Origin of the sequence: Amycolatopsis sp. WAC 04169 (assembly GCF_003947535.1) — a bacterium.
Lineage (GTDB): Bacteria > Actinomycetota > Actinomycetes > Mycobacteriales > Pseudonocardiaceae > Amycolatopsis > Amycolatopsis keratiniphila.
The window spans coordinates 624,639-681,391 of sequence record NZ_QHJI01000005.1 but is presented as its reverse complement, the minus strand read 5'-3'; the positions used below and the strand labels follow the sequence as shown (position 1 = coordinate 681,391).

The 56,753-nt window shown below is 69.2% G+C and carries 53 protein-coding genes (1 of these 53 only partly in view); 29 read left to right on the top strand and 24 right to left on the bottom strand.

The window, feature by feature from the left end:
- Window positions 1–46 precede the first annotated feature (46 nt).
- Together manA and DMC61_RS15910 are read left to right on the top strand one after the other, a co-directional pair.
- Window positions 47–1,270 (top strand): mannose-6-phosphate isomerase, class I, encoded by a 1,224-nt coding sequence (gene manA, locus DMC61_RS15915; RefSeq protein WP_125689971.1) that lies wholly within the window; start codon window positions 47–49, stop codon window positions 1,268–1,270.
- Between the two features lie 189 nt (window positions 1,271–1,459).
- Window positions 1,460–1,969, top strand: a complete 510-nt coding sequence (locus DMC61_RS15910) for a hypothetical protein (protein WP_125689904.1) — start codon at window positions 1,460–1,462, stop codon at window positions 1,967–1,969.
- Between the two features lie 52 nt (window positions 1,970–2,021).
- Here DMC61_RS15910 and DMC61_RS15905 read toward each other — a convergent pair whose 3' ends face one another.
- Window positions 2,022–5,021 carry a BTAD domain-containing putative transcriptional regulator gene (locus tag DMC61_RS15905; protein ID WP_125689903.1) on the bottom strand — a complete coding sequence of 1,000 codons (3,000 nt, stop codon included), beginning with the start codon at window positions 5,019–5,021 and terminating at the stop codon, window positions 2,022–2,024.
- Window positions 5,022–5,164: 143 nt separating this feature from the next.
- Between DMC61_RS15905 and DMC61_RS15900 the strand changes: the two genes are divergently transcribed.
- From DMC61_RS15900 to DMC61_RS15890, 3 genes are all read left to right on the top strand, one after another.
- Entirely contained in the window at window positions 5,165–6,079 is a 915-nt protein-coding gene (locus DMC61_RS15900; protein ID WP_125689902.1) for a cation diffusion facilitator family transporter, read from the top strand.
- Between the two features lie 237 nt (window positions 6,080–6,316).
- Window positions 6,317–7,837 (top strand): amino acid permease, encoded by a 1,521-nt coding sequence (locus DMC61_RS15895; RefSeq protein WP_125689901.1) that lies wholly within the window; start codon window positions 6,317–6,319, stop codon window positions 7,835–7,837.
- 257 nt (window positions 7,838–8,094) lie between these two features.
- Entirely contained in the window at window positions 8,095–8,796 is a 702-nt protein-coding gene (locus DMC61_RS15890; RefSeq protein WP_125689900.1) for an LPXTG cell wall anchor domain-containing protein, read from the top strand.
- A 44-nt stretch (window positions 8,797–8,840) separates the two neighbouring features.
- On the opposite strand, the gene DMC61_RS15885 is transcribed toward DMC61_RS15890, so the two are convergent.
- Complete coding sequence (locus DMC61_RS15885) at window positions 8,841–11,135, bottom strand: hypothetical protein (RefSeq protein ID WP_233594817.1); 2,295 nt, start codon at window positions 11,133–11,135, stop codon at window positions 8,841–8,843.
- Between the two features lie 91 nt (window positions 11,136–11,226).
- Here DMC61_RS15885 and ahcY point away from each other — a divergent pair, with 91 nt between their 5' ends.
- On the top strand, window positions 11,227–12,699 hold the full coding sequence (gene ahcY, locus DMC61_RS15880; protein WP_063277754.1) for an adenosylhomocysteinase: 1,473 nt from the start codon (window positions 11,227–11,229) through the stop codon (window positions 12,697–12,699).
- A 67-nt stretch (window positions 12,700–12,766) separates the two neighbouring features.
- Here the strand turns inward: ahcY and DMC61_RS15875 are convergent, their stop codons facing one another.
- Window positions 12,767–13,762, bottom strand: a complete 996-nt coding sequence (locus DMC61_RS15875; RefSeq protein ID WP_038508582.1) for a hypothetical protein — start codon at window positions 13,760–13,762, stop codon at window positions 12,767–12,769.
- A 250-nt stretch (window positions 13,763–14,012) separates the two neighbouring features.
- On the opposite strand from DMC61_RS15875, the gene DMC61_RS15870 reads away from it, so the two are divergent.
- The 3 genes from DMC61_RS15870 to DMC61_RS15860 all read left to right on the top strand — a co-directional run bounded on the left by DMC61_RS15870 (window position 14,013) and on the right by DMC61_RS15860 (window position 16,063).
- Window positions 14,013–14,582 (top strand): papain-like cysteine protease family protein, encoded by a 570-nt coding sequence (locus DMC61_RS15870; protein WP_125689969.1) that lies wholly within the window; start codon window positions 14,013–14,015, stop codon window positions 14,580–14,582.
- The gene (locus DMC61_RS15865; RefSeq protein ID WP_125689899.1) at window positions 14,579–15,346 is read left to right on the top strand and encodes a hypothetical protein; all 768 of its coding nucleotides are present in this window, start codon (window positions 14,579–14,581) and stop codon (window positions 15,344–15,346) included. The genes DMC61_RS15870 and DMC61_RS15865 overlap by 4 nt, the downstream gene beginning before the upstream one ends.
- 84 nt (window positions 15,347–15,430) lie before the next feature.
- On the top strand, window positions 15,431–16,063 hold the full coding sequence (locus DMC61_RS15860) for a dTMP kinase (protein ID WP_199750007.1): 633 nt from the start codon (window positions 15,431–15,433) through the stop codon (window positions 16,061–16,063).
- A gap of 29 nt (window positions 16,064–16,092) precedes the next feature.
- Here the strand turns inward: DMC61_RS15860 and DMC61_RS15855 are convergent, their stop codons facing one another.
- The 4 genes from DMC61_RS15855 to DMC61_RS15840 form a co-directional block, all read right to left on the bottom strand.
- Window positions 16,093–17,205 (bottom strand): aromatic ring-hydroxylating dioxygenase subunit alpha, encoded by a 1,113-nt coding sequence (locus DMC61_RS15855; protein WP_125689897.1) that lies wholly within the window; start codon window positions 17,203–17,205, stop codon window positions 16,093–16,095.
- Entirely contained in the window at window positions 17,202–18,347 is a 1,146-nt protein-coding gene (solA, locus tag DMC61_RS15850; RefSeq protein ID WP_125689896.1) for an N-methyl-L-tryptophan oxidase, read from the bottom strand. The genes DMC61_RS15855 and solA overlap by 4 nt, the downstream gene beginning before the upstream one ends.
- A complete protein-coding gene (locus tag DMC61_RS15845; RefSeq protein ID WP_125689895.1) occupies window positions 18,344–20,782 on the bottom strand; it encodes an FAD-dependent oxidoreductase in 2,439 nt (812 codons plus the stop codon). The genes solA and DMC61_RS15845 overlap by 4 nt, the downstream gene beginning before the upstream one ends.
- Window positions 20,783–20,938: 156 nt before the next feature.
- Window positions 20,939–21,724, bottom strand: a complete 786-nt coding sequence (locus DMC61_RS15840) for an IclR family transcriptional regulator (protein WP_125689894.1) — start codon at window positions 21,722–21,724, stop codon at window positions 20,939–20,941.
- A 153-nt stretch (window positions 21,725–21,877) separates the two neighbouring features.
- On the opposite strand from DMC61_RS15840, the gene DMC61_RS15835 reads away from it, so the two are divergent.
- From DMC61_RS15835 to secA, 8 genes are all read left to right on the top strand, one after another.
- Window positions 21,878–22,195 carry a bifunctional 3-phenylpropionate/cinnamic acid dioxygenase ferredoxin subunit gene (locus DMC61_RS15835; RefSeq protein ID WP_037341010.1) on the top strand — a complete coding sequence of 106 codons (318 nt, stop codon included), beginning with the start codon at window positions 21,878–21,880 and terminating at the stop codon, window positions 22,193–22,195.
- Window positions 22,192–23,328 (top strand): NAD(P)/FAD-dependent oxidoreductase, encoded by a 1,137-nt coding sequence (locus DMC61_RS15830; RefSeq protein WP_125689893.1) that lies wholly within the window; start codon window positions 22,192–22,194, stop codon window positions 23,326–23,328. The genes DMC61_RS15835 and DMC61_RS15830 overlap by 4 nt, the downstream gene beginning before the upstream one ends.
- A 111-nt stretch (window positions 23,329–23,439) precedes the next feature.
- Entirely contained in the window at window positions 23,440–24,117 is a 678-nt protein-coding gene (gene mtrA / locus DMC61_RS15825) for an MtrAB system response regulator MtrA (protein WP_005150760.1), read from the top strand.
- Window positions 24,118–24,124: 7 nt separating this feature from the next.
- Window positions 24,125–25,840 carry an MtrAB system histidine kinase MtrB gene (gene mtrB, locus DMC61_RS15820; protein WP_063277744.1) on the top strand — a complete coding sequence of 572 codons (1,716 nt, stop codon included), beginning with the start codon at window positions 24,125–24,127 and terminating at the stop codon, window positions 25,838–25,840.
- On the top strand, window positions 25,837–27,567 hold the full coding sequence (locus DMC61_RS15815) for an LpqB family beta-propeller domain-containing protein (protein ID WP_125689892.1): 1,731 nt from the start codon (window positions 25,837–25,839) through the stop codon (window positions 27,565–27,567). The genes mtrB and DMC61_RS15815 overlap by 4 nt, the downstream gene beginning before the upstream one ends.
- Before the next feature lie 372 nt (window positions 27,568–27,939).
- The gene (locus tag DMC61_RS15810) at window positions 27,940–28,578 is read left to right on the top strand and encodes a ComF family protein (protein ID WP_125689891.1); all 639 of its coding nucleotides are present in this window, start codon (window positions 27,940–27,942) and stop codon (window positions 28,576–28,578) included.
- A gap of 552 nt (window positions 28,579–29,130) precedes the next feature.
- Window positions 29,131–29,820, top strand: a complete 690-nt coding sequence (hpf, locus tag DMC61_RS15805; protein ID WP_007028981.1) for a ribosome hibernation-promoting factor, HPF/YfiA family — start codon at window positions 29,131–29,133, stop codon at window positions 29,818–29,820.
- Window positions 29,821–30,055: 235 nt separating this feature from the next.
- Window positions 30,056–32,887 carry a preprotein translocase subunit SecA gene (secA, locus tag DMC61_RS15800; protein ID WP_125689890.1) on the top strand — a complete coding sequence of 944 codons (2,832 nt, stop codon included), beginning with the start codon at window positions 30,056–30,058 and terminating at the stop codon, window positions 32,885–32,887.
- 121 nt (window positions 32,888–33,008) lie between these two features.
- Here the strand turns inward: secA and DMC61_RS15795 are convergent, their stop codons facing one another.
- Complete coding sequence (locus DMC61_RS15795) at window positions 33,009–33,512, bottom strand: Rv3235 family protein (RefSeq protein ID WP_125689889.1); 504 nt, start codon at window positions 33,510–33,512, stop codon at window positions 33,009–33,011.
- A 111-nt stretch (window positions 33,513–33,623) separates the two neighbouring features.
- Here DMC61_RS15795 and DMC61_RS15790 point away from each other — a divergent pair, with 111 nt between their 5' ends.
- Entirely contained in the window at window positions 33,624–34,028 is a 405-nt protein-coding gene (locus DMC61_RS15790) for an HAD-IA family hydrolase (RefSeq protein ID WP_125689888.1), read from the top strand.
- On the opposite strand, the gene DMC61_RS15785 is transcribed toward DMC61_RS15790, so the two are convergent.
- On the bottom strand, window positions 34,003–34,782 hold the full coding sequence (locus DMC61_RS15785) for an RNA methyltransferase (protein ID WP_125689887.1): 780 nt from the start codon (window positions 34,780–34,782) through the stop codon (window positions 34,003–34,005). The genes DMC61_RS15790 and DMC61_RS15785 overlap by 26 nt on opposite strands.
- A 34-nt stretch (window positions 34,783–34,816) precedes the next feature.
- On the opposite strand from DMC61_RS15785, the gene DMC61_RS15780 reads away from it, so the two are divergent.
- Window positions 34,817–36,223, top strand: a complete 1,407-nt coding sequence (locus tag DMC61_RS15780) for a wax ester/triacylglycerol synthase family O-acyltransferase (protein WP_125689886.1) — start codon at window positions 34,817–34,819, stop codon at window positions 36,221–36,223.
- A complete protein-coding gene (locus DMC61_RS15775) occupies window positions 36,220–36,711 on the top strand; it encodes a hypothetical protein (protein WP_125689885.1) in 492 nt (163 codons plus the stop codon). Before DMC61_RS15780 ends, DMC61_RS15775 begins: the two co-directional genes overlap by 4 nt.
- 69 nt (window positions 36,712–36,780) lie before the next feature.
- Here DMC61_RS15775 and DMC61_RS15770 read toward each other — a convergent pair whose 3' ends face one another.
- From DMC61_RS15770 to rsgA, 6 genes are all read right to left on the bottom strand, one after another.
- Window positions 36,781–37,662 carry an NAD(P)-dependent oxidoreductase gene (locus DMC61_RS15770; protein ID WP_125689884.1) on the bottom strand — a complete coding sequence of 294 codons (882 nt, stop codon included), beginning with the start codon at window positions 37,660–37,662 and terminating at the stop codon, window positions 36,781–36,783.
- Window positions 37,663–37,723: 61 nt separating this feature from the next.
- Entirely contained in the window at window positions 37,724–38,518 is a 795-nt protein-coding gene (locus DMC61_RS15765; protein ID WP_125689883.1) for a hypothetical protein, read from the bottom strand.
- Window positions 38,519–38,590: 72 nt separating this feature from the next.
- Window positions 38,591–39,271: a hypothetical protein gene (locus DMC61_RS15760; RefSeq protein ID WP_125689882.1), complete on the bottom strand. Its 681-nt coding sequence runs from the start codon at window positions 39,269–39,271 to the stop codon at window positions 38,591–38,593.
- Window positions 39,272–39,414: 143 nt separating this feature from the next.
- Window positions 39,415–40,290: a hypothetical protein gene (locus DMC61_RS15755; RefSeq protein ID WP_125689881.1), complete on the bottom strand. Its 876-nt coding sequence runs from the start codon at window positions 40,288–40,290 to the stop codon at window positions 39,415–39,417.
- Window positions 40,291–41,193: a hypothetical protein gene (locus DMC61_RS15750; RefSeq protein ID WP_125689880.1), complete on the bottom strand. Its 903-nt coding sequence runs from the start codon at window positions 41,191–41,193 to the stop codon at window positions 40,291–40,293.
- A gap of 60 nt (window positions 41,194–41,253) precedes the next feature.
- A complete protein-coding gene (gene rsgA, locus DMC61_RS15745; RefSeq protein ID WP_125689879.1) occupies window positions 41,254–42,264 on the bottom strand; it encodes a ribosome small subunit-dependent GTPase A in 1,011 nt (336 codons plus the stop codon).
- 101 nt (window positions 42,265–42,365) lie between these two features.
- Between rsgA and DMC61_RS15740 the strand changes: the two genes are divergently transcribed.
- Together DMC61_RS15740 and DMC61_RS15735 are read left to right on the top strand one after the other, a co-directional pair.
- Window positions 42,366–43,124, top strand: coding sequence for an SOS response-associated peptidase (locus DMC61_RS15740; RefSeq protein WP_016337072.1), 759 nt, complete (start codon window positions 42,366–42,368; stop codon window positions 43,122–43,124).
- Window positions 43,121–43,729, top strand: coding sequence for an alpha/beta family hydrolase (locus DMC61_RS15735; RefSeq protein WP_016337071.1), 609 nt, complete (start codon window positions 43,121–43,123; stop codon window positions 43,727–43,729). Before DMC61_RS15740 ends, DMC61_RS15735 begins: the two co-directional genes overlap by 4 nt.
- Here the strand turns inward: DMC61_RS15735 and DMC61_RS15730 are convergent.
- Window positions 43,679–44,242, bottom strand: a complete 564-nt coding sequence (locus tag DMC61_RS15730; protein ID WP_125689878.1) for a hypothetical protein — start codon at window positions 44,240–44,242, stop codon at window positions 43,679–43,681. The two genes, DMC61_RS15735 and DMC61_RS15730, sit on opposite strands and share 51 nt — an antisense overlap.
- Window positions 44,243–44,425: 183 nt before the next feature.
- Window positions 44,426–44,902 (bottom strand): Cys-tRNA(Pro) deacylase, encoded by a 477-nt coding sequence (ybaK, locus tag DMC61_RS15725; protein ID WP_016337070.1) that lies wholly within the window; start codon window positions 44,900–44,902, stop codon window positions 44,426–44,428.
- Window positions 44,903–45,091: 189 nt separating this feature from the next.
- Between ybaK and DMC61_RS15720 the strand changes: the two genes are divergently transcribed.
- Window positions 45,092–45,730, top strand: a complete 639-nt coding sequence (locus DMC61_RS15720; RefSeq protein ID WP_026466946.1) for a sigma-70 family RNA polymerase sigma factor — start codon at window positions 45,092–45,094, stop codon at window positions 45,728–45,730.
- Entirely contained in the window at window positions 45,727–46,050 is a 324-nt protein-coding gene (gene rsrA / locus DMC61_RS15715) for a mycothiol system anti-sigma-R factor (protein WP_037341057.1), read from the top strand. Before DMC61_RS15720 ends, rsrA begins: the two co-directional genes overlap by 4 nt.
- 69 nt (window positions 46,051–46,119) lie before the next feature.
- Here the strand turns inward: rsrA and DMC61_RS42115 are convergent, their stop codons facing one another.
- On the bottom strand, window positions 46,120–46,194 hold the full coding sequence (locus DMC61_RS42115; RefSeq protein ID WP_369299112.1) for a 50S ribosomal protein bL37: 75 nt from the start codon (window positions 46,192–46,194) through the stop codon (window positions 46,120–46,122).
- Between the two features lie 106 nt (window positions 46,195–46,300).
- Here DMC61_RS42115 and DMC61_RS15710 point away from each other — a divergent pair, with 106 nt between their 5' ends.
- The gene (locus tag DMC61_RS15710) at window positions 46,301–47,824 is read left to right on the top strand and encodes a sensor histidine kinase (RefSeq protein WP_125689877.1); all 1,524 of its coding nucleotides are present in this window, start codon (window positions 46,301–46,303) and stop codon (window positions 47,822–47,824) included.
- Between the two features lie 295 nt (window positions 47,825–48,119).
- On the opposite strand, the gene DMC61_RS15705 is transcribed toward DMC61_RS15710, so the two are convergent.
- Complete coding sequence (locus DMC61_RS15705) at window positions 48,120–48,374, bottom strand: WhiB family transcriptional regulator (protein WP_007028999.1); 255 nt, start codon at window positions 48,372–48,374, stop codon at window positions 48,120–48,122.
- A 273-nt stretch (window positions 48,375–48,647) separates the two neighbouring features.
- Window positions 48,648–49,574 (bottom strand): diacylglycerol kinase family protein, encoded by a 927-nt coding sequence (locus DMC61_RS15700; RefSeq protein ID WP_016337066.1) that lies wholly within the window; start codon window positions 49,572–49,574, stop codon window positions 48,648–48,650.
- Between the two features lie 245 nt (window positions 49,575–49,819).
- On the opposite strand from DMC61_RS15700, the gene DMC61_RS15695 reads away from it, so the two are divergent.
- A complete protein-coding gene (locus DMC61_RS15695; RefSeq protein WP_037341063.1) occupies window positions 49,820–50,359 on the top strand; it encodes a hypothetical protein in 540 nt (179 codons plus the stop codon).
- A gap of 5 nt (window positions 50,360–50,364) precedes the next feature.
- Here DMC61_RS15695 and DMC61_RS15690 read toward each other — a convergent pair whose 3' ends face one another.
- Window positions 50,365–50,844: a GNAT family N-acetyltransferase gene (locus DMC61_RS15690; RefSeq protein ID WP_037341065.1), complete on the bottom strand. Its 480-nt coding sequence runs from the start codon at window positions 50,842–50,844 to the stop codon at window positions 50,365–50,367.
- 2 nt (window positions 50,845–50,846) lie between these two features.
- The gene (locus DMC61_RS15685; protein ID WP_016337063.1) at window positions 50,847–51,440 is read right to left on the bottom strand and encodes an acid phosphatase; all 594 of its coding nucleotides are present in this window, start codon (window positions 51,438–51,440) and stop codon (window positions 50,847–50,849) included.
- A 62-nt stretch (window positions 51,441–51,502) separates the two neighbouring features.
- Here DMC61_RS15685 and DMC61_RS15680 point away from each other — a divergent pair, with 62 nt between their 5' ends.
- Window positions 51,503–51,973: a hotdog fold domain-containing protein gene (locus DMC61_RS15680; RefSeq protein ID WP_016337062.1), complete on the top strand. Its 471-nt coding sequence runs from the start codon at window positions 51,503–51,505 to the stop codon at window positions 51,971–51,973.
- 263 nt (window positions 51,974–52,236) lie between these two features.
- Here DMC61_RS15680 and DMC61_RS15675 read toward each other — a convergent pair whose 3' ends face one another.
- Complete coding sequence (locus tag DMC61_RS15675) at window positions 52,237–52,908, bottom strand: hypothetical protein (protein WP_125689876.1); 672 nt, start codon at window positions 52,906–52,908, stop codon at window positions 52,237–52,239.
- A 167-nt stretch (window positions 52,909–53,075) separates the two neighbouring features.
- On the opposite strand from DMC61_RS15675, the gene DMC61_RS15670 reads away from it, so the two are divergent.
- On the top strand, window positions 53,076–54,683 hold the full coding sequence (locus tag DMC61_RS15670; RefSeq protein ID WP_125689875.1) for a GMC oxidoreductase: 1,608 nt from the start codon (window positions 53,076–53,078) through the stop codon (window positions 54,681–54,683).
- A 1-nt stretch (window position 54,684) separates the two neighbouring features.
- On the opposite strand, the gene DMC61_RS15665 is transcribed toward DMC61_RS15670, so the two are convergent.
- Window positions 54,685–55,290, bottom strand: coding sequence for a dTDP-4-dehydrorhamnose 3,5-epimerase family protein (locus DMC61_RS15665; protein WP_125689874.1), 606 nt, complete (start codon window positions 55,288–55,290; stop codon window positions 54,685–54,687).
- 396 nt (window positions 55,291–55,686) lie between these two features.
- Here DMC61_RS15665 and DMC61_RS15660 point away from each other — a divergent pair, with 396 nt between their 5' ends.
- Window positions 55,687–56,753 carry the 5' portion of an NADP-dependent malic enzyme gene (locus tag DMC61_RS15660; protein ID WP_233594816.1) on the top strand. It continues 94 nt past the right edge of the window, so 1,067 of the gene's 1,161 nt are visible here — the first part of the coding sequence; the start codon lies at window positions 55,687–55,689; the stop codon falls past the right edge of the window.

The following is a 56,753-nucleotide window of genomic DNA, read 5'->3' as shown; positions in this document are numbered from 1 at the left end:
AATGAGGGCCGGCACCACCCGTGCCCGGCGAGGAGTTGAGGTGACAGTGGAGCTGCTGCGCAATGCCGTGCGGCCCTACGCGTGGGGGTCCAGGACGACGATCCCCGAGCTGCTGGGGCGTCCGGTGCCGGCGCCGCATCCGGAGGCGGAACTGTGGATGGGCGCCCACCCCGGCGACCCGTCCCACGTCATCGGCCCGGACGGCACCGAGCGGAGCCTGCTGGAGCTCGTCGAAGCCGATCCGGTCGGCCAGCTCGGCACGACCTGTGCCGGCCGCTGGGGCGGCAGGCTGCCGTTCCTGCTGAAGATCCTCGCCGCCGAAGAGCCGCTTTCGATGCAGGCGCACCCGTCGGCCGCGCAGGCGGCGGAGGGGTACGCGCGTGAGGAGTCGGCGGGGATCCCGCGCGACGCCTCGAATCGCAACTACCCGGACCCGACGGCCAAACCGGAACTGGTCTGCGCGCTGACGGAGTTCCACGCGCTGGCGGGCTTCCGCGACCCGGAACGCACGATCGCGCTGCTGAAGGCGATCGAGACGCCCGGGCTGGCGAAGTACGCGGTGCTGCTGGAGGCCCAGCCGGATCCGGCCGGGCTGCGCGCGCTGTTCACCACCTGGATCACGCTGCCGCAGGCCGCGCTCGACGAGCTGCTGCCCGAGGTCCTCGATTCGTGTGTGAAGCACGTCCAGGAACGCGGCGAGTTCGACGTCGAATGCCGGACCATCCTGGAGCTCGGCGAATCGCATCCGCGCGACGCGGGGGTGCTCGCGGCGCTGCTGCTCAACCGGCTCACCCTCAGCGCGGGCGAGGCGATCTACCTGCCCGCCGGCAATCTGCACCTGTACCTGCACGGCACCGCCGTCGAGATCTTGGCGAACTCGGACAACATCCTGCGCTGCGGGCTGACCCCGAAGCACGTCGACGTGCCGGAGTTGCTGCGCGTCGTCGACTTCGCGTGCGGGGAGATGCCGGTCCAGAGCGGAGAGCGCGAGGAGCGCCTGTCGGTGTACCGCACCGACGCGCCGGAGTTCGAGCTGTCGCGGATCGAATGGGAGGCCGGGGACGACGGCGAGGTCGCCGTCCACGACGTCGGCCCGCAGATCCTGCTGTGCACCGCCGGAAGCCTGCTGGTGACGGCCGACGACGGCGAGCAGGTCGAGCTTCGCCGCGGCCAGTCCGTGTGGCTCCCCGCCGCCGACCCGGCGGTCCGCGTGCGGCCGCTGTCCGGTGAGCGCACCCAGGTGTTCCGCGCCACCGCCGGCACCTGCTGATCCTCCTCCCGCGTTTCGTCCTCTGAATGCGGTCCTTGCCCGCGCAAGGACCGCATTCAGAGGACGAAACGCGGGCTTGGCCGAAGTGTGTGCGTTCCGTGTGGCGGCTTCCGCGACTATCGACCGAAGGGGTGACCCGGCGCTTGGCGTCGGCTCGTCCCGGACATCGACAGCCAAGGAGCGACAGCAGTGACTTCCCATCCCGGCGCGGCGAGCGGACGTGCTTTCCGGGCGCCGGTTCCCGTGCGCCCTGCCGTCCTGCTCGCCGCGCTCGGATTCGCCGTCGTGACCGCGCTCGTCCCGGTCGTCGACCTGGTCTTCCCTGTGCCGAGCGGCCAGGACCTGGTCGGCTCGGCGCAGGCGATGGCGGGGCTCGCCGGTGACGCGATCGAGTCGGTCAAGGCCGCGGGGAGCGGCCTGCACGAGCTCGCCGCGGGCGCGGAGAGCAGGCTGAACCTCCCGCTGGTCGTGCTCGTCTCGCTCGGCGCGCAGGTGCTGCTCACCGCCGCGCTGTTGGTGACGGGCACCCAGCCCGTCCGCGTGATGCTGACCGTCGCCGGGCTGATCAACATGTTCGCGGTCTCGCGACTCGGGGCCGCCTCGCCGCCGGTGTGGGACGCCATGGCCAACGGCGTCCTGGCGATCGCGCTGGCCTGGTTCTCCGCCGGACGGCGGGGATCGCGGCTCGCCGCCTGGTGAAGTGCAGGTGACTTCCGGGTGGTGCCCGTCTGAGGGGTCGGGCACCACTCGGTCAGGCCGGGGCGGGTTCGGTGAGCGACAACAGCAACCGGACGAGGGTCGAAGCGTTGGCGTCGTGGGGGACTTCCAATCGCTTCGCCTCTTCACCCGCCGCCTCGGCCGCTTCTGTTTCCCCGACGGCCTCGTACGCCCTGCGCAGCACGTGCAGGGTGAGGCCCGTCGCCGGTTTCCCGCCCATGGCACGGAATTCGTCGAGACATCGGCGCAACACGGGGATCGCGCGGTCGGCCCGGCCGTCGCCGATCCAGCTCGCCGCGATCGCGCGGGTGCAGGAAAGCTCTCGCGGCCGTTCTTCGAGTGCGCCGGCCAGGCGCCGCGCGTTCTCGTAGGCCTTCACCGCGCCGTCGCGGCGCCCGGCGGCGGCGAGGATCGCGCCCTGGGTGCGCAAAGACTTCGCCAGCGCCGATTTCGCCGTCGTCCGGCGAAGGACGCGGACCGATTCCTCGATCGTCGCCAGGGCCTCCTCCTGGCGGCCGTCGAGCATCAGCGACCACGAAAGTCCTTGCAGGGCAACGCCGAGCTGCCGATCGTCGGCGGATTCCCGTGCCTGGGCGAGGATCCGGCGATCGATTTCCAGTGCTTCGGAGATCTTGCCCAGCCGGTGCAGGGCGGCGGATTCCGCTCGTCTCGCATGGGTCCCGGAATCCTCCACAGTGGACATTTCGCGGGCCTGGGTGGCGGCGTGCAACGATTCCCCGGCCCGGCCGAGCCCGACCAGGCAGTGCGCCAGATTGGTCTCCACCCACGCCCGGGTGGCGAGGTCGCCCAGTTCCGCCAATTCCTTCGAGCAGGCGCGATAGCCCTCGGCCGCGCGTTCGTACTCGCCGCGGACATGCAGCAGCACCGTCAGATTCGCCTCCGCGATGACGGCGATGCGCCGGTCGCCCGCCTCGCGGGCAGCGTCGCGCAATGTCTCGTACGCCGTCCTCATGTCGGTGTAATGACTGTGCAGATACAGGTACGCGCTCAGTCTTTCCAGTATCCGCAAGGCTTTCCGTCGCCAGCCCACGGCGCACAGCGACGAGACGGCGGAAACCAGGTTCGCCCGCTCCACGGAGAACCACGTGCCGGGATCACGCAGCAGCCGCTCGACCAGCTCGGCCTCCAGCGGCTGGGCGGGGACATCGTGATCCGACAACGGCATCGGCACCGTCCTCGGCAGGCGGCGGGCCGCCGTGTCGGCGAGGCACAGCGCCGCGTCCGACACCTTCGCGACGGTGGCCACCCGCTCGTCGCGGGTCTCCAGCTCCCGGCCGAGTTCCGTGGCGAACACGCGGACGAGGTCGTGCACGCGGAACCGCTGCTCGCCCGTCGGATCGAGGCCGGTGGCTTCGAGCAGGCTGGCCTCGACGAGTTCGTCGATGGCCTCGTCGGCGCCTTCGTCATCGATCAGCGTCGTCACCGCCCACGCGGGCAGGTCGAGGGTGCGGCAGCGGCCGATCAGCCGGAACGCGCGCCGCGCCGCCGGGCTCAGCGCCCGATAGCTCAACGCGATGCTGCCGCGGACCTGGAGATCGCTGACCTGGAGCTCGTCGAGGCGCGAGACCTCGTCCTCCAGCCGTCCGGCGAGCTTCCCGAGCGGCAGCCCCGGCCGCATCGCGAGCCTGCTGCCCGCGATCCGCAACGCCAGGGGGAGATTGCCGCAGGCCTTGGCGATCCGTTCCGCGTCCGCGCGTTCGGCGCCCACGCGGTCCGGTCCGGCGAGGCGGGCGAGCAGGGTCATCGCCTCGGCGCCGGACAGCGGCGCGAGGGGGAGACGATCCGCCCCGGCGAGCCCGGAAAGCCGTCGCCTGCTGGTGATCAGGACGGCGGTGCCCGGCGTGCCCGGCAGCAGCGCGCGGACCTGCTCGGGGCTCGCGGCGTCGTCGAGCACCACGAGGACCCGGCGATCGGCGAGACGGCCTCGATAGACCGCCGCCCTGGCCTCGACGTCGTCCGGGATGGCGGGCCCGGTGACGCCCAGCGCGCGCAACAGATCGCCGAGGACGTCGGAGAGGTCGCGCGGGTCGGAGGCGCCGGCCAGCGGGACGAACAGCTGTCCGTCCGGAAAGGACCGGCGGAGCCTGTGCGCGGTGGCGACCGCGAGGGTGGATTTGCCCGCGCCCGGCTCGCCGGTGATCACCGCGACCGGAACGCCCGTGCCGTCGCCGAGCAGCCCGGAGAGCTTCGCGATCTCGCTCTCGCGGCCCGCGAGATCGGCGATGTCCGGCGGCAGCTGGCAGATCGGGAAGATCGGCGCGGTTTTGGCCGAGGGCACCGGATCCTCGCCGCGCAGCACCGCGGCGTGCACCCGGCGGACCTCGGCCCCGGGCTCCACGCCGAGCTCCTCGACGAGGGTGGCGCGCAGATCGCGGTGGACGGCGAGTGAATCGGCCTGCCGTCCGGCGCGGTGCAACGCGATCATCAGCTGCGCGGCCAGCCGCTCGCGCAGCGGATGCTCGGTGATCATCGCCTGGAGCTCGCCGGTGAGTTCGCCGTGCCTGCCGTCGGACAGCTCGGCGTCGACACAGTCTTCGAAGGCGGCGAGGCGCTCCGACTCGAGCCGGGCGACGTCGGCGTCGAGCCGGGGGATGTGCAGTCCGGAAAGGACCGGCCCGCGCCATTCCGCCAGCGCCCGGCGGTAGTGCCCGGCGGCCGTCGCCGGATCACCCGCCCGCGTCGACGCCTTCCCGGCCGCGGCGGCTTCGCGGAAAGACAGGAGATCGAGGTCGGCGGGCTCGACGACCAGGCGGTAGCCATGCGGGTCCCGCTGGATCTCCAGCCCCTCGAACCGGGCCCGCAGGCGGGAGACGTACGTGTGCAGATTCGACGAATACGACTTCGGCGGTGTGTCCGGCCAGAGCGTCTCGACCAGGGCGTCGACCGGGACGGAGGAGTTCGCGTTCAGCAGCAGGACGGCCAGCAGGGCACGCTGATGATCGCCGCGCGGCGTCGTGCGCCGCCCAGGCGGATCCTCGATCGTCAACGGTCCGAGCACGCCGAATCGCGGCACGGGCACCTCCCCAGGTCATGAGAGGGGCGAGACTAGCGAGGGGCCCCGACAATTCTGTGACCTGTCCCGCCCGCCGTGTACCGGCTCATCTGCACTGCTAGCCTTCGAACCCGGCATATCGGGACACCATTGGGGAGTTGCACGTGTCTGCAGGTGGCGGAACCAAGGCGATCATCGCCGCGCTCGTGGCGAACGCCGGAATCGCGGCCGCGAAGTTCACCGGCTTCCTCATCACGGGGTCGTCCTCGATGCTGGCCGAGTCCGTGCACTCGCTCGCGGACACCTCGAACCAGGGCCTGCTGCTGCTCGGCCAGAAGACCTCGCAGCGCAAGGCGACCCGCACCCACCCGTTCGGCTTCGGGCGGGACCGGTACTTCTACTCGTTCATCGTCGCGCTGATGCTGTTCAGCCTCGGCTCGGTGTTCGCGCTGTACGAGGGCATCCACAAGATCTCGCATCCCGAGGAGCTGACCTCGCCGCTGGTCGCGGTCGGCATCCTCGTGGTCGCGATCGGGCTGGAGTGCTACAGCTTCTACACCGCGATCCAGGAATCGAAGAAGATCAAGGGCGACGCGGGCTGGTGGGCCTTCATCCGCCAGGCCAAGACGCCGGAACTGCCGGTGGTCCTGCTGGAGGACGCGGGCGCGCTGTTCGGGCTGGTGTTCGCGCTCGGCGGGGTCGGGCTGTCGGTCGTCACCGGGAACCCGGTGTGGGACGGCATCGGCACCGTGACGATCGGTGTGCTGCTCGGCATCATCGCGATCATCCTGATCATCGAGATGAAGAGCCTGCTGATCGGCGAGGGCGCCTCCGAGGCCGACCTCGACGTGATCGTCGACGAACTCGCCGCGGGCAAGGTCGAGCGGGTCATCCACATCCGGACGCTGTACATCGGGCCGGACGAGATGCTGGTGGCCGCGAAGCTCGCGCTGGTGCCGGGGCTGGAGACCGCCGAGATCGCGCAAGCCATCGACGACGCCGAAGCGCGTGTGCGGGCGAAGGTGCCGACGGCGAAGCTAATCTATCTGGAGCCGGACCTGGACCGCGCGCTGGCCTGACCCGGTCCCGGCTCGCTTCACGGATGTCATGAAAGGGTCGTTCAGGACATTTTTCGTCCTGAACGACCCTTTCATGACATCCGGGCCAGGCGAGGTGCGACCGCCATCCGGAGCAACTGTCCGTACTCCGCCGATTACCGCCGCGACCTCCGGGTACTTCGTTGCTCTCCCACCGCGCTGCCGTCACGACCGGGCGATAGGGTCCCTTGAACCGCAGTCAGGTGTAGGAGGTCAAGGGTGCCCGGAAACGGTCTGTGGCGTACGAAATCCATCGAGCAGTCCATCGCGGACACCGACGAACCGGGGACCAAGCTCAGGCGGAACCTGAGCGCGTGGGACCTGACCGTCTTCGGCGTCGCCGTCGTCATCGGTGCCGGTATCTTCACCCTCACCGCGCGCACGGCCGGCGACTACGCCGGTCCGTCGGTGTCGCTCTCGTTCGTCTTCGCCGCCATCGCCTGCGCGCTGGCGGCTCTCTGTTACGCGGAATTCGCGTCGACCGTCCCGGTGGCGGGGAGCGCGTACACGTTCTCCTACGCCACGTTCGGCGAGTTCATGGCGTGGATCATCGGCTGGGACCTCATCCTGGAACTCGCGGTCGGCGCGGCCGCGGTGTCGAAGGGCTGGTCCGCCTATCTCGAAACCGTGCTCTCCTACATCTTCGGCAAGGGCACGAAGACGACGTTCGAGATCGGCGGTGTCCCCGTCGACTGGGGTGCCCTGATCGTGGTGCTGGTGCTGGCGACCCTGCTCGCCCTCGGCACGAAGCTGTCTTCGCGGTTCTCGATGGTGATCACCGGGATCAAGGTCGCGGTGGTGCTGTTCGTGATCGTGCTCGGCATCTTCTACATCAAGGGCTCCAACTACAGCCCGTTCATCCCGGAGGCCCAGAGCGGCGCCGAGACGGGCGCCACGGGGGTCGACCAGTCGCTGTTCTCGGTGTTCGCGGGCAGCAGCAGTAGCTCGTTCGGTGTCTTCGGCCTGCTGGCCGCGGCGTCGCTGGTGTTCTTCGCGTTCATCGGTTTCGACATCGTCGCGACCACCGCGGAGGAGACCCGCAACCCGCAGAAGGCCGTGCCCCGCGGCATCTTCGGCTCGCTCGCCATCGTCACGGTGCTCTACGTCGCCGTGTCGCTCGTGGTCGTCGGCATGGTGAACTACAAGGAGCTCGCCACCTCGGCGGGTGACGGCGGCAAGAAGACGCTCGCGTCCGCGTTCGCGGCCAACGGCGTCGACTGGGCGGCCAACATCATCTCCGTCGGTGCGCTCGCCGGTCTGACGACCGTCGTCATGGTCCTGATGCTGGGCCAGATCCGGATCATCTTCGCGATGTCGCGTGACGGCCTCATGCCGCGTTCGCTGGCGAAGACGGGTGCGAACGGCACGCCGAAGCGGGCGACCATCGTCGTCGGCGGACTGGTCGCCGTCGCCGCGACCTTCTTCCCGGCCGACAAGCTGGAAGAGATGGTCAACGTCGGCACGCTGTTCGCCTTCATCCTGGTGTCCGCGGGCGTGATGGTGCTGCGCAAGACGCGGCCGGAGCTGCCCCGCGCCTTCCGGGTGCCGTGGGTGCCGGTGGTCCCGATCCTGGCGATCCTCGCCTGCCTGTGGCTGATGCTGAACCTGACCGTTTTGACCTGGTTGCGGTTCATCGCGTGGATGGTGCTGGGTGTCCTCATCTACTTCGTCTACAGCCGTCGCCATTCGCTGCTCGGCAAGGAGAAGAAGGACGAGGCGCCGACGTCCGTTTCGGACTGATCATTCTCGTTTCGGCGGCCCACCATTCCTTTGTGGATGGTGGGCCGTTTCCGTGTCCGGTCCGTCCGGTCTCGAGGAGATAACACCTGGGGGTCCAGCTACCGCCGTAAAATCCGTGTGCGATACCGTCCGGGGCCTCGCCTCCCCCTGATGGGTTAACGCGACTCCTGCGGATGTACCGCGAGTTGACCGCGTTCCCTCGGAGGTGGCATCACGCTTTGCTCGTTTGTCCCCCGATCGGTACAGGAGAGCTCCGAATGCAGATCAAGCCCAGACGGCGTGTCCGTTCCGCCGTCACCGTCGTCGCCCTCGCCGCCGTGGCCCTCGTCGGGACCGCCGGCACCGCCCTCGCGACCCGCAGCGACGACCGCGCGACCCAGGTCGTGGGCAGCAACGCCACCACCTGCGAGGGTGCGAAGGTCCCGGGCAAGCTGATTCCCACCTCGGAGCTGACCTTCACCGGTGGCGACAACGAGCTGTCCCTCGACATCACCGCGGTCGCCAAGGGCGTCACCGTCACGGCGATCGTGGTCAAGGGCGGCCACGGCTACAACGTCTACGTGCCCGGTGAGAAGGGGCTGCCCGAGAACCCGCCGTGGACGAAGCTGCGTTCGCCGCTGAACAAGGGGGACCAGCAGGCGGCCATCAGCCACTGGTTCGTCTGCGGTGAGAAGAAGACGCCGACGTCCGAGCCGACGAAGCCGAGCGAGCCGACGAAGACCACGACGGCCAAGCCGCCGACGACGGCTCCGACCTCCCCGGACAAGCCGTCCCAGACGTCCGAAGCCCCGAGCACCACCGCCCCGGCCCCCGTGGTCGACGGCAACGGCGGCAACGGTGGCGGCCTCGCGGACACCGGTTTCGACAACGCCTGGCTGCTGTGGGCCGGTGGCCTGCTGGTCCTGGCCGGTGCCGGCGTCCTGGTCCTGCTGCGCGTGCGCCGCGGCAAGACCGACTGAAACTAGCTGACGCCTGAAGGCCCTCTTCCTCGCGAAGGGGGCCTTCAGCGCATCTGCGGGAAGTCCCCGAACAGCGAACCCTGCTCGCCCCAAGGGTTCTTCGGGCGGGGACGGCCGAGGCCGGCGGCCATCGCGACGGCGTTGTCCCATTCGGCGTCGACGACGTAGTCCGTGTGCTTGAGGACGCCGGGTGCCCAGCGGTGCCGTCCGGTCGGGCCGCGCATCGGGTCGGGCAGCCAGTGATCGCCGCCGAGCACCAGGACACCCTGCTCGTCGGGTTCGGCGGCCAGCGGTCCGGTCCCGCCGCCGGGCAGGTAGCCGTCGCCCAGCAGTTTCCCGCCCACCACGCGATGCCGCCACGTCGTGACGCCGCCGCCGAAGATGTCCGTGCCGCGGCACAACGCGCGCCAGCGACCGTCGAGACCTTCGTACAGCCCGGCAAGCTGGTTCTGCGGCAGCATCGCGGGGAAGGCGCGCTGATAACCCCATTGCAGTGGTGAGCCCGCGGTCAGCAACCCGACGCGGTCACGGTCCTCCGGCGGGAGGTCGGCGATCACGCGCGCGGCCGCGAGCACGGTCAGCAGGCTGCCGAGGTTGTAGCCGGACAGCACGACCCGCGTGCCGGGGTCGGCCAGGTGTTCCTTGACGCGGTCCGCCAGTTCCGGGACCACCCGGAGCGCGTAACTCGGCGGCACGGTCGGATGGGCGGCCCGCGGCCAGAAGCACACGAGATCGGCCAGCGCGCCGAGGTGACGGCTGCGTTTGGGGGTCGTCGCGGCGGCGAACACGACCCGCAGCAGCCCCGCCGCCATCGCGCCGAGCGCGAACACGCCGATCGCGGAGATCGGCTTGGACCAGGCGCCCAGCGGGCCGAAACCGAAGCGCAGCACCAAGAGCACGCCGCCACCCGCCGCCATCGCGAGCGCCACGGTGAGCGCGAGATGGTGCAGATGCTTGCGTTCCCACGAGGCACGGGCCCATACCCGGGCGGCCTCCTCTTCCTGCGCCTTGCCGATCTCCATCAGTGCGACGATCTTCGGGATACCGCGGCGCAGCCGTCGCAACGGGACGGCGACCGCGAAGCCCAGCACCCCGAGCACGAGGGCGAGCGCGAGACCGGCGCCCCACAGCACGGTCACCAGGGAGTAGGTGTCGGGCAGCCGGAGATCGGTCGCGCCGACCAGCTGCCGCAGCACGGCCGCGAGCCCCGCGCCGAACCCGCCGCCGAGCAGCCCGGCCAGCGCGACGACCGGCGCCGCGGCCCAGCCGCCGAGCCAGGGCCGCAGCCGGTGCGGCAGGTGCTTCCACGTCGATCGGCCGAGCAGGGCCGCCGGGACGAGCATCAGTGCGAAGAGCACGGTCACCGTGACCATCGCCGCGCCCAGCGCTTCGACCGTCCCGTCGGCGCCGCCGAGCCCGCCGCCCGGCAGGCCCGCGGGCAGCGGTGTCCGGCGCACGACGGCGATCCCGACCAGCACGACGGCGAACGCGATCAGCCCGCCCCGGATCACCGGCCCGGCCGAGAAGCCGACCGTCGAGGCCACCAGCGCGGCGAAGACGAGCGCCAGCGCGCAGATCCAGACGATCAGGTCGAAGGTCGTGGACGGCAGCCGGAACGGCCCGCCGAGCAACGGAAGCGCGACACAGGTCAAGGCGGCGACGGTGTGCAGCGTGCGCAATCCCGGCGTCCGCGGCAGGTCCTGCGGTTGCAGGGGGCTCGAACTGTGCTCGCGGTGCACCCTGTTCCGCGAACGCCAGTCCGACGAAGGGATCCGGTCGAGCACGAAGATCAGCACCAGCAACGGCAGCACGCCGATCGCCGTCCGCAGCGGCGCGAAATCGCGCAGGAACGACGGCGCTCCTTCGAGACAGGTCGAGCCCGGCGCGAGACACTGCGCGGCGAAAAGGTCGAGCGAGACCACCGCGAGCTGGCTGATCAGCAACATCGTCAGCAGCAGCGAGGCCACTCGAAGCAGCCCGCGGCAGGCGCCGCCGAGCAGCGCCGCGGAACGCCTGCCCTCCGGGACCGGCGGAAGCATCCAGTGCGCGACGTTCGCCAGCGAGAACGGGAACAGCAACGCCCACGTCGCCTTCGCCGCGCCCCCCGAGGTCATGCCGCTCCACAGGTAGCCTTCGAGGATGCGCGGGATCGAACGGCCGAGCGCGGGCAGCACCGGACCGGGAGCGGGACGGCGCAGCCGGTCCGACGGCCGGATCAGCCTGCCGACGCCGTCGCCCGCGACGTCGACCACCGACGTCGAATCCAGCAGGCTTTCACCGCTCGTGCCCACTAGCCCGGGTACGCGTATTTCGACGACGCGGGTATCGGGACCCGGCATGACCACGGTGAAGCCTCCAAACCGTTCCAGTGGGGACTGAACCGACAACGGTACTGTTCAGGTGTCATCCAACCTTGGAGGAAGCGCGCATATGACCCCCGAAAGCGTTGCCAAGCGGCACGACACCCGCAACGGCATCGAGTTCGCCGTCGCCGATCTCGAGGCCGCCGAGTTCGGCCGCAAGGAGATCCGCCTCGCCGAGCACGAGATGCCGGGCCTGATGGCGCTGCGCCGCGAATACGCCGAGGTGTATCCCCTGCGGGGAGCCCGCGTTTCGGGCTCGCTGCACATGACCGTACAGACCGCGGTGCTGATCGAAACCCTCGTCGCGCTGGGTGCCGAGGTGCGCTGGGCCTCCTGCAACATCTTCTCCACCCAGGACCACGCCGCCGCGGCGATCGTCGTCGGCCCGCACGGCACTCCCGAGGAACCCAAGGGTGTCCCCGTGTTCGCCTGGAAGGGCGAGTCGCTGGAGGAGTACTGGTGGTGCACCGAGCGGATGCTGACCTGGGACGGTGAAGGTCCCAACATGATCCTCGACGACGGCGGCGACGCCACCATGCTGGTGCACAAGGGAACCGAGTACGAGAAGGCCGGTGTGGTGCCCACGCCGGACGAGAACACCTCCGACGAGTTCCGCGTGTTCCTCGAACTGCTGCGGGCCTCGGTCGCGGCGGACACCGGCAAATGGACCAAGATCGGCGAAGGTGTCCGCGGGGTCACCGAGGAGACCACCACCGGCGTGTTGCGGCTCTACCAGCTCGCCGCGGCCGGTGAACTGCTGTTCCCGGCGATCAACGTGAACGACGCGGTGACCAAGTCGAAGTTCGACAACCGCTACGGCATCCGGCATTCGCTGATCGACGGCATCAACCGCGGCACCGACGTCCTCATCGGCGGCAAGGTCGCGGTCGTCTGCGGTTACGGCGACGTCGGCAAGGGCGCCGCGGAATCGCTGCGCGGCCAGGGCGCGCGGGTGATCGTCACCGAGATCGACCCGATCTGCGCGCTGCAGGCGGCGATGGACGGCTACCAGGTCAAGAAGCTGGAGAACGTCCTCGGCGAGGCCGACATCATCATCACGACCACCGGGAACAAGGACGTCGTGCTCGTCGAGCACATGGCGCGCATGAAGCACCAGGCGATCCTCGGCAACATCGGCCACTTCGACAACGAGCTCGACATGGCAGGCCTCCAGCGCTACCCGGGTATCCGGCGCGTCAACATCAAGCCGCAGGTCGACGAGTGGGTGTTCCCGGACGGCAAGAGCATCATCGTGCTGTCGGAGGGCCGCCTGCTGAACCTGGGCAACGCGACCGGGCACCCGTCGTTCGTGATGTCGAACAGCTTCTCCAACCAGGTGATCGCGCAGATCGAGCTGTTCACCAAGCACGAGGAGTACGACAAGGAGGTCTTCCGCCTCCCGAAGAAGCTCGACGAAAAGGTCGCGAAGATCCACCTCGACGCGCTCGGCGGTGAGCTCACGAAGCTGACCAAGGAGCAGGCGGAGTACATCGACGTGGACGTCGAAGGTCCGTTCAAGACCGACCACTACCGGTACTGACCGCTGCAATGAAGGACTCCTTCATCGCAAAATTTGCGATGAAGGAGTCCTTCATTGCACGGGGACGCTACTGCCACTCCACTTCGATGCCGGCCAGCCCCGGCCCGGCGTCGCTGAAGAAACCGCTGGTCACCCCGCCCATGTCGAGCGGCAGCTCCTCGGACTCGACGGGAACGGCGTCGTCACGCGTCCGGAACTGCCGGGTGCACCGGGCGGGCAGCGCGCCGAGCGCGAACTTCAGCTGCACCAGGTAGCTGGCGCACTGGTCCCGCAGCATCCGGAAGTAGCCGGGCGAAGCGGTGCCCGAGTCGTCGCGGACCTCGAAGCAGAACACGTGGATCTCGCCCTCGGCGAGCTTCCGGTCGAAGAGCAGCTCGGTGGCCATGGTCTCGGCTTCGGCGTTGCGCCGGATCCGGCCGACGCGGCAGCCCTCGGCGGTGATCAGCTCGACGTCGCCGATGTTGCAACCGGGGTCGCCGTTGTAGACGGTGACGTACCGGTCCGGGCCGTGCCGCCGGGCCCGGCACACCAGCCGGGTCTGGAGGCCGACCTGCCGGTGCGCGGCGTCGAAGGTGATCGTGTCGTGCACCGCGAGCATCTCGAGATCGGCGTTGTACCGGTTGGAAGACGGGTACGCGCCGAGCTCGGCCAGCAGCTGGTCGACGATCGAGCCCATGTCGCCGGACCGGATGTCGTGGAACGACGCGGCCATCTGGTGCCCGCGCGCCCGCGCCGTCCGTGGCCCGATCAGCACGACCAGCGCGTCCGCGGGCAGCTGCAGCACCGATTCCAGCGCGCGTACCGCCGGGAGCGCCTTGGGTACCTCCGGCTGGCGCAATCCGCGCTGCCAGTAGCTCAACGTCGACTGTCCGATTTGGACACCGCGGAGCCCGAGGTGGGCGCGGAGCCGGGCCAGCGACAGGCCGCGATAGGCGATCGCCTGGCGGAGCGCGTGGTGGAACTCGCCGCTGCGGAGGGCCTCGACGAGTTCCTTGGGCAAGGCTTCGAGCGGTTGACGGCGTGTGCCGTCGATGATCGTCGGGGTATCCCCGTCTCGTGTCACCGCTCGTCCCTTCACCAGACCAGTGTGTGCGCTGAGCGTGAACACCGCGGAACGTTCACGTTAGCAGCGCACTGTGAACACTACGTCCCCCGTTCGGGGTTGTTGACCCCGGAAGAGTGACCGTTCCGGGGTGTGGAAACGCCCCGGAACGGTCCGTTCCGCCGAGTGCCCATCTTGCTCTCTGTGAGCCTGCTGTTCACCGTTGTGACCACATTGGTTCGCCATGGTGACCAGGAGGCCCGTCGTGCCTGTGTTCTCGAGGAGGGTTTGCGCCGCGGGCGCCGCGAGTCTCGTGGCGTGGCTGGCGATCCAGACCCCGGCGAGCGCGCTGCCCTCGGCGCCCGCCGGCCGGCACCCCATCGCCATGCAGGCGCAGCAGAAGTCCCAGTGGTGCTGGGTGGCTTCCGGCAACACCATCGCGGCACACCACGGCGTGACCGTCACCCAGAACGAATTCTGCCGGATCGCCCACGCCGAGCGCCGCCCGGAGTGCGCCGACAAGCCGGGAACACTGGGCGACGTCCGGCGCGCCTTCGGCAAGCTCGGCTTCTCGGCCCCGGGGAACTACCTCAAGGGCCGCATCCCCTTCGCCGCCGTCCAGGCCCAGACCGGCGACGGCAAGCCCGTCCAGACGCGGGTCGGCTGGGCCTCGGGCGGCGGCCACATGCACGTCCTCTACGGCGCCGAAGCCGGCCGGAAGTGGGTCGCGTGGGGGGATCCACTGCCCACCGGCAACCGCTACAACTGGTCGACCTACGACTTCTACTCGGCCAACAAGTCCTTCACCTGGACCCACACGCTCACCGGGATCCGGCGATGAGCGCGCGGCGGTTCCTCGGGCTCGCCGGGCTGGTCGCGGCCGCGCTGCTGATTTCGGCGCCAGGAGCGCGCGCGGACCATCTGTCGGGTGAAGATCTCGCGGCCGCGAAGGCGGCTGCCGACGACCCCACGCTCCGTGCTGAGCTCGGCCGCTTCTTCACGCAGATGGGTGGTTCGAGCCACACGCCGTCGGTCAGCGTCGTCGACGAATCCTTCCCGGTTTACGAGCTTTCGAGGGATTTCGTCGCCGGTGACGGTGCGATCGCCGGACGGCTCGCCTACGTCGCGGTGCCGGTGAAGGCCTCCGACGGGCAGACCGCGACCGTGTGGTCGGTGCGCGGCGACGACGGCGCCTGGCGCGTCGGCAACATCGCGTCGGGCGACCGGGAAAGCGCACTGGCGCGGCGGCTGCCCGCCGGAGCGACGCTGCTCCACGAACCCCAGGTCGACGCCTGGTACGCGCTGCGCGACGGCCACGTGACGCTGCTCGACTCGGGTGCCAGCGGCTCCGCGGCCGGTGCTTCGGCCACCCTCGCGGAGTATCAGAAGACCGTCTCCAGCCGGTACGGCGACATGCTCGCGAGTTCGCCGTACGCCCAGGAGGGCAAGGCCGGCGGCTACAACGCCCAAGTGATGCCCCGCGGCGACGGCGGCCCCGCGCCCGACGCGCAGGACACCGGCTTCGTCCCGCTGCTGATCTTCGGCGGCTTGCTCCTCATCGGTGTCGCCGGCTTCTTCCTGCACTCGAAGAGGCGCGTCCCCTAGCGGACCGGTGGGCCGGACGTGAGCTGACCCCGTCTGGCCCGCCGGTCGACCATCGCCCCGTAATCTGGGCGGGTGGGACGACTCGTGGTGATCGAAGGTCTGGACGGCGCGGGCAAGCGCACGCTCGCCGGCGCGCTGACCGGCGCGCTGGTCGCGGCCGGGGCGAGCGTCACGTCCATCGCGTTCCCGCGCTACGGCGAAAGCGTGCACGCCGACCTCGTGAAGGAAGCGCTGCACCGCGGGCACGGCGACCTCGCCGACTCCGTCTACGGCATGGCGATGCTCTACGCGCTCGACCGTCGCGGCGCGGCCGACGAGATCCGCGCGCGGCTCGGCGATCACGACGTCGTGCTGCTCGACCGGTACGTCGCGTCGAACGCCGCGTACGGCGCCGCCCGTCTCCACCAGGGCGCGGACGGCGAGTTCGTGCGCTGGCTCAAGGAACTGGAGATCGACCGGTTCGGCCTGCCGGTGCCCGTCGCGCATCTGCTGCTCCGGGTCACCGCCGACGTCGCCGCCGACCGCGCGCAGCGCCGCGCGGAGACCGACGCCGACCGCGCGCGGGATTCCTTCGAGACCGACGACGCGCTCCAGAAGCGCTGCTCGGTGGTCTACGACGAACTCGCCGCGACGGGCTGGCTCGCGCCCTGGCACGTTCTCGACGGCGTCGCCGGTGTCGACACCCCGGCCCTCGCGACCTCCCTCCTCCGCACTTAGTCCTCTGAATGCGGTCCTTGCGCGTGCAACTACCGCATTTCGTCCTCTAAATGCGTGAGCAGCCAGGTGTGGAACTCGCCGATGTGGTGTTCCGAGGGCATCAGCACGCCGCCGCCGCGGTAGGCGCGGGACGCCATCGCGGGCTGGCAGCGTTCGCAGGCGTCGAAGTCCTGCTCGTTGACGCGGTGGAACAGCTCCACCGACCGTGACACGTCCCGCCCCGACGCCACGACCTCCTCCGAATAGAGCCAGTCGCATTCGACGATCGTCCGGTCCGGCGCGAGCGGGTACATCCGGTGGAAGATCACGTGGTCGGGCACCAGGTTCACGAACACCTGCGGCCGGATGGTGATCGCGTAGTACCGCCGGTCCTGGTCGTTCGCGACGCCGTCGAGCCGGTCGAACCCCGTGCCGCCGTCGATGGTGAACCCCTCCACGTCCTCGCCGAATTCGGCGCCGTGCCCGACGTAGTACTGCGCCGCGTACCCGTCGGCGAACTCCGGCAGCACCTCGGTCAGCTCGGGATGGATGGTCGCGCAGTGGTAGCACTCCATGAAGTTCTCGACGATCAGTTTCCAGTTCGCCTTGACGTCGTAGGTGATCCGGCGCCCGACCGACAGCTTGTCGAGGCGGTACCGCTCGATCGACTCCAGATCGCCCAGCCGTTCGCGCACCGCGCCTTCGACGTCGGCTTCGAACGACGGCGGGTCCGCGGCGAGGCAGACCCACGCGTATCCCAGCCACTCCCGCAGGTGCACGGTGTGCAGCCCGTACTCGGTCCGGTCGATGTCGGGCAGGTTCGCCAGGTTCGGCGCCGCGATCAGCTTGCCGTCGAGCCCGTACGTCCACGCGTGGTACGGACATTGGAACGCGCGTTTCACCGTGCCGGCTTCCTCCGTGCACAGCCGGGCGCCGCGATGGCGGCAGACGTTGAGGAACGCCCGCAGACCGCCGTCCCGGCCCCGGCTGACGAGCACGCTCTCCCGTCCTACCTGGACGGTCCGGAAGTCGCCTGCCGACGGCAGATCCGCCGACCGGACCGCGCAGAACCACCGGCGCTCGAAGATCTTTTCCTGCTCGGCCGCGAAGATCGTGGCGTCGGTGTAGTAGCCGCCACCCAAAGTGGGGATGAGACTCGTCATCTCGCGACCCCGGCGAACCTGGCGGGATCGAACAGGCCGATCGGCTGCGCGGTGGTGCCGTCCACGACCAGGTCGGCGAGAATTTCGCCGACCACCGGGACGAATTTGAAGCCGTGCCCGGAGAAGCCGCAGGCGACCACCACCCGCTCGTGCGCCGGATGGCGGGCGATGACGAAATGCTCGTCGGGGGTGTTCGTGTACATGCAGGTCGCCCCGCGCAGGAACGCGCCGGGCAGCGCCGGCATCTTCCGCCCGACGAACTCCGAGATCTCGCCGACCTCTTCGGCGTGCACCGTCCGGTCGATCGTCTCGGGCGTGCAGGGCTCACCGCCGCGGAAGAACGCGACCTTCACGCTTCCGGCGTCGTCGTGGGAGGGGAAACCGTAGAACTGGCGGCCGCCCTCGCCTTCCCAGACATAGATCGGGTGCCGTTCGGCGCGGAACGGCGCCGCCCCGCCCGACGGCGCGAACCAGTACTGGACCTGGCGTTCGATGGTGAACTCGATCCCGAGTTCGGCGAGCAGGCCCGGTGCCCAGGCACCGGGGCAGATCACCAGTTGCCTGGCGGTGTAGAAGTTCTGCGACGTGCCCACCCGGACGCCGGTGGACGTCTCCCGCCACGAAAGGACCTCCTCCTCGTGGTGCAGGTCCGCCCCGGCCCGCGCGGCGAGCTGGAGATGCGCCGCCACACTGCCTTCCGGCACCACGAAGCCGGCGTTCTCCTCGTACAGCGCGATTTCGTGGTCCGCAGGATTCATCGTCGGGAACCGGCGCCGGATCTCGGCCGCGTCCAGCAGTTCGTGCGGCAGATCCCAGGCCCGCGCGCTGGCCAGGCTGCCCGACACCGTCCGCGAATCGGGACCGCCGAGCATGATCCCGCCGCAGCGGGTGAAGATCTTCCGGCCGGAAGCGCGTTCCACGCCCGCCCACAGTTCGTGCGCCCGCAGCAGGAGCGGGACATACGCGGGATCCTCGAAGTACGCCTGCCGGGTGATCCGCGAGCCGCCGTGGCTGGACCCGAGGTTGTGCACGGGCGCGAACCGGTCGATGCCGAGGACGCGCTGTCCTCTCCGGGCGAGCCGATACGCCGCGGCACTGCCCATTCCGCCGAGGCCGATGACGATGACGTCGTAATGACTCATGCGGCGCTCCTGATCCGGGCCATGGCGGGGTCGAACAGCGGCTCGCTCGCGACGACGGCGGGGATCCGCTCGCCGAAGTACTCGATCTCCAGCGGCCTTCCCGGTTTGGTGAACTCGACCGGGAGCCAGGCGTAGGCGATGTTCTTGCCGACGGTGTAGCCGTACGCGGCACTCGTGACGTAGCCGGCGGGACGGCCGTCGGCGAACACCGGTTCCTTGCCGAGCACGACGGAATACGGATCGTCGACGGTGAGACAGGTCAGCTTCCTGGTCACCGTCTCCTCCGAACGGCCGGCCAGCGCGTCACGGCCGATGAAGTAGCCCTTGTCCATCCGCACGGCGAAACCGAGACCGGCCTCGTACGGATCGTGCTCGGTGGTGACGTCGGTGCCCCACAGCCGGTAGCCCTTTTCCAGCCGCATGCTGGAGAAGGCGTCCCGTCCGGCGGCGATGATCCCGTGCGCCTGCCCGGCATCCCAGATCGTGTCCCACAGTTCGCGGCCGAGGTCGGCGCTCGTGTACAGCTCCCAGCCGAGTTCGCCCACATAGGACAGTCGCATCGCGGTCACCGGCACATGGCCGATGTACGCCTGTTTCGTCTTGAAGTAACCCATCGCCTGATGTGAGAAGTCCGTTGTGGACAGTGGTTGCAGCACGGCTCTCGCGAGCGGGCCCCAGAGCCCGATGCAGCAGGTGCCCGGGGTGGTCTCGTGGATCTGCGCGGCGCCGTCGCCGGGGAGATGCCGCCGGAGCCAGTCGAGGTCGATGGCGCTGTTGACGCCGACCTGGAACCGTTCGGTGCCGAGCCGGGCGACGGTCAGGTCGCTGCGCACGCCGCCGTCCTCGTCGAGCAACAGGGTGTACGTGACCGAGCCGGGTTTCTTGCCGAGCTGGTTCGTGGTCATCGTCTGCAGGAACGGCAACGCGCCGGGACCGGTCACCTCCACCCGTTTCAGCGACGTCATGTCGAACATCGCGACCCGCTGCCGCGCGACCATGGCCTCGGCGCCGCCGATCGGCGACCAGTACCGCGCGGCCCAGTCGTTGCGCGCGGGCACGCGGTCGACCTCGGGAAGGTTCGCGTTCGCCTCGTACCAGTGCGGACGTTCCCAGCCGCTCGCTTCGAGGAAGAACGCCCCGAGTCCGGTTTGCCTTTCGTAGAAGGGACTCGTCCGCAGCGGCCGTGGTTCTTCCATGGGCTGCAAGGGATGGACGATGTCGTAGACCTCGATGAAGCTTTGGCAGCTGCGCGCCATGACATGGTCCGGGGCGAGTTGCACCCGCTCGAACCGGGCGAGGTCGCAGCCGTGCAGATCCGCGTCGGGCCTGCCGTCGACCAGCCACTGCGCCATGGCGCGCGCGACCCCGGCCGAATGCGTGATCCAGACGGCTTCGGCGATCCAGAACCCGTCGAGGTCGGGGTGTTCGCCCAAGAGCGGCATACCGTCCGGGGTGAAGGAGAACAGGCCGTTGATGCCCTCCTCGACCTTGGTCTCGCCCAGCGAGGGCAGGAGATCGACGGCCGCGGTCCACGACGCTTCGAAGTCCGCGGGGGTGAACGTGAGCTCCGAGGGCATACCGTCGCCGGTACCGATCTCCTTGGCGGGCAACGGCATCGGCCGGTGACCGTACGCGCCGATGCCGATCCGGTCGACGTGTTCGCGGAAGTAGAGGTCGGCGTCCTGATGCCGCAGGATCGGCCTCGTGGCCTCCTCGGTCACGCCGGCGAGTGACGGCAGGGGACTGGTGCGCGCGTACTGATGCGCCATCGGGACCAGCGGGATCGTGAGGTCCACCAGTTCACCGAGCACCGGCCCCCACATCCCGGCGCACGAGACCACGATGTCCGCGCGGAAGCTCCCGGTCCCGGTGGTGACGCCGGTGACCCGGCCACCCGACCGTTCGACGCCGACGACCTTCTGCCGCGCGAGGAATTTCGCGCCGCGCCCGATCGCGCGGCGGGCCTGCGCCTCGGCCGCGCGGAGCGGATGGGCCAAGCCGTCGGAGGGGATGTGGAATCCGCCGAGCACCTTGGCCGGATCGAGCAACGGATGCAGCGCGGCGCATTCGCCGGGGTCGATCAGCCTGCTTTCGACGCCCGACGCGGTGGCCCAGCCGTGCCGTCGCCGGAGGTCGGCGAGCCGTTCCGGCGTCGTGGCCACCTCCAGCCCGCCGACCGGGCGGAAACAAGGGTTCCCGTCGAGGTCGAGCGTGCCGTATTTGGCGACGGTGTAGCGGGCGAACGCGGTCATCGTGCGGCAGGTGTTGGTCTGGAAGACCAGGCCGGGGGCGTGCGAGGTCGACCCGCCGGTGGCGAACAGGTCGCCCTGCTCCAGCACGGTGACGTCGGTCCAGCCGCGTTCGGTGAGTTCGTCGGCGAGCGCGCAGCCGACGATGCCGGCGCCGATCACGACGACGCGGGGAACTGGGGGCATGGTGAGGGGTACCTCCTGCCTGCCCTGGCGGTCCACAAAGGACCGAGGGCATCGGGGTGACAGGCGCTGTTGCGAATGAGGCACGTTGTTCCGTCTTAAGCAACAAAGTGCGGCACGGGTGGACGCGCTGTCAAGAGCCCGAAGAGGTCGGCCTCTTCACTCCGCGAAGTACCCCAGCTGCGCCGAAAGATCCGCCGACGCCTCGGTCAGCGGCCGCACGATCTGCCGCACCCGCTGCTTCGAAAGCCGGTACGAAGGACCCGAAGCGCTCATCGCCGCGACGACGTCGCCGCCGGGACCGTGCACCGGCACCGCGACCGCGTGCATCCCCAGCTCCAGCTCCTCGAAACAGGCCGCGTAGCCGTCCTCGGCGACGCGCTCCAGCTCGGCGGCCAGCTCGTCCGGATCGACCGTGGTCCGCGGCGTGAACTGTTCGAGCTTCCGCCGGAGCAAGCGTTTGCGCTCGACGTCACCCATGTACGCGAGCAGCACCTTCCCGCTGGACGTCGCGTGCAGCGGGGTGCGCTGCCCGGTCCAGTTCTGCGTGGTGATCGCGGCCGAGCCGCGGGCCTGGCTGACGTTGATCGCGACGCCGTCGTCGGCGATCGCGATGTTGACCGTCTCGCCGAGCGTCTCCGCCAGGCCCTGGCAGGTCTGCCTGCCCAGTTTCGCCAGGTCCATCCGGCCGGTGGCGGCGCCGGCGAGCCGGACGACGCCGAAGCCGATCGCGTATTTGCCGCGTTCGCCGAGCTGCTCGACGAGGCCGCGGTTCTCCAGGACGCTCAGCAGGCGCGAGGCCGTCGACTTGTGCACGCCGAGCTCGCCCGCGATCTCGGTGATCCCCGTTTCCCCGTTGCGCGCCAGCAGTTCCAGCACGCTGATCGCGCGGTCGACGGACTGCACCTGGCTGGATGTTGCGTTCCCCGCGTCCTGGTTCCGCATGACGCAACAGTAGCCGTTTCGCCCGGATCCGCTCGGCTGAGTGGGCGAATCCCTTGACGCATCGACCCCTCGGGGGTGATTGTTGCGCAGAGCACGTCCCGTCTCGTAATACGCAACATCAACAAACCGTCGGTCCTTTCCCCGGAGGCCCCGATGATCCGTGCCTGCTCCGTCTCCGAACTGCCAGAAGGCGAAGCCGTCCGCCTGGCGGGCCCCGTGCCCGTCTCCGTCTTCCATTCCGAGGGCGCGTACTACGCGCTCGACGACACCTGCAGCCATCAGGACGCGTCGCTCGCCGACGGCTGGATCGAAGGCTGTTACGTCGAATGCCCGCTGCACGCCGCGCGGTTCGATCTGCGCACCGGCGCGCCGGACTGCCTGCCCGCCAAGAACGCCGTGCGCACGTACCCGGTCGTGGTCGCCGACGGGGTGATCTACGTGGACACCGAGGTGCGGCAGGACGTCGCTTGAGAACCGTCGCCGTCGTCGGCACGTCCTTGGCGGGGCTCCGCGCGGCACAGGAATTGCGCGCTCAGGGCTTCGACGGGCGGCTGGTGATGATCGGCGCCGAGCCGCCGTACGACCGGCCGCCGTTGTCGAAGGATTTCTTGCTGGGCAAGGTTTCCGCCGCCGACATCGCGCTCGCCGGACAGGACGACCTCGACGCGCTGGCCGCCGAATGGCACCTCGGCGTCCGGGCCGAAAAGCTCGGCCATGAAGGCGTGACGCTCGCCGACGGCACCACGATCGCCGCCGACGGCTACGTCATCGCGACCGGAGCGGTGGCCAGAACCCTTGACGCGGCAAGGAATCTGGCCGGTGTGCACACCCTGCGGACGCTCGAAGACGCGGTCGCACTGAAGCGTGCTCTCGCGGCGGGACCTTCGTCGGTCGTCGTCATCGGCGCGGGATTCATCGGCGCGGAGGTCGCGTCCGCGTGCCGTCTGCTCGGCCACGAAGTGAGCGTGGTCGAGGCGATGCCCGTGCCGCTCGCCCCCGTCCTCGGCGCGCGAATGGGTGCGGTGTGCGGGGAACTGCACGCGGAGAACGACGTCCGGCTGATCACGGGCGTCCCCGTCGCCGGGTTCTCCGGGGCCGGCCGCGTCACCGGTGTACGGCTCGCCGACGGCCGCGAACTCCGCGCCGATCTCGTCGTCGCCGGAGTGGGCGCGCGGCCGGCCACCGAATGGTTGACCGGCTCCGGGCTCGCCGTCGACGACGGGGTGCTGGTCGATTCCGGCTGTGTCACAGCGAATCCCCGAGTGATCGCGGTGGGTGACGTCGCGCGGTACCGCTGCCCGTTGCGCGGCGTCCTGGTCCGCGCCGAGCATTGGACGGCGGCAGGGGAACAGCCGGGCGTCGCGGTCGCGAATCTGCTCGCCGGTTCGACCGTCACGCATTTCGCACGACACGGTTACTTTTGGTCCGATCAGTACGGACGGCGGCTCCAATTCGCCGGGGTGGCCACGGAAGACGTGCGGATCGTCGAAGGTGACGTGGCTTCGAAGCGCTTCGTCGCGACCTACCATCGCGGCGATGTGCTGACCGGTGTCTTCGCGATCGACTCCCCGCGGCCGTTCACCAGGCTCCGACGTGCTCTCTAGGGCCCGAAGACCCTACTCGGATGGAGCAATTTGCCCGATTCGATGATCTTTCTGGTGGTCACATCGCCGGGTCGCGCGCCCGCGCGGGGAAACTAGTGCGAACATAGGTTTATGAAGGCACGTGTTCTGGTCGTCGACGACGACCCTGCTCTCGCGGAGATGCTCACCATCGTGCTGCGTGGGGAGGGGTTCGACACAGCCGTCGTGGCCGACGGCTCACGGGCGCTGCCCGCGCTTCGTGAGCTGAAACCGGACCTGGTCCTCCTCGACCTCATGCTGCCCGGCATGAACGGCATCGACGTCTGCAAGGCGATCCGGGCCGAATCCGGCGTGCCGATCGTGATGCTCACCGCCAAGAGCGACACCGTGGACATCGTCCTCGGGCTCGAGTCGGGGGCCGACGACTACGTGGTCAAGCCCTTCAAGCCGAAGGAGCTCGTGGCCCGCGTCCGCGCCAGGATGCGCCGCACCGAGGCCGAGCCCGCCGAGTCGCTGACGATCGGCGACCTCGCCATCGACGTCCCCGGCCACGAGGTGACGCGGGAGGGCAAGGCCATCCCGCTGACCCCGCTCGAGTTCGACCTCCTGGTCGCGCTCGCCCGCAAGCCGCGTCAGGTGTTCACCCGCGAGGTGCTCCTCGAGCAGGTGTGGGGCTACCGCCACGCCGCCGACACCCGGCTGGTGAACGTGCACGTCCAGCGGCTGCGGTCGAAGGTGGAGAAGGACCCGGAGCACCCCGAGGTGGTGTTGACCGTCCGCGGCGTCGGGTACAAGGCGGGCCCGCCGTGATCACCCCATGAGCGGACGCTTGCGAAGGCTTGCCCAGACCACGATGCGCCAGTTCCGGCGCATCGTGGTTTTCGTGCGCCGCAAGGTCGTGGCGTTCAACGAGCTGTGGCGGTATTCGCTGCAGTTCCGGGTCACCGTGTCCACGCTGGCGTTGTCGTCGGCCGTGGTGTTCGTGCTGGGCATGGTGCTGCAGAACCAGATCACGGACCGGCTGGTCGAGACCAAGCAGAACGCGGCGATCGCCCAGACCAGGGCGGTCGTCGAGACCGCGGCCGGCGAGCTGATCGGCGTCGGCACCGAGAGCCCGGAAGCGCTCACCGCGCGGATGAACAACGCGCTGAAGAAGATCTCCAGCACGACGTCGTCGCAGGACGGCGCGGGATCGACGGCGGGCACCTTCGAACCGGTGCTGGCCGCGGGCGGGCGCGACCAGTCCAGCAAACCGGTGGCCGCCGGTCCCTACGACCGGGTGCCGGTGCGGCTGCGTCAGTTCGTCGAGACCGAGCAGCTCAGCTACCTGACCCACACGGTCACCGAGGCCGACGGCGGCAAGACGACGTATCTGATCGTCGGCGCGCCGGTGAGCACGATGATCAACCCGCTCCAGCTCTACCTGCTGTACCCGCTCACCAGTGAGCAGAACACCGTCTCGACGGTGCAGAACACGCTGCTCGTCGGCGGGCTCGTCCTGCTGCTCCTGCTGGCCGGGATCACGAACCTGGTCACCAGACAGGTGGTCCGGCCGGTCCGGCAGGCCGCCGCGGCGGCCGAACAGTTCGCGGGCGGGGACCTCGACCAGCGGCTCGCCGTGCTCGGCGAGGACGATCTGGCCAAACTCGCCGTCTCCTACAACGAGATGGCCGCGAGCATCCAGCGGCAGATCCGCCAGCTGGAGGAGTTCGGCGGCTTGCAGCGCCGGTTCACCTCCGACGTCTCGCACGAACTGCGCACCCCGCTGACCACCGTCCGGATGGCGGCCGACGTGCTGCACGCGTCGCGCGAGCAGTTCCCGGCCGGGCTCGCCCGCTCCACCGAACTGCTGGTCGACGAGCTCGACCGGTTCGAGGCGCTGCTCGGCGACCTGCTGGAGATCAGCAGGCTGGACGCCGGCGTCGAGGAGCTCTCGGCCGAGCTGATCGACGTCCGCCCGATCGCGACCAGGGCCGTCGAACAGGTCCGGGTGATCGCGGGCAACGCGGGAAGCTCGGTCGAACTGGTCCTGCCGGACGAGGAGGCGCCCGCCGAGGTCGACGCGCGCCGCGTCGAGCGGATCCTGCGCAATCTGCTGGCGAACGCGGTGGACCACAGCGAGGGGAACCCGGTGGTGCTGACGCTGGCGGTCAACGAGACCGCGGTCGCCATCACCGTACGGGACCGCGGGGTAGGGCTCCGGCCCGGCGAGGCGGAACTGGTGTTCAACCGGTTCTGGCGCGCCGACCCGTCCCGTAACCGCCGGACCGGCGGCACCGGCCTCGGCCTCGCGATCAGCCAGGAGGACGCCCGGTTGCACGGCGGCGTGCTCGACGCCTGGGGCGAGACCGGCCACGGTGCCTGCTTCCGGCTCGTGCTGCCGCGGCGGCAGGACACGCCGATGGGGGAGAGCCCGCTGGTCCTGCCCCCGCCCGATCACAAGGCGACCGACACGCACGGGTCGTCCGGACTGCTCGAAGTCCGGCCCGCGCCCGACGCGATCCTCGCCGAGCCCGAGGAGGTCGGCCGGTGAAACGACTGCTGTCCCTGCTCGCGGTGTTCCTGCTGGTCGCAGGCTGCGCGAACATCCCGCTCGAATCCCAGCCCGTCGTCGTCTCCGGGGACAAGCCGGGGCAGGCGCCCGCGGACGTCCCCGAACCGGCGGCCGGGATCGACCCGCTGACCGTCACCCGCCAGTTCATCCGCAACTCGGCGGCCCCGGGCACGGCGAGCGCCGCCGCGCGGGTCTACCTCGACGACGACGCCCGGCGCAACTGGAAGCCGTCGCCCGGGCTGACGATCATCGACGACACCTTCGGCACCGTTTACGACACTTCGTCGTCGTCCGGGAACCCGGACGAGCAGGTGGTGAACGTCCGAGGGTTCAAACTCGGCACGCTCAGCCCCGACAGCGCGTTCCTGCCGGTGAAGGCGGAGTACTCGCAGCAGTTCAAGCTTCGGAAACAGCAGAACGGCCAGTGGCGGATCGTGGACCCGCCGCAGGAACTCGCCGTCACCGACGAGGATTTCGCGCTCAACTACTTCCGGGTGCCGATCAGCTTCTACTCGCCGGACTCCGGCGCCTTCGTCCCCGACCTGCGCTACGTCGCGGCGAAACCGCAGGCCGGATTGCCCGGCCGGGTGATGGATCTGGTGCTGCAGGGTCCGTCGGAGGGGTTGAAGGGCGCGGTCAAGGATCTGCTCGGCGGCCAGGTCACCATCGAAAGCAACGTGCGCAGCACGGACGACGGGACACTGGACATCAATCTGACCGGCGTCGGCGGGGCCAGCCTCGTGGACCGGAACCTGATCGCCGCGCAGATCGTCCTGTCGCTGCAGACGGTGACGCTGAGCCGGGTCCGGCTGCTGGCCGACGGCACCGCGCTGGTGCCGGAACACGAATACTGGCGCTCCAGCGAGCTGCCCAACTACAACGTGGACATCGCGCCCAACTCGGAACTGCTGGGACTGATGACCGTGAACGGCCGGGTCCGGTCGCTCGGCGACGGGCAGCCGGTCGGCGGGCCCGCGGGCAACGGCGGGTACAAGGTCGTCAGCGCCGCGCAGTCCGTCGACGGCAAACGCCTCGCGGTGGTCGAAGAACGCGACGGCAGGCAGTGGCTCCGAGTCGGCGATCTGGGGCACGACCTCGCTTCGGTGGACCTGTTCGGCGGCAGCCTGAGCCGTCCCACCTGGCGTCCGGTGGCTCGTGGCGGCGGCGGGGTCTCCGGCGAGGTCTGGACCGTGGTCGACCACAACACCGTCGCCAGGGTCACCCTGGCCGCGGACGGCCGCTGGGTGAAGGCCGGCGTCGACGCGACCATGCTCACCGGGCTGGGGCAGATCACCGAACTGCGCCTTTCGCGCGACGGGTCCCGGCTGGCCGCGGTGGTCAACGGGCAGCTGGTGGTCGCCTCGATCGTGCGGACGGCGGACTCGGTGGCCCTGCGGGCACCGCGGAAACTGCAGGAACGCGACCTCAAGGACGTGGTCGACGTCGACTGGGCGACCCAGGACCACCTGATCGCCGCGACGTCGTCGACCTCGCTGCCGGTGGTCAAGGTGCCGCTGGACGGGCAGCGGATGGATCCCTTCAGCGGCTCGAACCTGACCCCGCCCGTGCACGGCGTCACCGCGGCGCCGAGCAGGCAGAACCTGGTCGCGGACGCGGGCGGGCTGTGGGTCGCCTCCGAACTGGGCGAGGTCTGGCGGCCGCAGGCGCACACCGTCACCAACGCGGACCCCTTCTATCCGGGCTGAAGTACATGAAGGCCCCCTTCCTTGCGTCTAGGTACAGGAAGGGGGCCTTCATGTACTTGGGGCTCGGGAGGCGGATGCGCCCGGCATCGCCAAGGGGAGCAAGGGACCTTTAGTGCCGCTAGCTTTCCTAGCGACGCTAGCGAATCCGGCCCGGCGGAAGGTAGTGAAGGCCTCCTTCACTACCTTGAGGGTAGTGAAGGAGGCCTTCACGGACCGAGCCTCGCGCGTGAAGGAGCCGCGAAGCCCCGAAGCGCCCCTCTCCTCGATTGACTTTTTCAACACCGGCCCCCTGACGCCGCGAAGTGTCCAAAGCGGACCTCTCACGCCCCGACGACCGCCGGAACTGTCGGAGCCCCGACCGACACTCGCCCCATGTCCAAACTCCTGGATCTCCTCATCCCCGCCCGTTGCGCCTCCTGCGGAGCCCCGGGCGCGCCCTGTTGCGCGACCTGTCAGACCACTTGGGGTTCGCTCAGCGAGATCATCCGCGGCCCGACGACCGGTCTCGTCCCCGTCTACGCCCTGGCCCCCTACGCCGACGACGCCCGTCGCCTGATCCTCGCGTACAAGGAACGCGGCCGCCGCGACCTCGCCCCGTCCTTCGGCCGGGCCGTCGCCGAAGCCCTCCTTCACCTGCCCGAGCCGGAGCCGGAGCCGTGCCTCGTCCCGGTCCCTTCGCGACGGTCCGCTTCGCGTGTCCGGGGTGGACCGCACGTCCGGCGCATCGCCGACGAATGCGTGAAAGCACTGGCGGACAAGGGAAATCCGGCGACCGTCGCGCCCGTACTCAGGCTCGGGGCCGGCGTCCGTGACGCGGTGGGACTCACCCGTGCCCAGCGGTCGGCGAACCTCGACGGCCGCCTTCGCCTGGTCGCGGGAGCTTGCCGGGAGAAGGTCGTCCTTCTTGACGACGTGATCACAACCGGAGCGACCGCCGCCGCTTGTACGCGTTTTTTGGACATAAGCGGAATTCACGTTTCCGCGGTGGTAGCGCTGGCCGCCGCCGGGTGATCGGGATGTCACCTACAAGAGTGATGAATGATCGGGAACGAGAATGGGTACGTGGGCGTTGACGGGATATGAGGGACCTTCTGGGGAACACTCCGACGGCCCGCCACTCCACCGGGGTGGCGGCGGATTCGCTCGGGGGCGGCGCCCTAGGCACCCTCCGCAATTTCCTGTCCGAAGGCTTGCGCCGTCCGCGTGAAAACAAATCACAGGGACGACGCCCGACAAGCCGGATTGTCCCGCTGGCCACAGTGTCTTCGTCGCGTGCGGTGACGAGGTCTCACGTCCTGATATCCCCCGGCTCGGGGGCTGTTGCTCGCGGCGTGATGCAGCTAACGTGCAGCGCTATCAGCAATCCCGGCAGGCAGGGAGGTGACCAGCCCATGTCCCTGGCGCCGGAGCCGCGCTGAGTCCGCGCTCGGACATCCGACACGAGACGTCGTGGCCGCATGCCGAGTTCCCTCACCGCCCGCGATCCGGGCTTCGTCCCCGCATTACCGGCGCCCTAGTGAACACATCTACAGCTCGCAGTCATTTCAGCGAGGGAGGTCGTGTATGGACATCGTCGTTAAGGGCCGCAACGTGGAGGTGCCCGACCACTATCGGGCACTCGTCAGCGAAAAGCTGGCCCGGCTAGAGCGCTACGACAAGAAGGTCATCCGTTACGACGTGGAGCTCTTCCACGAGCCCAATCGCCGGCAGTCGAAGAACTGCCAGCGCGTCGAAATCACCGGTAAGGGCCGTGGCCCCGCCGTACGCGCCGAAGCGTGTGCAGGCGACTTCTACGCAGCGCTGGATTCCGCACTGAACAAGCTCGAGAACAGGTTGCGGAAGACACACGACCGCCGGCGCGTGCACTACGGCCGCAGCCGCCCGGAATCCGTCGCCGAGGCGACTTCGATGGCGGCCGCCGGTGGAATGACCACCGACACCCGACATCTGGCGGGTACCGCTGTGCTCGAAGCGCCGGAGGCCGAACCCATGGCCAACGGTTTCGCTGTCGAGAGCGGTGACTTCGAGATGCCCCAGCAGCAGCGCTGGGATGACGGGGTGACCGAACACCAGCCCGGTCGCGTCGTCCGCGAGAAGAAGCATGACGCGGAGCCCATGACGGTCGACCAGGCTCTCTACGAGATGGAACTGGTCGGTCACGACTTCTACCTGTTCAACGACTCCGACGCCGGGTGCCCGAGCGTCGTCTACCGGAGGCGAGGCTTCGACTACGGCGTCATCCGGCTGAGCTAGCCGGCCACTACTGCCCTGACGGCGGCCCGCACGCGTCCCGTGCGGGCCGCCGTCATGTCCGGATCAGGCGGGGACGCACCCCATTTCGTCAGGTACCGACAGACGGTGCGTGCGCGAACACCGAGGTGTTCCCTACGATGGGGGCGGACGGTGGTGCGTTACCAGGCACCACCGCGGACGAGATTGCCCGGGACCGGCTCGGGTGCGATCACAATCAGCTAGTGAGGTCGACCGGATGGTGCTGAACCGCCTGCTCCGCGCGGGCGAGGGCAAAATGGTGAAGCGGCTGCGCAACATCGCCGATCACATCAACACCCTCGAAGACGACGTCAAGGAACTTTCGGACACCGCGCTGCGGGCCAAGACCGAGGAGTTCCGTAAGCGGCACGCGGACGGCGAGTCACTCGACGACCTCCTGCCGGAGGCGTTCGCGGTGGCGAGGGAAGCCGCTTGGCGCGTGCTCGGCCAGCGCCCCTACGACGTCCAGCTGATGGGTGGCGCCGCGCTGCACCTCGGCCAGGTCTCGGAGATGAAGACCGGTGAGGGCAAGACCCTGACCCAGGTCCTCCCCGCGTACCTGAACGCCATCTCCGGCAAGGGCGTGCACGTCATCACGGTGAACGACTACCTCGCCAAACGTGACGCCGAGTGGATGGGCCGCATCCACCGCTTCCTCGGCCTCGAGGTCGGGGTCATCCTGGCCGACCAGACGCCCGAGGTCCGCCGCCAGCAGTACGCCGCCGACATCACGCACGGCACGAACAACGAGTTCGGCTTCGACTACCTCCGCGACAACATGGCGTGGAGCCTCGAAGACTGCGTCCAGCGCGGCCACAACTTCGCGATCGTCGACGAGGTGGACTCCATCCTCATCGACGAGGCCCGCACGCCGCTGATCATCTCGGGCCCGGCCGACCAGTCCTCGCGCTGGTACATCGAGTTCGCGCGGATGACCCCGCTGATGAAGGCGGACATCCACTACGAGGTCGACATCCGCAAGCGCACCGTCGGTGTCACCGAGAAGGGTGTCGCGTTCGTCGAAGACCAGCTCGGCATCGACAACCTCTACGAGGCCGCGAACACGCCGCTGGTCGGCTACCTGAACAACGCGCTGAAGGTCAAGGAGCTCTACAAGCGCGACAAGGACTACATCGTCCGTGACGGCGAAGTCCTCATCGTCGACGAGTTCACCGGCCGCATCCTGCACGGCCGCCGCTACAACGAGGGCATGCACCAGGCGATCGAGGCCAAGGAAGGCGTCGAGATCAAGGCCGAGAACCAGACGCTCGCCACGATCACGCTGCAGAACTACTTCCGGCTCTACGACAAGCTGTCGGGTATGACCGGTACCGCCGAGACCGAGGCGGCCGAGTTCCACCAGACCTACAAGCTGGGTGTGGTGCCGATCCCGACGAACAAGCCGATGGTCCGCGCCGACCAGGCCGACCTGATCTACAAGACCGAGCAGGCCAAGTTCGAGGCCGTCGCCGAGGACATCGCCGAGCGGCACGAGAAGGGCCAGCCGGTGCTGGTCGGCACCACGAGTGTCGAGAAGTCCGAGCACCTGTCGAAGCTGCTGCTCAAGCTGGGTGTCCCGCACGAGGTCCTCAACGCCAAGCACCACGACCGGGAGGCCCTGATCGTCGCCCGCGCCGGGCGCAAGGGCGCGGTCACGGTCGCCACCAACATGGCGGGCCGCGGTACCGACATCGTGCTCGGCGGCAACCCGGACATCATCGCCGACGAGGTGCTGCGCGACCGCGGCCTCGACCCGGTGGAACACTCCGAGGAGTACGAGGCCGCCTGGCCGAAGGTGCTCGAAGAGGTCCAGGCCGACACGAAGGCCGAGGCCGAGGAGGTCCGCGAGGCGGGCGGGCTGTACGTGCTCGGCACCGAGCGGCACGAGTCGCGCCGGATCGACAACCAGCTCCGCGGTCGTTCCGGCCGTCAGGGCGACCCGGGCGAGTCCCGGTTCTACCTTTCGCTCGGTGACGAGCTCATGCGCCGCTTCAACGCGACGATGGTCGAGCGGGTCATGACCACCATGCGGCTGCCGGACGACGTGCCGATCGAGCACAAGATGGTCTCCAAGGCCATCAAGAGTGCTCAGACGCAGGTCGAGCAGCAGAACATGGAGATCCGCAAGAACGTCCTCAAGTACGACGAGGTCATGAACGAGCAGCGCAAGGTGATCTACGCCGAGCGGCTGCGCGTCCTCGAAGGCGAGGATCTGCGCGAGCAGATCGAGCACATGCTGGTCGACGTCATCAACGCGTACGTCACCGAAGAGACCTCCACCGGCTACGCCGAGGACTGGGACCACGAGAAGCTGTGGACGGCGCTGAAGCAGCTGTACCCGGTCAAGGTCACCTGGGAAGAGCTCACCGAGGATGACGACCTCGACGCCGACAGGCTGCGTGAGGCGCTGCTCGAAGACGCCCACCGCGCGTACGACGAGCGCGAAGCCGAGATCGACGGCAAGGTCGGCGAAGGCGCGATGCGGAGCCTGGAGCGTCAGGTGATGCTCACCGTGCTCGACCGCAAGTGGCGTGAGCACCTCTACGAGATGGACTATCTCAAGGAGGGCATCGGCATGCGTGCCCTGGCGCAGCGCGACCCGGTCATCGAGTACCAGCGCGAGGGCTACGACATGTTCCGCGCGATGCTGGAGTCGCTGAAGGAGGAGGCCGTCGGCTTCCTGTTCAACCTCCAGGTCGAGCAGGCCGAGCCCACCACCCCGGCGCCGGAGTCGGCGTCCGCGCTGCCCGCCGGGGTCGGCTCCGGCAACGGCCAGGCCGCCAACGGCGACGGACGGCACGCTCGCCCGACGCCTCCGCAGGGGCCGGCGACCGACACCAAGTCCGTGCCGTCCGCCTTGCGGGGCAAGGGACTCGGCGGTGGTTCGCAGTCCGGGCTGACCATGTCGGGCCCGTCCGAGGACGGCGGCGTCGAGTCGCATTCGGACAGTGCCGGCAGTGCCGGTGGCGACCAGAGCGGGACCCGCCGGGAGCGTCGTGCCGCGCAGCGCGCCTCCCAGAAGAAGGGCAAGAAGGGCCCGCGCCGCTAAAAAGCTCAAAGCGCGTGAAGGCCCCCTTCCTCCATCCATGCCCCCGCCACCGCCCTCAACGGACGCGCTGGCGCGCGCATGCCTGATTCCATCAGCCGAGGGAAGGGGGCCTTCACGCGTATCAGGCCGCGAGCGCGGAGACCCGTCGCACAGGCTTCAGCAGGTGGAAGCGGGTGCATACCCAGCCCGACGGCGTCCGCTCGAAGCGGGCGGCCAAGGCGAGGCAGCGCCCGTTCTGTTCGACGGTCGCGCAGGCTTCGACGACGCCGTCCGCCGGATGCCCCAGGTGCACCGACTTCGGCCGGTAGCCGCCCGCCGGACGGCGACGGCCGCTTTCGAGCAGCGCGTGGTGGAGCGCCGGGTCGAGGATCGGCCGTACCTGGATCGGCGGACGGCGCCCGTCGCAGGCTTCGAGGATGGTGGTCAGCAGCCTGCCGATCTGCCTGCCGTCCGGGGTGTCCGGCGCCGGCCGCGGCTCCTCCACGACGCTTTCCCCGGACAGCGGCAGATCCAGCACGAGCTGGTTGTCCGGCTCCGCCGCCCGGTGCATCAGGCCGTCGGGCCGGTCGGCGACCCGGTACGGCGGTTCGTACGGTTCGAGCCGTCTCAGTACGTACGACTTCATCAAGCAGCCCCCTCCGCGGCCCCCTCGGCCACGCCCAGCAACTAAGGGGCAGCCGGTGGGCGGAATCGCGACAAGGACCGCCCGAGAGGATGAACCGGGCGGTGATCGCTTGTGTACGGTGAGCCGGTGCTGAAAGGGCTGGTCGTCGACTACGCCGGGGTGCTCACGGACGTGGGCGCGGACGAGCTGTACGCCTTCCTGCTCTCGGCTAGGGAGCGCGGCATCAAAACGGCCTTGCTCTCCAACGCCCCCGGCGCGTCGGACGAAGCCAAGCGATCACTCGGCCCGTTCTTCGACGCGCTCGTCTTCTCCGGCGAGGTCGGCGTGGCCAAACCGGACCGCGAGGTCTACCTGCTCACCGCGGGCCTGCTCGACCTGCCCGCCGAGCGGTGCGTGTTCGTCGACGACGCCGCGCACAACGTCCGCGCGGCCGTGGCGGCGGGGATGGCGGGAGTGCACCACACGTCGGTCGAGGAGACGCTGACCGAGCTCAGCGCGTTGTTCCCGAAGCCTTAGCCCGGCGCACCAGCTCGAACGACAGCACCGCGGCGGCGGCCGAGACGTTCAGCGACTCGACTTCGCCGGGCATCGGGATCGACACCCACTCCGTCACCAGTTCGCCGACCTCGGCGCCGACGCCGTTCGTCTCGCCGCCCAGCACGAACGCCGCGCGCTGCGGCAGTTCGACGTCGAACACCGAGCTGCGGGCCGAAGCGCCCAGCGCGTAGATCCCGTAGCCGGCTTCGGTGAGCATTTCGGCGGCTTCGCGCGCGCTGCCGCACCGCAGCACCGGCGCGCGGAACGCGACCCCGGCCGAAGCCTTGACCACCATCGGGTCGAGGGCGGCGACCCCGCGCCGCGGCACCACGACCCCGTCCAGCCCGGCGGCGGTCGCCGTGCGCAGGATCATCCCGACGTTCGCCGGGGTGGTGATGCCGTCGAGCAGCAGCACCCGCGACGGCGGCCTGCCGTCGGACAGGGCCGCGTGCAGCGACCGCATACGAGGGGCGACGACGTCGGCCAGCACGCCCTGGTCCTGCTTGCCGTTGCCCGCCAGCACCTTGACGCGATGCGCGCTCGCCCGCTGCACCGGCACACCGGCGGCTTTCGCGGCACGCTGGATCTCAGCGGCGTTCGGCCCGCGCACGGTGTCGGCGAGGATCACCTTGTCCACTTCGAGCGCCGCGTCGTCCAATGCCTCGAGCACCGGTTTGCGGCCGTACACCGTCAGGAACCGGTCCTTCGGCGAGATCACCGACTCATCACCCACACCGGCGAGTGTCCCACTATGTAAGGATCGGCCCATGCCCGACCGCCTCTCCGCGCTGGACGCCTCGTTCCTGTACGTGGAAGACCACTCGACCCCGATGCACGTCGGCGGCGTGGCGATCTTCGAGCGACCGCGCGAGGGCTTCACCCACGAGCGGCTGCTGGACCTGATCGGGCAGCGCCTGGCGTTCCTGCCGCGCTACCGGCAGCGAGTGCTGGAGGTGCCCGGTCACCTCGCCCGGCCGGTGTGGGTCGACGACGTCGACTTCGACCTCAACTACCACGTCCGGCGGTCCGCGCTGCCGCAGCCGGGCTCCGACGGCCAACTGTTCGATCTCGTGGCGCGGCTGATGTCGCGGCGGCTCGACCCGGGAAGGCCGCTCTGGGAGGCGTACTTCGTCGAGGGGCTCGCGGGCGACCGCATCGCGCTGGTGACCAAGACGCATCAATCGGTCGTGGACGGGATCGGCACCATCGAGATCGGGCAGCTGATCCTCGACGCCGCCCCGCAGGAGCCGGAACCGTTCGACGACACCTGGCATCCGCGCCGGGAACCGAGCCGCACGCAGCTGGTCCTCGACGCGGTCGCCGAGACCGTGCAGCGGCCGACGGGGCTGGTGGAGAACGTCCGCTCCCTCACCCACGACGCCACCGCGATGGCGGGCAAGGTCACCGAAACGGTCGGCGACGTCGCCTCGGCGCTGAAGACGATGGTGCATCCGGCGCCGTCCGGGCCGCTCAACGTCCGCACCTCCGGCGGCCGCATGTTCGCCGGGGTCCGCACGCGGCTGGAGGACTTCCGCAAGGTCCGCGCCGCGCACGGCGGCACGGTCAACGACGTCGTGCTCGCGGTGCTCACCGGCGCGCTGCGGGAATGGCTGCTCTCCCGCGGCTCGGCTCTGACCGCGACGACCACCGTGCGCGCGCTGGTACCGATGGCCGTCCGCGACGCCGAGACGGCCGAGTACTCGACGCCGGCGCTGGTCGGGAACCAGGTCGACGCCTATCTGGTCGATCTCCCGGTCGGGGAGCCGAACGCGGTCCTGCGGCTGCAGCACATCGGTCACGCGATGGCGGACCACCTCGACTCCGGCCGTTCGGTCGCCGCGCGCGGGCTGTTGACGGTCGGCGGTTTCGCCCCGCCGACGCTGCATTCGCTCGGCGCGCGGGTGGCCGGGTCGATGTCGGGGCGCATTTTCAACGTGCTGATCACGAACTCGCCGGGCCCGCAGGTGCCGCTCTACGCGGGACAGGCGAAGATGGTGGAGATGTTCCCGGTCATGCCGCTGGTGCGCAATCAGGCGCTGGCGATCGGGGTCACCTCGTATCACGGCGGTGTCTACTTCGGACTGAACGGCGACCGCAAGGCCGTGTCCGATGTGGACCTGCTCGCCGGGATGATCGAGGAATCGTTGGAAGAGCTGAAGGGTGCGCACTGGTGAGGGTCTATCTACCCGGGACGATCGCGATGCTCCGTGAGCTCGAAACCGCCGGAGAGCTCCGGGCGCGCAGCGGCACGGGATTCGCGCTGACCCCGGCGCTGCGGGAGTCCTACGCCAGCGGATCCGACGAGGAACTCGAGTACGCCGCGCTGCTCGACGCCGCCAGGGCGTCGCTCCGGCTGATCGCGGCCGAGGAGAAGCCCGAGCCGCGGCGGGTGGTGATCTCGGCCGACATCGACGAGGTCACGCTGCGCCCGGATCTCGACGCCGCCGTCGTCCGGCTGTCCGGGCCGGTGAAGATCGCCGACGTCGCCGCGATCCACGTCGACGCGGCCGAAGCCGCCGAGTCCGTGCAGGCCGCCGCCGCGGTTATCGACCAGGCCGACCTCGGCGATCCGGACGCCGAGTTCACCCTCGGCGACGCCGAGGACCACGAACTCGCCTGGTACGCGCCCCAAGAGCTCCCCTTCCTGCTGGAACTCCTCTAACTCCTCGCATTTCGTCCTCTGAATGCGGTCCTTGCGCGCGCAACTACCGCATTCAGAGGACGAAACGCGTCAGAACCAGGAGGAGGGGGCCGGGCGTTCGGGGCGCCAGCCGGTCGCCTCGGTGAGCCGGGTCGAGACCACCCGCTGCGAGCGCGCCAGCACCGACATCAGCCCGAGCCGGTTCGCCAGCCACTTCGGCAGCGCGCGCGGCCGCCGGACCCCGGCAGCGGCGGCCATCGCCTCGCCGAGTTCCTGCTTCCGCACCGGATCCGCGGCCAGGTTGTAGACGCCGCTCGGCGCCCGCAGCGCCGCGACCGCGCCCGCCGCCGCGTCGTCCGGATGGATCGCCGCGGTCCAGTCGGTCCGGCTGCCGAAGATCAGCGGTGAACCGCGCCGGGCGGCCGCCAGCATCGTCCTGGTCATCGGGTCGTCGCCGACCAGCAGCCCGATCCGCAGCCGGATCGCGGTGCGGCCCTCGTCCGCCAGCTCCGCGATGTTCGCGTGCGCCTCCGTCGAAGACGCGATGTTGCCGCGAAGCGCGAGAGGCGCGTCCTCGTCCAGTTCCGTGTCGCCGCCGTCGGCGTAGACGAACGAAATCCCTTCCTGTACCACGATTCCCAGTTCGCCGACCCGTCGCACGGCGTCCGCGAGGGTCCGGCTCCCGGTGATCCGCACGCGGTCGTTCTCGGCCCAGCCGGACAGCTTCATCGCCCGTCGCGCGTCCGGGATCCGGGTCGCGACGTTCACCACAGCGTCGTGCCCGCGCAGCGCACCCGCCAGCGAATCGACGTCGAACAGGGAACCCCGCACCGGTTCCGCACCGGTCGCGCGCACCGCGGCGACCCGGTCCGCGTCGCGCGCCAGGCCGCTCACCTCGTGGCCTTCGGCCAGCAGCCGCCGCACCAGCGGACGTCCGAGTATCCCGGTCGCCCCGATCACCATCACGCGCATGTTCGCTCCTCCTGTCCGGCCTTCACGAACCCGACGAGACAAGGGGGCGGAACGTGACGGATCAGCCCGCCGGGATCTCCCCGATCTCCTCCGGCGGAGGCGCTTGGATGTCGGCCTGCGTGCCCCATTCGCGGTAGCGCGTGACGATCTTGGCGGTCGCGCTGTCCGGGGCGCCCGAAGCGGCGAGGACGGGGGCGAGGTCGAGCACGATCTGCAGCGGCAGGCGCGCGTCGTCGAGCCAGACCTCCATGGGGAGCTTCCCGACCTTGCCCCGCAGCTCGGCGACGGCCTCGGCCGACAAACCGGCGGGCAGGTCGCCGCCCAGGGCGGCCAGGTCGACGTCCAGCCGGTAGTGCTCGGCGGCCACCCCGTCGAGTTCGGCGTGCCCGGATCCGGTCAGCGTGCCCGCTTTCCGCACCTGGTCGAGGGCGCGGCCGGGGTCGTTCTGCTTCGCCAGCTGGTCGATGCTGCCCCCGGCGACCTGCGAGAACGGGTCGGCGCCGTCGGGGGAGACCTTGACCCAGGGCTTCCCGCCGGGAACGTCTTCGCGGGCGGTCTCGGGGACCTTGGCGTAGACGGTCTTGCCGACCAGCCGGAGTTCGATCGGCTCGCCGAGGAAATCCGTGGTCATGGCCAGCGCGGTTCCCGCCCCCGCGACCTTGGCCTGCCCCTGGCTCTTGGACCGCATCGTGCCCGCGGTGACGTCGGTGGTGAACTTCGCGGCCTTGCCGTCCATGGCGGCCGTCGCGCCGTCGGCGAGCGCACGGGCGTCGGCGAACGAGACGGCGTCGCTGTCACAGGCGCCGAGCAGCGCACCGAGTACGAGCACGACGGTGGACAGGGCCGTTCTCCGCATGAGGACCTGCTTTCGATCGCGGGCACCCAAGCGAAACACAGCAGCGGACGGCGCCCCGATCGGGGGAACGGCTCAGCGGCTGTCGCCGACGGCCTCGGGCGGCGGCGCGATGATCACCACGTCCGAAGCCCAGCTGTCGTATTTGACCGTGGCCTTGCCCATGCTGACCTGCACCGGACGCTGCTCGGCGTCCAGCCACAGCTCGGCGGGCGCGCCACCGAGGTCGAGGACGTACCGCGTGGCGGCCGTGCCGTTCACGTCGCCCTGCTCGGATTTGGTGACCTTGCCCGACTTCGAGATCCGCTCGATCGTGCGGGTCGGATCCATCGTCTCGACGACGTTCGTCATCAGCGCGCCGTTGGCGGCGGAGAGCGCGTCCTTGCCGTCGGCGGTGATCTTGACCCATTCCTTGCCGGTCTTGAGTTCCTGGACCTGGGTGTCCGACAGGTGGTAGTAGAGGACGCCGTCGGCGAAGATCAGGTCCCGTTTCTCGCCCGCGACCTCGGCGACCATGGAGAACTTGCTGTTCGGCCCCTCGTAGAGCCCGGAACTGGTGACCACGACCTTGCGGCCGTCATCGGCGGTGGTTTCAAGCGAGATCTTGGACGAACGGGCCTTCTGCGTGCCCGCGGCGGCGACCGTGGCCAGCTGCGCCGCGTCGTTCACCGGTTGCGCCGCCGGTTTCTCTTCGCCGGAACAGCCGGTCACGAGCAGGAGAGCGGTACAGACGACGGCGAATCCGGTGGCACGCAATGGGACTCCCTCGGGTGAATGGTCTGTACCACCACCGTAGTGCCTGTCGCGTGAATTTCCACCGTCCGAATGTCGGGGTGCGCGTGAAGGCCCCCTTCACTCGGCTGAGCCGAGTGAAGGGGGCCTTCACGCGCAAAGCGAGGCTAGTTGCCCGCCTTCTTCAGCAATTCGGTGTAGTCGGACACCTCGGCGGCCGGCGGCGCGGTGACATTCACCGGCGTGCCCCAGTCGCTGTAGGTGTAGGTCGACCTGACCTCGCCGGTTTCAGATGCTCCGGCCGACTTCATGACCGAGGTCAGATCCATGGTCAGCTTCAGCGGGAGCTGCTCGGCGTTGAACCACAGTTCGGCCGGGACCCGCAGATCCTTGTCCCCGAGCCGCTTCTCGATCTCGGCCCGCTGGTCGGCGGGGACGTCGTCGCCGAGGAACAACTCGATCTGTTTCTTGACGTCGTACTCGACGAAGTAGTGGTTCACCGGGACGCCGTTCAGCTGGGTCTGCTCGGAACGGATGATGCGACCGGCCTTTTCGACCAGCTCCAGCTGTTTCGCCGGATCGCCCATCTCGAACGACCGCAGCAAGGCCTTCACCATGGCCTTCGCCTGGGGATCCGTGCTGTTCAGGTCGAGCTTTCCCCAGGCCTTGTCCGTCTTGAGTTCGGCCTGTTCCGACGGGGGCAGCTTGAGGTACAGCGTCTGGTCGACCAGACGCAGGATGCCTGCTTCGCCCGCGATGGTCATGTTCGCCTCGATCTTCGAGGCCGGACCGTCGTAGTACGCCAGCAGGGTGCCCGTGACCTTGGCGTCTTTGGTGACGGCGTCGATGGTCGTCTTGGAGGACTTGGTCTTCCGCGTCCCCTGCTTCGCGGCCTCGACGAGGCCGGACGCGTCGGTGAACGGGGTGGCCAGCGCGAGCTCGCCGCCCTTGTTCTCGGCCGTGGTGGCCGGGCGGGTGCCGCAGCCCGTGACCACGAGGGTCAGGGCCGCGGCCACCGCGGTCAGCTTGTAGGCGGTGCGCATCTACCGGCCGCCGGCCTTCTTCATGATCTCGGCCAGGTCGCCGACCTGGTCGGCGGGCGGGGCGGTGACCTCCACCGGGCTGCCCCAGTCGGTGTACTTGACCGTGGTCTTGGCGACGCCGTCACCGGGGACGCCCATGGCCTTCATGAACGCGGTCTGGTCCGAGACGACCTGCACCGGCAGCTGCTCGGCGTTGAGCCACAGCTCGGTGGGGATGGTGACGTTCTTGCCCTTGAGCTTCGCGTCGAGCTTCTGCTGGACATCCGCCGGGAACGGGACGCCCACCTCGCCCGCGATGAGGGCGATGGCCTTCTCGACCTCGATCTCGACGACGTAGTGGTTGGTGAGCTCGCCGTTCAGCTCGACCTGGTCCGACTTCGTGATCTTGCCCGCCTTCGAGACCTGCTCGAGGGTGCGCGACGGGTCACTGTCCTTGATGGCCTTCGACATCATCTTGCCGAGCATCTGCGAGATGGGGTCCTGGCCGTCGGCGGAGATCTTCACGTACGACTTGTCCGTCTTCATCTCGGCCTTGTCGGAGGCGTCGAGCTTGAAGTACAGCGCGCTGTCGACGAAGAGGATCTCCAGCTTCTTGCCGTCGATGTCCATGGACATCGAGAACTTGGTGTTCTCTCCGTCGTAGATGCCCTGCCCGGTCGCGGTCTGCTTCTGGGTGCCGGCGACGCTTTCCATCGTCACCTTGGACGACTTGGCCTTCTTGGTGCTCTCGCGGGTCAGCGCCGCGAGCTGGATCGGGTCGCCGAGCGGCGACGCGAGCAGGCTCTTCTGCTCGGAAGGAGCAGGAGCGGGAGCAGCCGCGCCGGACTGCTTCTCGCCACCGCAGGCGGACAGCGCCAGGACGGCGGCCGTGGTGATGGCGGCGAGTGTGGTTACGCGCTTCAAAAGGACCCCTCAGAAAAGTTGATCTAATCCGAACGGGGTATCGCGATGGAGCGAAATTAGTTACCGATCGTCGTCGTGTCCGGCTCGGGAACCCAAAAGGCGGCGTAAAGAGCCGAGTCTCTCGTGACTGGCATCACCATCGGTGACCACGTCGTCGAGCGCGCAGTCCGGGTCCGAAGGCGGCCCGAGGTGACCGCAGCCGGAAGGACACTCTTCGGCGGCCGCGGCGAATTCCTCGAACGCGAGCACGATGTCGTCGGCGGTCACATGCGCCAGCCCGAACGAGCGGACACCGGGGGTGTCGACCACCCAGCCGCCGCCGGGCAGCGGGAGCGCGACCGCCGCGACGGACGTGTGCCTGCCCTTGCCGACCGCGCTGACCACACCGGTCGCCAGTCCCGCGTCGGGCACCAGCCGGTTGACCAAAGTGGACTTACCGACGCCGGAATGCCCCACGAGCGCGGTGACCCGGCCCTTGAGCCGCCCGGTCAGTTCTTCCGGATGCTCGTCGTGCCGGGTGACCACGGCCGGGATGTCGAGGCCCGCGTAGCCGGCGAGGAGTTCGTCGGGGCTGGCGAGGTCGGCCTTCGTCAGGCAGAGGACCGGTTCGAGACCGCCCGCGTAGCAGGCGACGAGACAGCGGTCGATGAATCCGGTGCGCGGCGGGGGATCGGCCAGCGCGGTCACGATCAGCAGCTGCTCGGCGTTCGCGACCACCACTCGTTCGAAGGGGTCGGTGTCGTCCGCGGTCCGGCGCAGCACACTGGAGCGTTCGTCCACCCGGATGATGCGGGCGAGGGTGTCCGGTTTGCCGCTCACGTCGCCGACGATGCCGACGGTGTCGCCGACGACGACCGGGACGCGGCCCAGCTCACGGGCCCGCATGGCGGTGACGACGCGGTCCGGATCCGAGTCGATCGCGCAGGTCCAGCGGCCGCGGTCCTTGCCGATGACCATCGCCGTGGAGGCGTCCGCGTGCTCGGGACGGCGTTTGCTGCGCGGCCTGGTGCCCTTGCCGGGACGGATCCGCACGTCGGATTCGTCCAGCCTGCGCCAGTCCTTGCCCGCCAAACCGCCTCCTGCTCTTCGAACACCGCGGAACAATGATCCCATGCTGCTCGCCATCGTCTGGCCGGCGTGTAACGATGGCTGTCGATTAGGGAGGTTTTCGCATGTGCGGGCGTTATGCCGCCACCAAGGACCCGGCGGCGCTGATCGACGAGTTCGCCGCGGTGGACCTGACCGAGGGCCGGATCCGGACCGATCACAACGTGGCGCCGACCAAGGACGTGCCCACCGTCGTGCAGCGGCATCCGCGCGACGCCGACGGCGCGGTGCTCGAAGACGAGCCCGCCGTCCGGTCGTTGCGCATGATGCGCTGGGGCCTGGTCCCGTTCTGGGCGAAGGACCCCGGCGTCGGCTCGAAGATGATCAACACGCGCGCCGAGACGGCCAAGGAGAAGCCGTCGTTCAAGAAGGCGGTCTCGGCGAGGCGCTGCCTGGTCCCCGCCGACGGCTGGTACGAGTGGCGGCGTGACGGCAAGGAGAAGCAGCCCTTCTTCATGACCGGTCCGGGTGACGGATCGCTCGCGTTCGCCGGGATCTGGGAGACCTGGCGGCCGAAGGACGACAAGGACGCCGATCCGCTGATCACCTTCTCCGTGATCACCACGGATTCGGTCGGCAGGCTCACCGACATCCACCACCGCATGCCGCTGCTGATGCCGCGCGAGAAGTGGGACACCTGGCTCGACCCCGACCGGCCCGACGTCACCGAACTGCTCGTCCCGCCCCCGGTGGACCTGGTCGACACGATCGAGCTGCGGCCGGTCTCCAGCCTGGTCAACAACGTCCGCAACAACGGCCCGCAGCTGGTGGACCGTGTCGAACCCGCCGCCGACAGCGCGCTCTTCGAGCTGCCGAACTCATGACGAAGCTGGAGATCGACACCGCCTACGGCCCCGCGCGGGCCGAGCTGCACTGCGCCGAGGAAGGGGTCGCGGTCCTGATGCTCGGCCACGGCGCGGGCGGCGGGATCGGCGCGAAGGATCTGGTCGCGGTCACCCGCGCGGCGCAGGCGGCCGGTGTCCACGTCGCGCTCGTCGAGCAGCCGTACCGGGTGGCGGGCCGCCGGGCGCCCGCCCCCGCCACCCAGCTCGACACCGCCTGGCTCACCGTGGCCGACGAGATCTCCGAACGCTTCGACGACCTCCCGATCGTGTTCGGCGGCCGGTCGTCCGGGGCCCGCGTCGCCTGCCGGACCGCCGCGGCGGGGCAGGCTGTGGCGGTGCTTTGCCTGGCCTTCCCCGAGCATCCGCCGGGAAAGCCGGAGAAGAGCAGGCAAGCCGAATTGGACGCCGTCGAGGTCCCGACCCTGGTGGTGCAGGGTGAACGTGACCCGTTCGGCCTGCCCAAGGCGGGGCCGCATCACGAGATCGTGGTGCTCCAGGGGGATCACAACCTCAGCGCCGACCTCGAAGGCGTGTCACGCGCGGCCGCCGAGTGGCTGCAGCGTGTGCTGCGGCCGCTCACCTGAGAACCGCCGCCGGGCGTAGTGCGCGGTGACCGCGGCCAGCAGCGGGCCCCAGAGCAGGAGCGGCGCGTAACAGGCGGCCATGACGACGCCGTAGACCGGTGACGCCTCCCAGCTGCCCGGCGACATCGAAGAGTCGGCCACTCCCCAGCCGAACAGCCCCTGGATCCCCAGCAAGGTCAGGGCGATCGCGCCCGCGGCCGCCGGGAGGATCGCGGCGAGCGGCGGGATCCGGCGGCCGCGCAGCCCCGGGATCCAGCGCGGCCACATCTCGCCCCACGGCCGGACCAGGCCGAGGGTGAGGAACGCGAGCGATTCGGCGAGCAGGCTCAGACCGAAGACGTAGGCCGTGCCCCAGCCGGGGATCCCGAACTCCACCAAGCCTTGGGCGGTGAACCCCACGGGGAGGCCGAGGCCCATCGCGATCCGCCACAGCCCGGAGGGCAGGGTCACCAGCAGCGTCGCGTGGGCGGCGAGGTTCGCCCACCTCGGCACGTCGGGCAGGGTCTTGGCCATTTCGTCGCTCCCGGGAGTTCGTCTTCCGCTTGCCGATGACGATTCCCGAGCGCGGCCCGGCGATCTTCCCGCCGCGGACCGACTCCACTCCCTCTCGCGGGTGAGCTTCTTCCCCGCATTTCGTCCTCTGAATGCGGTCCTTGCGCGTGCGACTACCGCATTCAGAGGACGAAACGCGGGAGGTCAGCCCGCGATCGGGGCGACCACGGCACCGGTGAGCCGCGCCAGGTCACCGGGCGCGAGCTCGACCTCCAGGCCACGGCGCCCGGCCGAGCAATGCACGGTCTCGAACTTCTCCGCCGACGAATCGATCACCACCGGCAGCCTGCTCCGGTGCCCGAGCGGCGAGATCCCGCCGAGCACGTATCCCGTCGCGCGCTGCGCGGCGGCGGGGTCGGCCATCTTCGCCTTCTTCCCGCCCGCGGCGGCCGCCAGCGCCTTCAGGTCCAGCTGACCGGTGACCGGGACCACACCGACGGTCAGTTTCCCGTCGACCTCGGCGACCAGTGTCTTGAACACGCGCGCGGGGTCGAGCCCCAGCGCTTCGACGGCTTCGAGGCCGTACGACTCGGCCCGCGGGTCGTGGTCGTAGGCGTGCAGAACATGCGCCACTTTCTGCTTCGCCAGCAGCGCCGTCGCCGGGGTTCCCTTGCCTGCCATGGGCGAAGTCTACGAGCGGGCGGGAATGCCCGAATGGGCGTCGCTGTTGAAAGGCACGTGTCCACCACACTCGAAGCCCCCCGAATCCTGATCCCGCGCACGCCGGGCGGCCAGGTGATCCGTCCGCGCGTAAACTCGACGACGTCTCATGCGCACAAGCGCATCGACGCCGATCGGGAAGGGAACGGTTTGCCGAGCACGCAGAATCCCGCGCCGGACACGGGCACGGACGCCGAAGAGGCGGCCGCGCGGGCCGAGCGCTTCGAGCGGGACGCGATGCCCCTGCTCGACCAGTTGTACTCGGCCGCCATGCGGATGACCCGGAACCCCGCCGACGCGGAGGACCTCGTCCAGGAGACGTACCTGAAGGCATACGCGGCCTTCGCGTCTTTCAAGGCGGGTACGAACCTCAAGGCGTGGATGTACCGCATCCTCACGAACACCTACATCAACGGCTACCGCAAGCGTCAGCGCCAGCCGGTGCAGCAGCCCACCGAGGAGATCACCGACTGGCAGATCGCCAAGGCGGAGAGCCACACCTCCAGCGGGCTGCGCTCGGCCGAGGTCGAGGCGATGGACAACCTGCCCGACGCCGACGTCAAGGAAGCGCTGCAGAAGCTGCCCGAGGAGTTCCGCCTCGCGGTCTACCTCGCCGATGTCGAAGGTTTCGCGTACAAGGAGATCGCCGAGATCATGGACACGCCCATCGGCACCGTGATGTCCCGGCTGCACCGCGGCCGCGCCCAGCTCCGTGACCTGCTCGCCGACGTCGCGCGCGAGCGCGGCTTCATCCGCGCGGGCAAGCAGCAGGAGGTGGCGGGGCGATGAGCGAGGACTACTGCGCCGGAGCGGACGACAAGGTCAGGTGCGAGGAGGCCCTCGCCGACATCTACCTGCTCCTGGACAAGGAGTGCAGCGCCGAGCGCGACGCCGCCCTGCGCAAGCACATCGAGGACTGCCCGCCGTGCCTCGAGGAATACGGCATCGACGAGCACATCAAGCAGCTGCTCGCCCGCAAATGCGGTGGTGACCACGCGCCGGACGACCTCAAGTCCCGGCTGCGGGCCTCGATCCGCCAGACCGTGCAGACCAAGGGCTCGATCACCATCGAGCGCACCGAGGTCAAGATCGAGCAGACCTTCGAGTAAGCGCGGCCCAGGACACACGAAGGCCCCCGTACCGGATCGGTGCGGGGGCCTTCGTCGTCTGATCGATGATCAGGAGTTGGGCTTCTTGCCGTGGTTCGCGCCGTTCTTCTTACGGTCGCGACGCTTGCGGGCGCGCTTCGACATGTTTCACTCCTCGTCCGAGTGGCCCGCGCGGGGTGATACGACACCGCTGGGCCAGGGTCAACCTCTCCAGTGTGTCATGCGGCCCTCACCCTGCTTGGATGGGGACGTGTCCACCCTTTCCGATCTGCTCGCGGAGAACACCGGCCTGTCCGGTCAAGCCGCGGACCATCTCCAGACCGTGGTCGCCGAATGGCAGCTGCTGGCCGACCTGTCCTTCGCCGACTTCCTGCTCTGGGTCGCCGTGTCGGAGGAGCTGCAACCCGACGGCGGCGACTTCGTGTGCGTCGCGCACGCGCGCCCGACGACGGCTCCGACGGCCCATCCGGAGGACGTCGTCGGCTCCCGGTTCACCGAGGACGAGCATCCGCAGCTGGCCAAGGCGAGCCGCGAGGTGCGGATCTGCCGCGAAGAGGACCCGCATTGGTACCGCGACCTGCCGATGCGGCGTGAAGCCATCCCGGTGGCGTTCGGCGGCACGGTGATCGCCGTGCTCAGCCGCGAGACCAACCTGGCCGCCTCGCGGGTGCCCAGCCCGCTCGAAATCGCGTACCTCGGCAGCGCGGGCGACCTGTGCCAGATGATCGTCGACGGCACCTTCCCCAGCCCGGGGAACCAGACGGACACCCACACCAGCCCGCGGGTCGGCGACGGCCTCATCCGCCTCGACCCGACCGGCACGGTGGTCTTCGCCAGCCCGAACGGGTTGTCGGCCTACCACCGGATGGGGCACGAATCGGACCTCGTCGGCCAGCGCCTCGCGCCGCTGACCAGGTCGCTCATCCGTGACCCGTTCGACGCGACCGAGGTGTCGCACCGGATCATCGAGGCGCTCGACGGCAAGCCCAGCAGCCGGACGGAGGCGGATTCCCGGCGCGGCGCCGTCGTGCTGTTCCGTGCGCTGCCGCTGCGCCCCGCCGGGCAGCCCGCCGGCGCGCTGGTGCTGGTGCGCGACGTCACCGAGGTGAAGCGCCGTGACCGCGCCCTCCTTTCGAAGGACGCGACCATCCGCGAGATCCATCACCGGGTGAAGAACAACCTCCAGACCGTCGCCGCGTTGCTGCGGCTCCAGTCACGCCGGACATCCAGCGAGGAGGCGCGGCTCGCGCTCGGCGAATCCGTGCGCCGGGTCTCGTCGATCGCGATGGTGCACGAGGCGCTGTCCATCTCGGTGGACGAGCGGGTCGACCTCGACAAGCTGCTCGACAACGTCCTCCCGATGGTCGGCGAGGTCGCGACGGCCGAATCGCAGGTCGGGCTCTCGCGCACGGGATCGTTCGGCGTCGTCGTCGCCGAGATCGCGACGCCGTTGGTGATGGTGCTGGCCGAGCTGGTCCAGAACGCCATCGAGCACGCCTTCCCCGACGGACGGCCGGGCAAGGTCGAGCTCGTGGTGGAGCGCTCGGCGCGCTGGCTCGACGTCGTCATCCGCGACAACGGGCGCGGGCTGCCTTCGGGTTTCTCGCTGGAACGCAGCGACGGCCTCGGGCTCCAGATCGTGCGGACCCTGGTGGAGTCGGAACTGCGCGGCTCGCTGTCGATCCGGGGACTGCGCGGGGACTCCGAGGAGACGGGCGGCCGCCGGCTGGGCACCGAAGCCGCCTTGCGCATCCCGCTTTCGCGACGTCTGTAGTGGACTGTCCCTTTTGATCGTCCTCAATGGACAGTCTCACCCGGACACGTTTTAGGGCCGGCGCCCGAAGAGAAGATGGCGCCGGCCCTGTAACGGTTCCGCGGGAGGACTTGTGAAAAGTCCGCTGAAGCCACACCCCCTCGGGGGCGTGTCGGCCTCGCTTGTTAAGCTCAAGTCGGGTACGTGTCACCTCGCGGCGCAGGGCCATAGAGCCACTACACCGCGGGATTACCCGAAGCTTGGGGGTGCTACTCGGTTTTCGGTGATGCGATGAAGCGTGCGTGAGTTGAAAAACTCAGGCGGAGGTACGCGTGCCGATGTGCGTACGACGGCGCTTCAGGGCCCGTCGCTCGTCCTCGCTCATCCCGCCCCAGACGCCTGCGTCCTGCCCGCTGGCCAATGCCCAGGCCAAGCAGTCGGAAGCGACGGTGCAGCGGTGGCACACGGCCTTCGCCTGCGCTACCTGCGACAGAGCAGGACCGCTGGTTCCCACGGGGAAGAACAGCTCGGGGTCCTCGTCTCGGCAGGCCGCGTCGTGGCGCCAGTCCATGTTTCTGAGCTCCTTCATAACGGCGCGGTACTCCGCGCCATAGTCGTCATGGCGGTCGTTTTTTTGGGTGCTTGTGAATGCTTTCACGAAGCACCCGTTTCGACAAGGGTTTTCTGAAGATCGGTGAGTCAGCTCACCCGGCCGAGCGACGCTTCTGACCTGCGGTTTCGTTCCGAAACGGCCTTCCGATGGGAAGGCCGATGCGGTGAGCGGAGGTTCTGCGTCGATGAGCGGCAGTTCGTACTTTGCCGCAGGCGATCAGCGGTCCGGTCGTCAGACGATTACCGTCAGTGCTTCCGGGACGCTGAAGAACTCCACTCTCTTCCGCTGGCCGACGAGGTCGCCGTCCACCTGGAAGTTTACCGGTTCAGCAGCGTCTATGCGGATCATCGGCAGGTCATCGTGACGAAGGAGACGTCGTCCGCGTTGGTCGCTCTTCGTGAGCAATGCCTGCCGTACATGCTTGAACACGGTGGGCAATCCCAGACCGCTCAACGCGAAAAGGCCCAGTCCGGTGTCGAACGAGCTCTCCGGGTTCAGGTGGACGGGACGGTCGCCCAGGTAGCTCCACGGATCGGTGTTCGACACGAAAGCGGTCAGCACTTCGGTGGGCTCTTCACCCGGGATGCGGACCGTGAGGGGCGGACGGCCGAGGGGAGGCCGCAGATGCGACGCCACCGCGGCCCTCAGATAGAGCCCCGCGGTGGTCTGCTTGCCCCGGCGCTTGGCCACGCGGCCGACGACGTCGGCGTCCCAGCCCAGGCCGGCGTTGAAGGTGAACCAGTGGCCGTCGGCGATCCCGAGGCCGACTTTGCGGCTTCGGTCGTTCTCGATGGCGTTGAGGAGCTGATGCGTCGCTTCCACCGGATCGTGCGCGATCCCGAGCGCGCGGGCGAAGACGTTCGCCGAGCCGCCCGGTACGACACCGAGCATGGGGACGTCGCCGACCCGCGCCGGGTCGCCGTCGCTGTCGGCGAGGAGACCGTTGACCACCTCGTTGACCGTGCCGTCGCCGCCGTGGGCGACCACCAGGTCGATCCCGTCGCGGGCGGCGGACCGCGCCACGGCCATCGCGTGGCCGCGGTAGTCGGTCTCCACCACGTCGAGTTTGACCTGGCTGGCCAGTGCGTGCGCCAGCACGTCACGGCCACCGGCGGTGGTCGAGGTGGCCTGGGGATTCACGACGAGGATGGCACGCACATACCGCAGGGTAAGTGACTTCGGCCCGAAGAGGGGAGCGTCAGGTGACGCGAAGCTCAGTGGCCCGTGCGTCCTCGAAGCAGCACCTTGTGACCCCTGTGGCGGGCGGCCCTCCTCATCGCCGGCAGCTGTCGCGCGTCGTGACAAGTGCACCCGGGCCGACCGCCCGCTCATCGACGACACCGCCAATTCTTCCCATGTGGCGGCGAGGGGAAACCGGCCGACCGGGTGGCATACGATCGAAAGTGCTCACGTACGGTGACCCGCCCTGGTGGAGCGCCGTGTCCGGAAGCCTGGAAGGCTGTTTCGCCGTGTCCATCGCCGACAAGCTCTCGCCCGCGCCCCGTGAAGTCCGCCTCGCCGGCGCCGTCACCGCGCTGCCGGGGCTCGCCCTGATCGTGTTCGCGATCCTGCTCCTGGTCAACGGCCGGGCCGGACCGGAGAACCTCCTGGCCGAAGTCGCCTACTACCTCGTCCTCGCCGCCGGGACGCTGGCCTGCGCGGCCGGGCTGATGATGGGGAAGACGTGGGCGAGGTCGCCTGGCGTGGTCGTCGCGCTGATCCTGGTGGGCGTCGGCTGGTACGGCGCGGGCCCGTCCGGGCAGCCGTTGTGGGGCGTGCCGCTGGGGCTGGTCGGCGTCGCCGTCATCGTGCTGCTGTTCCGCCGCCCTTCGCGCGCGTGGGCGCTCGGGATGCAGGAGGGCGAGACCGAGGAAGAGGCCGCCGAGCGGGACGGCGCCGCGGGCCGTGCGGCGCGTCGTGAACGCGAGGAACGCGACTCCTGACGCCGCTAGACCTGCGCGGCGAGCGCCTTCAGGGGTTCGTCGGTGAGGCGGTCGACGGTCCATTCGTCCATCGGCACCGCGCCGAGTGACTTGTAGAACCCCTGAGCCGGGTTCCAGTTGAGCACCGACCATTCGAGACGGGCGTAGCCGCGCTCGACGCAGACCGCCGCGAGGGTGGCCAGGAGAGCCTTGCCGAGGCCGGAGCCGCGCTGCTCGGGGCGGACGTAGAGGTCCTCCAGGTAGATGCCGTGCACCCCGCGCCAGGTGGAGAAGTTGAGGAACCAGAGCGCGTAGCCGACGATCTCGCCGTCGACCTCGGCGACGTGCCCGAACAGGCCCGGCGCCTCGCCGAACAGCGCGACGCGCAGCTGTTCGGGCGTGAGGTGGCATTCGTCCGGGGCGCGTTCGAACTCGGCGAGGTCGTAGACGAGCTGGACGACGGCGTCCACGTCTTCTTCGCGGATACGCCGGATGCGGTCGTCCATTTTCAGTCCTCTGTGGTGGGGAGCAGGTTGAGGTGTTCGATCTGCGGCTCGCCGCGTTCGTCGCCGAGCACCGCGACGCCTGCCGGGTCGAGTCCGAAGTGGACGCCCGCGGTCGACGGGAGACCGATCCAGCGCGCGACCAGGACGCGGCTGAAATGCCCGTGGCCGACCAGGATGACGTCACCCTTGCCGAGCGGCTCGCGGATCCGGTCGATCAGCTTGTCCGCGCGGGCGTTGACGTCCTCCGCGCTTTCGCCGCCGGGGATCGGGTGTGACCAGACCGTCCAGCCCGGGACGGTCTCGCGGATCACCGGGGTCGTGACGCCCTCGTAGTCGCCGTAGTCCCATTCGGACAGCTCTTCGGTGACCTCGTCGACGCGCAGGCCGGCCAGTTCGGCCGTGCGCAGTGCGCGGGTGCGGGGGCTGGAGAGGACGAGCGCCGGGCTGCCGCCGAGCACCGCGCGCAGGGTGCCGCCCGCGGCGCGGGCCTGTCCTTCGCCCGCGGCCGTGAGCGGGATGTCGGTGCGTCCGGTGTGCCGCCCGTTGACGGACCACTCGGTCTGACCGTGCCGGAGGAGGAAGAGCCGATGTGCCACGTTGCGAATATAGCCTGCCGTCCGGTTATGCTACTGGTGAGTAACATGATGAGGAGACCGTGATGGCGCAGAATCCGACCTACGCGATGTGGAACCGGCTGGCGGGCAAGCCGGTCGGCAAACAGCTGTTCTCGGCGGCGATGTGCCTGCGTGTGCCGTACTTCCGGACGGTGCTCCCGTCGGTGCGCGACCTGCGTCCCGGCCGCTGCGAGGTGACGTCCCCGAAGTGGTGGGGTGTTTACAACCACATCAAGACCTTTCACGCGATCGCGGCCTGCAACCTCGCCGAGATCGCGATGGGCATGCTCGCCGAGGCGACCGTGCCGACGACGCATCGCTGGCTGCCGAAGGGCATGACGGTCGCGTACGTGGCGAAGGCCGAGACGAGCCTGCGCGCCGTCGCGGAGCTGCCGGAGTTGCCGGAATTCGGCGACGAGGGCTTCGAGCTCCCCGTCCCGGTGACGATCACGGACACGAACGGGAAGCCCGTCGTGACCGCGACCATCACCATCTGGGTGACGAAGAAGAAGTAGGGACTCCGGGCCACCTCGGGCATTTAGTCCTCTGAATGCGTTCCGTCTGGCGGGTGAAGTGTCCCGAGGGCCACCTTAGGGACGTTGGATGTCTCAAGGGTGGCCTTCAGGACATCGCTTCCGTCCAGGATCGGGCGCGCGGCCGTGTCGCGAAAGCCACTTTCGGGACATCAGGTGTCGCGAAAGAAGCTTTCGCGACATGCCCCGGCACTCACGAGTTGCCGATCGCGGCCACCCGCATTCAGAGGACGAAATGCGGGTGGTCAGAGGGGTTTGAACTGTACGTAGGTCGCCATCGTGAAGGTGTTCTTCCCGCTCGCCGACGGCAGGCCGAGCACCTCGTCGGCCACTCGCGTCAGCGGGCCGCAGCCGCTGGTGCCGGGCAGTGCGAGCTGCGAGTCGACGACGCCGAATTTCACCGTCGTGGGGTTCTGCGAGATCACCTCGAAGGGGACCGCGGGATCGTCCTTGACCACCGAGTGCAGCGGCGCGCCGAGGGTGCCGATCGTGCATTCCTTGGGCAGCAAGGGATGCCGCAGGGCGGCGTAGAGGTCCAGTTCGCCGCGGCGCTCGTCATCGGACTGGAAGTCCGAGTAGCCACCGTACTTCAGCTGGATGGCCGCGCCGAAAGTGCCGCGGATCCGGGCCGGAGCGTGCCGCAGTTCGCCGAACACCTGCGCGTATTTCCCGTCCACCTTGCCTTCGGAGAACGTCAGCCGCATCTCCCCGAGCGGGATCGCGCGGTCGCCGATGGTCAGGGCTCCTTGGGCGACAAAGGCTTCACAACGCCACGTGCCGGGGTCGGCGTCGGCGGGCGGAGCGGGGCAGGCGGAGAAGTCGAAGTCGGGCAACCCCGCCGCGGAGGCGTGGCCGGGGAAGACGAAGAGGGCGGCTGCGGACAGGGCGGCCGCGGTCGCGGCGAGGAGGCGTCTCATGCCTCGAAAGAGTGGTCTGTGCCGGTTTGAGCCACATCGGGGAAGTCACCCAAGGGGCCCCTGAATCACCACGTTCGAGTGAAAATAAACGGTGTTTACCCAGCTGACGCGAATCTGCTTCGGATTCGCTCTTGAAGGCGGCTCGAACTGCGGGCGATCATCGGCGCATGTCCCCACTGTCGCGCCGCAAGTTCCTCGGGTACACCGCGCTCAACTCCGCCGCCGCTCTCGGGCTGACCACGATTTCCACCGCACAGGCCGAAGAAGCGTCGCCGGGCTTCTCGACGGCCGTGGTCATCGGCACCGGCTACGGCGCCGCGGTCACCGCGCTCCGCCTCGGTGAGGCCGGGATTCCCACGGTCATGCTCGAAATGGGCAAACTGTGGGCCGACCCGGGGCCGGACGGCAAGGTCTTCTGCGACATGCTGCGGCCGGACCGCCGGGCCGCGTGGTTCAAGAACCGCACACAGGCCCCGCTCGCGTCGTTTCTCTGGATGGACCTGGCGAACCGCGACATCGGGCGGTACCCCGGTGTCCTCGACCGGGTGAGCCACGGCGACATGTCCGTCTACGTCGGACGCGGCGTCGGCGGCGGTTCGCTGGTCAACGGCGCGATGGCCGTGACACCGAAGCGGTCGTACTTCGAGGAGATCCTGCCCGCCGTCGACTCGGACGAGATGTACGGCAAGTACTTCCCGCGCGCCAATCAGACCCTAGGCGTGAACCACATCGACCCGCGCTGGTTCGAAACGTGCCGTTCCTATCGCTACGCGCGGGTGTCCCGGAAGGCCGCGACGCGTGCGGGACTCAAGACGGTGTTCGTGCCCAGCGTTTACGACTTCGAGTACATGAAGCGCGAAGAAGCGGGCAAGGTGCCGAGGTCGGCGCTCGCGTCCGAGGTCATCTACGGCAACAACCACGGCAAACGGTCCCTCGACAAGACCTACCTCGCGGCCGCGCTGGGCACCGGGAAGGTGACCATCAAGACGCTGCACGAGGTCCGCGGGATCACCCGCCAGACCGACGGCACGTATGTCCTTACCGTGCACGAGACCGCCGAAGACGGCGCGATCGTGGCGAGGAAGCAACTCGGCGCGAAATACCTGTTCCTCGGCGCCGGCAGCCTCGGTTCTACGGAGCTGCTCGTGCGGGCACGCGAGACGGGGACGCTGCCGAGGCTGAACGATGAGGTCGGGCGCGGCTGGGGCACCAACGGCAACGTGATGCTGGGCCGCGCCAACCACGCGTGGGACGTCGGCGGATCGCTGCAGTCGGGTATGCCCGCCCTCGGCATCGACGCGTGGGACGACCCGGTGAACCCGGTCTTCGCCGAGGTCGCGCCGGTGCCGGCCGGGGTCGAAACCTGGCTGAGCCTGTACCTGGCGATCACGAAGAACCCCGAACGCGGCCACTTCACCTACGACGCCGCGAGCGACTCCGCGCGGCTCCACTGGAGCGCTTCGCAGGGGAAGCCGTCGATCGACGCGGCGAAGTCGTTGTTCGACAAGGTCAACCGGGCGAACCGCACGATCTACCGCAGCGACCTGTTCGGGGATACGCGGTCGTTCGAGAACCGGTTCACCTATCACCCGCTGGGTGGTTTGGTGCTGGGTGAGGCCACCGACCTGTACGGCCGTGTGAAGGGCTACCCGAACCTTTACGTGACCGACGGCTCGCTGATCCCGGGCAGCACCGGGGTGAACCCCTTCGTCACGATCACCGCGCTCGCGGAACGGAACGTGGAACGGGTGCTGGCCGAAGACGTGGCGCGCTAGCTCAGTTCGCGGTCCGCAACTTCTCGTAGTACGCGACACAGTCGTCGTACCGCGGCAGCAGTCCCTGCTCCAAGGCCTCTTTCAGGTAGGGCGCCGCGGTGTCCTTTTCGGACACGACGGGTTCGATGTCCTGGGGCCAGGGCAGGGCGAGTTCGGCGTCCATCGGGTTGACGCCGTGCTCGCCCGCCGGGTTGTACGGCTCGGAGCAGAGGTACGCCATGACGGTTTCGTCTTCGAGCGCCATGAAGGCGTGGCCCACGCCTTCGGCGATGTAGACCGCCTTGTACTCGGCGCTGTCGAGCAGAACGGACGTCCATTCACCGAAAGTGGGCGAGCCGACCCGGAGGTCCACGAGGACGTCCAGCAGCGAACCGTTCGGGCAGTACACGTACTTCGCCTGCCCGGGCGGGGTGTCCGCGAAATGCACGCCGCGGATGGACCCACGGCGCGACACGCTCGTGTTGGTCTGCCCGAGACGAAGCCGGTGCCCGACCGCTTCGACGAACGCTTCTTCCTGGAAAGGCGCCACGAACAGGCCGCGTTGATCGGGGAAAACCCGCGGGGTGAACTCGAAACAGTCGGGGATGCTGAGGCGCCTGGCGTGCATGTCCTCAATGCTAACGAGCGCATCCCAAGCCGGACGGACGTCTTGCGAAACCTCTTCTGAGCTGCGGAAAACCGGGCCGGTTTGTGACATCAACCGCACCAGAGGGGCGTACTGGTCCGCACGCCTGTCACAATGATCTGACCGCTGCGTCCGCGGCCGTCGCCACACCCACGGCACCGATGGCCGATTGGACGCTTCGCCGACAGGCCGGCGCTACCGCGCTGGGCTGCCGTGTCGGAGGACGAGTTACCCCAGGTGGCCGGGCCATGCCCAGTTTTGGCCTGCTCACCGGCCAGTTCCCCCGCTCGCAGTCCCAGGAGAATTCCAATGACCTTCGCTCGAATCGAGACTTCGCCGTCCTTAGACACGGCGGAAGCAATGACGGGAACCACCACGATGACCACGCCAGTGACGGACACCGAGATCTTCGAGGGGCACGAGGGCGGCAAGCTCTCCGTGGCCGCCACGCGACCGATCTCCTCGCCCCGTGACCTTTCGGTCGCGTACACGCCTGGGGTGGCGAAGGTGAGCCGGGCGATCGCCGAGGACGCGGCCAAGGCGAAGCGGTACACGTGGGCGGACAGGCTGGTCGTGGTGGTCAGCGACGGTACGGCGGTGCTCGGCCTCGGTGACATCGGCGCGAGCGCTTCGCTGCCGGTCATGGAGGGCAAGTCGGTCCTGTTCAAGACCTTCGGCGGGCTCGACTCGATCCCGCTGGTGCTCGACACCACCGACGTCGACGAGATCATCGAGACCCTGGTCCGGCTGCGCCCGTCGTTCGGCGCGGTGAACCTGGAGGACATCTCGGCGCCGCGCTGCTTCGAGCTGGAGGACCGCCTCAAGGAAGCCCTTGACTGCCCGGTCATGCACGACGACCAGCACGGGACGGCGATCGTCACGCTGGCCGCGCTGCGCGGGGCGAACCAGGTCCTCGGCAAGGACATCTCCGGCCAGCGCGTGGTCGTCTCGGGAGCGGGCGCAGCGGGGGTGGCCTGCGCCAGGATCCTGCAGAACGCCGGCGTCGCGGACGTCACCGTGCTCGACTCGCGCGGCATCATCCACTCCGGTCGTGAGGGCCTGAACCCGATCAAGCAGAAGCTCGCCGAGACCACGAACACGGCCGGCCTGCGTGGCGGCCTCGGCGAGGCGCTGAAGGGCGCCGACGTCTTCCTGGGCCTGTCCGGGGCGACCATCGACGAGACCCTGCTGGCCGGGATGGCCGACGACGCGATCGTGTTCGCGCTGTCGAACCCCGACCCGGAGGTGCACCCGGTCGCGGCGTCGCGGTACGCCAAGATCGTGGCGACCGGGCGCAGCGACTTTCCGAACCAGATCAACAACGTGCTGGCGTTCCCCGGCGTCTTCCGCGGCGCGCTGGACTCCGGTGCGCGGGCGATCACGGAGAACATGAAGCTGGCGGCGGCCGAAGCGATCTTCGCCGTCGCGCAGGACGACCTCGGTCC

Bases quoted from the DNA above. Each gene is read 5' to 3' on its own strand.
- DMC61_RS15890 (WP_125689900.1), top strand. From the start codon at position 8,095: ATGCAGATCAAGCCCAGACGGCGTGTCCGTTCCGCCGTCACCGTCGTC.
- DMC61_RS15885 (WP_233594817.1), bottom strand. From the start codon at position 11,135: ATGCCGGGTCCCGATACCCGCGTCGTCGAAATACGCGTACCCGGGCTA.
- ahcY (WP_063277754.1), top strand. From the start codon at position 11,227: ATGACCCCCGAAAGCGTTGCCAAGCGGCACGACACCCGCAACGGCATC.
- DMC61_RS15865 (WP_125689899.1), top strand. From the start codon at position 14,579: ATGAGCGCGCGGCGGTTCCTCGGGCTCGCCGGGCTGGTCGCGGCCGCG.
- DMC61_RS15855 (WP_125689897.1), bottom strand. From the start codon at position 17,205: ATGACGAGTCTCATCCCCACTTTGGGTGGCGGCTACTACACCGACGCC.
- solA (WP_125689896.1), bottom strand. From the start codon at position 18,347: ATGAGTCATTACGACGTCATCGTCATCGGCCTCGGCGGAATGGGCAGT.
- DMC61_RS15845 (WP_125689895.1), bottom strand. From the start codon at position 20,782: ATGCCCCCAGTTCCCCGCGTCGTCGTGATCGGCGCCGGCATCGTCGGC.
- DMC61_RS15840 (WP_125689894.1), bottom strand. From the start codon at position 21,724: ATGCGGAACCAGGACGCGGGGAACGCAACATCCAGCCAGGTGCAGTCC.
- DMC61_RS15835 (WP_037341010.1), top strand. From the start codon at position 21,878: ATGATCCGTGCCTGCTCCGTCTCCGAACTGCCAGAAGGCGAAGCCGTC.
- mtrA (WP_005150760.1), top strand. From the start codon at position 23,440: ATGAAGGCACGTGTTCTGGTCGTCGACGACGACCCTGCTCTCGCGGAG.
- mtrB (WP_063277744.1), top strand. From the start codon at position 24,125: ATGAGCGGACGCTTGCGAAGGCTTGCCCAGACCACGATGCGCCAGTTC.
- DMC61_RS15810 (WP_125689891.1), top strand. From the start codon at position 27,940: ATGTCCAAACTCCTGGATCTCCTCATCCCCGCCCGTTGCGCCTCCTGC.
- hpf (WP_007028981.1), top strand. From the start codon at position 29,131: ATGGACATCGTCGTTAAGGGCCGCAACGTGGAGGTGCCCGACCACTAT.
- secA (WP_125689890.1), top strand. From the start codon at position 30,056: ATGGTGCTGAACCGCCTGCTCCGCGCGGGCGAGGGCAAAATGGTGAAG.
- DMC61_RS15795 (WP_125689889.1), bottom strand. From the start codon at position 33,512: ATGAAGTCGTACGTACTGAGACGGCTCGAACCGTACGAACCGCCGTAC.
- DMC61_RS15780 (WP_125689886.1), top strand. From the start codon at position 34,817: ATGCCCGACCGCCTCTCCGCGCTGGACGCCTCGTTCCTGTACGTGGAA.
- DMC61_RS15770 (WP_125689884.1), bottom strand. From the start codon at position 37,662: ATGCGCGTGATGGTGATCGGGGCGACCGGGATACTCGGACGTCCGCTG.
- DMC61_RS15765 (WP_125689883.1), bottom strand. From the start codon at position 38,518: ATGCGGAGAACGGCCCTGTCCACCGTCGTGCTCGTACTCGGTGCGCTG.
- DMC61_RS15755 (WP_125689881.1), bottom strand. From the start codon at position 40,290: ATGCGCACCGCCTACAAGCTGACCGCGGTGGCCGCGGCCCTGACCCTC.
- DMC61_RS15740 (WP_016337072.1), top strand. From the start codon at position 42,366: ATGTGCGGGCGTTATGCCGCCACCAAGGACCCGGCGGCGCTGATCGAC.
- DMC61_RS15735 (WP_016337071.1), top strand. From the start codon at position 43,121: ATGACGAAGCTGGAGATCGACACCGCCTACGGCCCCGCGCGGGCCGAG.
- DMC61_RS15730 (WP_125689878.1), bottom strand. From the start codon at position 44,242: ATGGCCAAGACCCTGCCCGACGTGCCGAGGTGGGCGAACCTCGCCGCC.
- ybaK (WP_016337070.1), bottom strand. From the start codon at position 44,902: ATGGCAGGCAAGGGAACCCCGGCGACGGCGCTGCTGGCGAAGCAGAAA.
- rsrA (WP_037341057.1), top strand. From the start codon at position 45,727: ATGAGCGAGGACTACTGCGCCGGAGCGGACGACAAGGTCAGGTGCGAG.
- DMC61_RS15705 (WP_007028999.1), bottom strand. From the start codon at position 48,374: ATGGACTGGCGCCACGACGCGGCCTGCCGAGACGAGGACCCCGAGCTG.
- DMC61_RS15690 (WP_037341065.1), bottom strand. From the start codon at position 50,844: ATGGACGACCGCATCCGGCGTATCCGCGAAGAAGACGTGGACGCCGTC.
- DMC61_RS15680 (WP_016337062.1), top strand. From the start codon at position 51,503: ATGGCGCAGAATCCGACCTACGCGATGTGGAACCGGCTGGCGGGCAAG.
- DMC61_RS15675 (WP_125689876.1), bottom strand. From the start codon at position 52,908: ATGAGACGCCTCCTCGCCGCGACCGCGGCCGCCCTGTCCGCAGCCGCC.
- DMC61_RS15670 (WP_125689875.1), top strand. From the start codon at position 53,076: ATGTCCCCACTGTCGCGCCGCAAGTTCCTCGGGTACACCGCGCTCAAC.
- DMC61_RS15665 (WP_125689874.1), bottom strand. From the start codon at position 55,290: ATGCACGCCAGGCGCCTCAGCATCCCCGACTGTTTCGAGTTCACCCCG.